At 66.8% G+C, this 57,671-nt stretch carries 43 protein-coding genes and 1 tRNA gene (1 of these 44 running past the window's edge); 14 read left to right on the plus strand and 30 right to left on the minus strand.

The window, feature by feature from the left end:
- Positions 1-21: 21 nt before the first annotated feature.
- Positions 22-1,011, minus strand: coding sequence for a hypothetical protein (locus tag VGK20_10540; protein HEY2774470.1), 990 nt, complete (start codon positions 1,009-1,011; stop codon positions 22-24).
- Positions 1,012-1,287: 276 nt separating this feature from the next.
- On the opposite strand from VGK20_10540, the gene VGK20_10545 reads away from it, so the two are divergent.
- Genes VGK20_10545 through VGK20_10560 form a run of 4 tightly spaced genes read left to right on the plus strand, consistent with a single transcriptional unit; the run spans position 1,288 to position 5,476 of the window.
- Complete coding sequence (locus VGK20_10545) at positions 1,288-2,475, plus strand: acyl-CoA dehydrogenase family protein (GenBank protein HEY2774471.1); 1,188 nt, start codon at positions 1,288-1,290, stop codon at positions 2,473-2,475.
- Between the two features lie 51 nt (positions 2,476-2,526).
- Complete coding sequence (locus VGK20_10550) at positions 2,527-3,597, plus strand: acyl-CoA dehydrogenase family protein (protein ID HEY2774472.1); 1,071 nt, start codon at positions 2,527-2,529, stop codon at positions 3,595-3,597.
- 52 nt (positions 3,598-3,649) lie between these two features.
- Positions 3,650-4,591 (plus strand): sigma-70 family RNA polymerase sigma factor, encoded by a 942-nt coding sequence (locus tag VGK20_10555; GenBank protein ID HEY2774473.1) that lies wholly within the window; start codon positions 3,650-3,652, stop codon positions 4,589-4,591.
- Positions 4,592-4,621: 30 nt separating this feature from the next.
- Positions 4,622-5,476: a sterol desaturase family protein gene (locus VGK20_10560; GenBank protein HEY2774474.1), complete on the plus strand. Its 855-nt coding sequence runs from the start codon at positions 4,622-4,624 to the stop codon at positions 5,474-5,476.
- Here the strand turns inward: VGK20_10560 and VGK20_10565 are convergent.
- Both VGK20_10565 and VGK20_10570 read right to left on the minus strand, forming a co-directional pair.
- Positions 5,436-6,443: an adenylate/guanylate cyclase domain-containing protein gene (locus tag VGK20_10565; GenBank protein ID HEY2774475.1), complete on the minus strand. Its 1,008-nt coding sequence runs from the start codon at positions 6,441-6,443 to the stop codon at positions 5,436-5,438. The two genes, VGK20_10560 and VGK20_10565, sit on opposite strands and share 41 nt — an antisense overlap.
- Positions 6,444-6,451: 8 nt before the next feature.
- Positions 6,452-7,684, minus strand: a complete 1,233-nt coding sequence (locus VGK20_10570) for an acyl-CoA dehydrogenase family protein (protein HEY2774476.1) — start codon at positions 7,682-7,684, stop codon at positions 6,452-6,454.
- Between the two features lie 244 nt (positions 7,685-7,928).
- Between VGK20_10570 and VGK20_10575 the strand changes: the two genes are divergently transcribed.
- The 4 genes from VGK20_10575 (at position 7,929) to VGK20_10590 (ending at position 10,524) form a co-directional block, all read left to right on the plus strand.
- Positions 7,929-8,390 carry an SAM-dependent methyltransferase gene (locus VGK20_10575; GenBank protein HEY2774477.1) on the plus strand — a complete coding sequence of 154 codons (462 nt, stop codon included), beginning with the start codon at positions 7,929-7,931 and terminating at the stop codon, positions 8,388-8,390.
- A gap of 124 nt (positions 8,391-8,514) precedes the next feature.
- The gene (locus VGK20_10580) at positions 8,515-8,979 is read left to right on the plus strand and encodes a protein tyrosine phosphatase family protein (protein HEY2774478.1); all 465 of its coding nucleotides are present in this window, start codon (positions 8,515-8,517) and stop codon (positions 8,977-8,979) included.
- On the plus strand, positions 8,976-9,752 hold the full coding sequence (locus VGK20_10585) for an EcsC family protein (GenBank protein ID HEY2774479.1): 777 nt from the start codon (positions 8,976-8,978) through the stop codon (positions 9,750-9,752). Before VGK20_10580 ends, VGK20_10585 begins: the two co-directional genes overlap by 4 nt.
- A 184-nt stretch (positions 9,753-9,936) precedes the next feature.
- Positions 9,937-10,524, plus strand: a complete 588-nt coding sequence (locus tag VGK20_10590) for a Uma2 family endonuclease (GenBank protein HEY2774480.1) — start codon at positions 9,937-9,939, stop codon at positions 10,522-10,524.
- 29 nt (positions 10,525-10,553) lie between these two features.
- Here VGK20_10590 and VGK20_10595 read toward each other — a convergent pair whose 3' ends face one another.
- The 5 genes from VGK20_10595 to VGK20_10615 all read right to left on the minus strand — a co-directional run bounded on the left by VGK20_10595 (position 10,554) and on the right by VGK20_10615 (position 15,260).
- Positions 10,554-11,339, minus strand: coding sequence for an enoyl-CoA hydratase-related protein (locus VGK20_10595; GenBank protein ID HEY2774481.1), 786 nt, complete (start codon positions 11,337-11,339; stop codon positions 10,554-10,556).
- 115 nt (positions 11,340-11,454) lie between these two features.
- Positions 11,455-12,222, minus strand: a complete 768-nt coding sequence (locus VGK20_10600; protein ID HEY2774482.1) for a prepilin peptidase — start codon at positions 12,220-12,222, stop codon at positions 11,455-11,457.
- 148 nt (positions 12,223-12,370) lie between these two features.
- Positions 12,371-12,898, minus strand: coding sequence for a prepilin-type N-terminal cleavage/methylation domain-containing protein (locus VGK20_10605; protein ID HEY2774483.1), 528 nt, complete (start codon positions 12,896-12,898; stop codon positions 12,371-12,373).
- Entirely contained in the window at positions 12,895-14,049 is a 1,155-nt protein-coding gene (locus VGK20_10610) for a type II secretion system F family protein (protein ID HEY2774484.1), read from the minus strand. The genes VGK20_10605 and VGK20_10610 overlap by 4 nt, the downstream gene beginning before the upstream one ends.
- On the minus strand, positions 14,046-15,260 hold the full coding sequence (locus VGK20_10615) for a GspE/PulE family protein (protein HEY2774485.1): 1,215 nt from the start codon (positions 15,258-15,260) through the stop codon (positions 14,046-14,048). Before VGK20_10615 ends, VGK20_10610 begins: the two co-directional genes overlap by 4 nt.
- 317 nt (positions 15,261-15,577) lie before the next feature.
- Between VGK20_10615 and VGK20_10620 the strand changes: the two genes are divergently transcribed.
- On the plus strand, positions 15,578-17,926 hold the full coding sequence (locus tag VGK20_10620; protein HEY2774486.1) for a PAS domain S-box protein: 2,349 nt from the start codon (positions 15,578-15,580) through the stop codon (positions 17,924-17,926).
- 56 nt (positions 17,927-17,982) lie between these two features.
- Here the strand turns inward: VGK20_10620 and VGK20_10625 are convergent, their stop codons facing one another.
- From VGK20_10625 to VGK20_10650, 6 genes are all read right to left on the minus strand, one after another.
- Positions 17,983-19,806, minus strand: a complete 1,824-nt coding sequence (locus VGK20_10625; GenBank protein ID HEY2774487.1) for a trypsin-like serine protease — start codon at positions 19,804-19,806, stop codon at positions 17,983-17,985.
- Between the two features lie 126 nt (positions 19,807-19,932).
- Positions 19,933-20,955 carry an NADP-dependent oxidoreductase gene (locus VGK20_10630; protein HEY2774488.1) on the minus strand — a complete coding sequence of 341 codons (1,023 nt, stop codon included), beginning with the start codon at positions 20,953-20,955 and terminating at the stop codon, positions 19,933-19,935.
- Positions 20,956-21,075: 120 nt separating this feature from the next.
- Positions 21,076-21,951: a shikimate dehydrogenase gene (gene aroE / locus VGK20_10635; GenBank protein HEY2774489.1), complete on the minus strand. Its 876-nt coding sequence runs from the start codon at positions 21,949-21,951 to the stop codon at positions 21,076-21,078.
- A complete protein-coding gene (ppdK, locus tag VGK20_10640; protein HEY2774490.1) occupies positions 21,948-24,662 on the minus strand; it encodes a pyruvate, phosphate dikinase in 2,715 nt (904 codons plus the stop codon). Before ppdK ends, aroE begins: the two co-directional genes overlap by 4 nt.
- 203 nt (positions 24,663-24,865) lie before the next feature.
- Complete coding sequence (locus VGK20_10645; GenBank protein ID HEY2774491.1) at positions 24,866-26,209, minus strand: glycine--tRNA ligase; 1,344 nt, start codon at positions 26,207-26,209, stop codon at positions 24,866-24,868.
- 195 nt (positions 26,210-26,404) lie between these two features.
- Positions 26,405-26,872 carry a PaaI family thioesterase gene (locus VGK20_10650; protein HEY2774492.1) on the minus strand — a complete coding sequence of 156 codons (468 nt, stop codon included), beginning with the start codon at positions 26,870-26,872 and terminating at the stop codon, positions 26,405-26,407.
- Positions 26,873-26,976: 104 nt separating this feature from the next.
- Between VGK20_10650 and VGK20_10655 the strand changes: the two genes are divergently transcribed.
- Complete coding sequence (locus VGK20_10655) at positions 26,977-27,738, plus strand: SDR family oxidoreductase (GenBank protein HEY2774493.1); 762 nt, start codon at positions 26,977-26,979, stop codon at positions 27,736-27,738.
- Positions 27,739-27,972: 234 nt separating this feature from the next.
- The gene (locus VGK20_10660; GenBank protein HEY2774494.1) at positions 27,973-29,067 is read left to right on the plus strand and encodes an SGNH/GDSL hydrolase family protein; all 1,095 of its coding nucleotides are present in this window, start codon (positions 27,973-27,975) and stop codon (positions 29,065-29,067) included.
- An 86-nt stretch (positions 29,068-29,153) separates the two neighbouring features.
- Here VGK20_10660 and VGK20_10665 read toward each other — a convergent pair whose 3' ends face one another.
- From VGK20_10665 to VGK20_10685, 5 genes are all read right to left on the minus strand, one after another.
- Positions 29,154-30,239 carry a hypothetical protein gene (locus VGK20_10665; GenBank protein HEY2774495.1) on the minus strand — a complete coding sequence of 362 codons (1,086 nt, stop codon included), beginning with the start codon at positions 30,237-30,239 and terminating at the stop codon, positions 29,154-29,156.
- A 204-nt stretch (positions 30,240-30,443) separates the two neighbouring features.
- Positions 30,444-31,775 carry a hypothetical protein gene (locus tag VGK20_10670; protein HEY2774496.1) on the minus strand — a complete coding sequence of 444 codons (1,332 nt, stop codon included), beginning with the start codon at positions 31,773-31,775 and terminating at the stop codon, positions 30,444-30,446.
- A 359-nt stretch (positions 31,776-32,134) separates the two neighbouring features.
- The gene (locus tag VGK20_10675) at positions 32,135-33,088 is read right to left on the minus strand and encodes an alpha-E domain-containing protein (GenBank protein ID HEY2774497.1); all 954 of its coding nucleotides are present in this window, start codon (positions 33,086-33,088) and stop codon (positions 32,135-32,137) included.
- A 2-nt stretch (positions 33,089-33,090) separates the two neighbouring features.
- A complete protein-coding gene (locus VGK20_10680) occupies positions 33,091-34,482 on the minus strand; it encodes a circularly permuted type 2 ATP-grasp protein (protein HEY2774498.1) in 1,392 nt (463 codons plus the stop codon).
- Positions 34,483-34,802: 320 nt separating this feature from the next.
- Complete coding sequence (locus tag VGK20_10685) at positions 34,803-35,279, minus strand: thioredoxin family protein (GenBank protein ID HEY2774499.1); 477 nt, start codon at positions 35,277-35,279, stop codon at positions 34,803-34,805.
- Positions 35,280-35,402: 123 nt separating this feature from the next.
- Here VGK20_10685 and VGK20_10690 point away from each other — a divergent pair, with 123 nt between their 5' ends.
- Positions 35,403-36,689 (plus strand): S1 RNA-binding domain-containing protein, encoded by a 1,287-nt coding sequence (locus VGK20_10690; GenBank protein ID HEY2774500.1) that lies wholly within the window; start codon positions 35,403-35,405, stop codon positions 36,687-36,689.
- 11 nt (positions 36,690-36,700) lie between these two features.
- Here the strand turns inward: VGK20_10690 and VGK20_10695 are convergent, their stop codons facing one another.
- From VGK20_10695 to VGK20_10720, 6 genes are all read right to left on the minus strand, one after another.
- Positions 36,701-37,429: a metallophosphoesterase family protein gene (locus tag VGK20_10695; GenBank protein ID HEY2774501.1), complete on the minus strand. Its 729-nt coding sequence runs from the start codon at positions 37,427-37,429 to the stop codon at positions 36,701-36,703.
- 167 nt (positions 37,430-37,596) lie between these two features.
- Positions 37,597-39,075 carry a wax ester/triacylglycerol synthase family O-acyltransferase gene (locus VGK20_10700; protein HEY2774502.1) on the minus strand — a complete coding sequence of 493 codons (1,479 nt, stop codon included), beginning with the start codon at positions 39,073-39,075 and terminating at the stop codon, positions 37,597-37,599.
- Between the two features lie 530 nt (positions 39,076-39,605).
- Entirely contained in the window at positions 39,606-41,384 is a 1,779-nt protein-coding gene (locus tag VGK20_10705) for an adenylate/guanylate cyclase domain-containing protein (GenBank protein HEY2774503.1), read from the minus strand.
- Positions 41,381-43,228 carry a signal peptide peptidase SppA gene (gene sppA / locus VGK20_10710; GenBank protein HEY2774504.1) on the minus strand — a complete coding sequence of 616 codons (1,848 nt, stop codon included), beginning with the start codon at positions 43,226-43,228 and terminating at the stop codon, positions 41,381-41,383. The genes VGK20_10705 and sppA overlap by 4 nt, the downstream gene beginning before the upstream one ends.
- 139 nt (positions 43,229-43,367) lie before the next feature.
- Positions 43,368-43,961, minus strand: a complete 594-nt coding sequence (locus tag VGK20_10715) for a helix-turn-helix domain-containing protein (protein ID HEY2774505.1) — start codon at positions 43,959-43,961, stop codon at positions 43,368-43,370.
- A 290-nt stretch (positions 43,962-44,251) separates the two neighbouring features.
- Positions 44,252-46,207: a hypothetical protein gene (locus VGK20_10720; protein ID HEY2774506.1), complete on the minus strand. Its 1,956-nt coding sequence runs from the start codon at positions 46,205-46,207 to the stop codon at positions 44,252-44,254.
- A gap of 130 nt (positions 46,208-46,337) precedes the next feature.
- On the opposite strand from VGK20_10720, the gene radA reads away from it, so the two are divergent.
- Entirely contained in the window at positions 46,338-47,720 is a 1,383-nt protein-coding gene (gene radA / locus VGK20_10725; GenBank protein HEY2774507.1) for a DNA repair protein RadA, read from the plus strand.
- Between the two features lie 1,408 nt (positions 47,721-49,128).
- Complete coding sequence (locus tag VGK20_10730) at positions 49,129-50,823, plus strand: ammonium transporter (GenBank protein ID HEY2774508.1); 1,695 nt, start codon at positions 49,129-49,131, stop codon at positions 50,821-50,823.
- A gap of 191 nt (positions 50,824-51,014) precedes the next feature.
- On the opposite strand, the gene VGK20_10735 is transcribed toward VGK20_10730, so the two are convergent.
- The 5 genes from VGK20_10735 to VGK20_10755 all read right to left on the minus strand — a co-directional run.
- Positions 51,015-52,961 carry a SurA N-terminal domain-containing protein gene (locus VGK20_10735; protein HEY2774509.1) on the minus strand — a complete coding sequence of 649 codons (1,947 nt, stop codon included), beginning with the start codon at positions 52,959-52,961 and terminating at the stop codon, positions 51,015-51,017.
- Positions 52,962-53,041: 80 nt separating this feature from the next.
- Positions 53,042-53,368 carry a thioredoxin gene (gene trxA, locus VGK20_10740; GenBank protein HEY2774510.1) on the minus strand — a complete coding sequence of 109 codons (327 nt, stop codon included), beginning with the start codon at positions 53,366-53,368 and terminating at the stop codon, positions 53,042-53,044.
- Between the two features lie 125 nt (positions 53,369-53,493).
- Positions 53,494-53,580, minus strand: a tRNA-Leu gene (locus VGK20_10745).
- 66 nt (positions 53,581-53,646) lie between these two features.
- On the minus strand, positions 53,647-54,369 hold the full coding sequence (locus tag VGK20_10750; protein ID HEY2774511.1) for a HEAT repeat domain-containing protein: 723 nt from the start codon (positions 54,367-54,369) through the stop codon (positions 53,647-53,649).
- Between the two features lie 196 nt (positions 54,370-54,565).
- Positions 54,566-57,671 carry the 3' portion of an efflux RND transporter permease subunit gene (locus VGK20_10755; protein ID HEY2774512.1) on the minus strand. The gene runs 515 nt beyond the window's last position, so 3,106 of the gene's 3,621 nt are visible here — the last part of the coding sequence; its start codon lies off the right edge, out of view; it ends in the stop codon at positions 54,566-54,568.

The raw sequence follows: 57,671 nt of genomic DNA on the forward strand, positions 1-57,671 counted from the left end.
CCCCACGGCCGGTCGATCGGATCAGTACGCCATGACGACGCTGGTCATCCAGACCGGGTAGACCGAGTCGCCGTGCGGCGACGAGTCGGGGCCGTCGTGGTTCACGTCCTGGAGCGCCTTGTCGAGGAAGAGGACGTTGACGCCGTTGACCAGGTTCCACGCCCCGTAAGTGGCGGGGAGGAACGCCAGCGGAATTCCGAAATTCACACCCAGCGAGGCGTATCCGAACGTCTCGTTGTGATTGAAGGTTTCGTAGTAGTTGTGCATCGACAGGGCCAGCGTGGCCGGAACCGTCACCGTGACCGGGTAGGCGTCGGCGCCCGGAATCGTGAACGCATGGCTCGGTGCCAGCGACAGCATGAACAGGTCGCCCTTGCCGTGGCCGCGGCCGTTGACGCCGAAGAAATCCCCGAATGACGAGCCGTGCGTCTCGAACGCGAACGTCGCCGTGGGATGCAGCGCGAACGCTCCGAGATACGGACTGTCGTCGAAACCGAGGTTCACGTCGGCCTCTTCGGTCGTGGTGAACCCGCTGTTCGGGCTCGTATAGAAGTAGTACGTAAAGCCGGTCGTGATGCCGTAGGCCCACGTTGCCGTCATGCTCGGATAGATGTCGGCTTCGTACCAGGCTCTAGGGCCGCTGCAGGACCTCGTGCCGGTGCCGGAGCCGACGCCGCAGGCCAGCGTGTGCTTGCTATGAACACTGTCCCAGTTGCCGAGCCCGAGGCTCACGGTGCGCAGTGCACCATCGGCCGAGTTGTAGAGCTTCCAGGCGATCCCGAGGGAAGGCTCCCAGATGCCGCCGTCCCGCTCCTGCAGGATTCCGCGGAAGAAGTAGGCGTTGGTAAAGTCGTTCTCGAATGTGAGGGAGATGTTCCCAGTATTGACGGCAGGCGCCGCCGGGGCGGCGGCAGCGGCGTCGTCGGCCAGGACCCTGCTCGACGTAGCAACGACGAGGGTTCCGACCGCGAAAGCGACGGAAAGACGGTTTTTCAGATGGCGATTCAGCATGGCTACTCCCTTGTGGTCGGTGGATTGGTCCCGGGCCCTCCGCCCAGGAGGTTCGCCGCCTAGCGGCCTCCCCCGGGGGAGTAGCAATCGTCAGGCCAGCCGGCGGACGGTGGTTTTGCCCGGATTTGCGAAAAAACCCACGCTTCTGGGCACAGGAATGCCCAGGAACGAGGCACGTTCGTGCCCGGCCCGAAGGCAGCAGCAGGAGCCGCGCCCCTGCGTGCCGGGCCGGCCAGCACCTGTACCTGCGCGGATTTTCCCGCTACGAGGTCGCCCATGGACCTGAGCTACGGCCCCGAATACGAAGAGTTCCGTCGCGAGGTACGCGCCTTTCTGGACGCGCACAAAAGCGTCGCGCCTCCCGCCGCGATCGGCCTCGAAGGATCGCCGCAGGTGCGCGACTGGCAGAAGAGGCTCGTCGACGGCGGCTACGCCAGCCGCACCGTTCCGCGCCAGTACGGTGGCTTCGGTGCCAAGCCGGACCTGCTGCAGAACATCATCATCGACGAGGAGTTCCGCCGTGCGGGCGTCTCGCGCGGGATGGCCAACCAGGGCATCAGCATGTTCGTGCCGACGCTGCTGCAGTACGGCAACGAAGACCAGAAACTGCGCTACATCGGCCCGACGATCCGCGGCGAGATGATCTGGTGCCAGGGTTACAGCGAGCCCGGATCCGGCTCCGATCTTGCCAGCCTCAAGACGTCGGCCGTCCTCGACGGCGACGAGTTCGTGATCAACGGACAGAAGATCTGGACGAGCACGGCGCGCGAAGCGCAGATGATGTTCGCGCTCGTCCGCACCGAACCGGACGCTCCCAAGCACGAGGGAATCAGCTACCTGCTCGTCGACATGAAGGCGCCGGGCCTCACGATCCGTCCTCTCGTCATGATGACGGGCCACGCCGGCTTCAACGAAGTCTTCTTCGACAACGTCCGCGTGCCCCGCGAGAACCTCATCGGGCGGCGAGGCCAGGGCTGGGAAGTCGGCAAAGCGACGCTGATCCACGAGCGCAACATGCTCGGGGCCGCCGACCAGACCGAGAACTCCTACATTCGCTGCGTCGACGTGCTGCGCGACTTCGGCGTTCTCGACAACGCGGTGTACCGCGACCGCCTGATGAAGATCGCGGCGCGCACCTATGCGATGAAGTTCCACTCGATGCGCATGCTGACCGACCGCCTGAAGAAGAGGCCGCCGGATGCGGCCGCGCTGATCATGAAGCTCAACGGCTGCCAGCTGAACCACGACATCGCCAAGCTCGCGATCGACGCGATGGCCGAGACCGGGACGCTCAAGCGCGGTTCCCGCCACGTGCGCGCCGACGGAGCCTGGCAGAACGAATACATGTTCCAGCTCGGGCTGATCATCGGCGGCGGCACCGCACAGATCCAGAAGAACATCATCAGCGAAATCGGGCTCGGCATGCCGCGCGAGCCGAAAGCGGCGCGCGGGGCGTCCCGGTAAAGCGCCGACGCGGCTTTTTCAGCCGGATCATCAAACAGGATCACCAGGAAAATGGATTTCGGGCTTTCGGACGACCAGACGTTGTTCCAGTCATCGCTGCGCGGCTTTCTCGGCGAGAAAGTGCCGACCGGGCGCGTGCGCACGATCATGGAGAGCGCCAGCGGGCACGATGCCTCGCTCGTGCAGCAGCTCGGCGAGCAGGGTGTGACCGGCATCCTCGTTCCCGCCGAGTACGGCGGCACCGGGCTCAGCCTGCTCGATGCGGCCGTGGCTGCCGAGGAGCTGGGGCGAGCGGCGGTGCCGTACTCGTTTCATGCTGCGGCGGTGCTGGCGCCGCTGCTGCTGGCCGCATCGTCGAATGAGGCGCGCAAATCGGAATGGCTGCCGCGTATCGCCGAGGGGCGCGCGACGCTAGGCGCAATCGTCGCGGGACCGGAAGTCCGCGACGGGCGTCTTTCCGGCAGCGCATCGTTCGTACCGGATGCCGCGGTCGCGTCGGCCTTCGTCGTGCGGTGCGGGAGCGGGCCGTCGGCGCAGTTCCACGTCGTGCCGCGCACGGCTTCGGGCCTGCGCGTGGAGGCTCTTTCGACGATCGACGACACGCGCCGCGTCGGTGAAGTGTTTTTCGACGGCGTCGCCGTCGATGCCGGTACGAATCTCGAGATTGCGGATGCTTCGGCCGGCTTCGAGCGGGCGCTGGACGCCGCCAGGATCGTGCTGGCCGCCGATTCCCTCGGCGCCGCCGAGCGGTCTCTCGACGAAGCGGTCAAGTACGCACTGACGCGGGAGCAGTTCGGGCGCGTCATCGGTTCGTTCCAGGCGGTCAAGCACATGTGCGCCGAGGTTTTCGCCGAGATCGAGCCGCTGCGGTCGTTGTTGTGGTACGCGGCGTTCGCCTGGGACGAAAGGCGCGACGATGCGCCGATGATGGCCGCTTTGCTCAAGTCGCACGCCTGCGAAGCCGCGACCGAAGCGACGACGACCTGCGTACAGGTCTACGGTGGCATGGGTTTCACGTACGAGTGCGACATGCAGCTGTGGTTCAAGCGCGCCGGCTACAACCGCCAGATGCTCGGCTCGCCCGCCGCCCTGCGAGAGCTGGCCGCCGCAAGAATGTCCTGACCCAGGCTTTTCCCTGTAACGTTTCGGCCCGCCGGCGCGTTATAGTCGCGCAATGAGCGGTCTGCCCGCCATCGAGAAAGCCTTTCGTGCGAGCGAGCGGCGCCTGTGGGGCTTGTGCTACCGGATGACCGGCGTCGCTGCCGACGCCGACGAAATCGTCCAGGAATCCTTCGCAAAAGCGCTCGAATCGACCGCCGTGCTCGCCAGTGCCGACCTCGAGCGTTGGCTCGTGCGCGTCGTCACCAACCTCAGCATCGACTGCCTGCGCAAGCGGCGTCGTCGCAGGTACAGCGGCCCGTGGCTGCCCTCGCCACACGAAGACGGCCTGCCCGCCGATGCGACCGATCCCCGCGACGGCGCCGAGCGCCGCTACGAGAGAGCCGAACAGGTTTCGTACGCTTTCCTCGTCGCACTCGAGGCGCTGACGCCGCGTTCCCGCGCCGTGCTGCTGCTGACCGACGTCCTCGACTGTCCGGCAGCCGAAGTCGCGAGCATTCTCGGCATCCGCGAGGGCAACGTGCGCGTGCTCCATCACCGCGCACGCCGCGCGCTCGAAGCCGCCGGCGCGAGCGCCAGCGTTTCGCCGGACGTGCTGGCAAGGCAGCGCGGAGCGCTCGAACGGCTCGTGCTCTGCATGATGCAGCAGGACGGCGTCGGCATGGAGAAGCTGCTGGCAGACAGTGTCCGCTCGATCACCGACGGTGGTGGAGTCTACACGGCGCTGCGGGAGCCCCTGGCCGGCAAGCCCGCGGTGATCCGATTCCACCTCGAAGTTGCGCGGCGGCGCGCGCCGATCTCGACGAGCGAAATTCGTGTCGTCAACGGCGCCGCTGCCCTCGTCGTCGTGACGCGGCCGCTGCGCAGCCGGATGTCGCCACGCCTCGTGCTGCGCTGCGAGGTCGACGCCGACGGCCGCATCCGCGAATTGCACACGATCCTGGCGCCGCGAAAGCTCACCGCGGTGCGTTTCGGCGAGCCGCCTCGCGCCGTGTAACGAACGCGACCCGTCGCGCGTTGTCGCGGCATGAACCAAGCGGATTTCCTGCGCGGAGTCGGCCTCATCGCAGTCGTCATGGCGGTATCGGCCCTTCTGGAGCTGGTCGCGCCGATGGCCGTCGCACGGGGGCTGCCGCCGTCGAGAAAAAGCGCGAATCTCGCGCTGGGCACGGTGACGATTCTCCTGAATGCTGCCCTGACTGCCGGCGCAGGCTGGCTGGCAGGGAGATTCCCCGGCAATTCACCGGCACTCATGACGAGGCTGGCGCTGCCGTTGCAGCTCATGGCCGGCATCGTCGTCCTCGATTTCTTCTTCGGCTACTTCGCCCACCGCGCGATGCACGCGTCGGCGCTGCTGTGGAGGTTTCACCGCGTGCATCACGCCGATCCCCACGTCGACGTGACGACGACGTACCGCACGCATCCGGTCGAAACCCTGTGGCGCTTCGCGTGGATGATGCTGCCGGCGTGGGTACTGGGTGTCCCCGGATCGGCGCTGGTCGTCTACCGGCTCCTGTCCGCAGTCAACGGGATCTTCGAGCACGCGAACATTCGCATCGCCCCCGCGGCCGACAGCGCGCTGTCGCTCCTTTGGGTGACGCCGAACATGCACAAGATCCACCATTCGCGGCAGCCTCGCGAAACCGACACCAACTACGGCAATCTGTTCGCGGTCCACGACCGGATGCTGGGCACGTTCACGCCGACGGCGCGCGCTTTCGATGTTCGCTACGGGCTCGAGGGCAGCAACTCCGGCGGCCAGGCAAGCCTGCTCGGGCTCCTCGTGTTGCCGTGGCGGCAGCGCGCCGGCCAATGGACAGCCGCCGCCGTGGCGACTTCGCTCAGCGCCCCGCCGGATGGGGCTCGTCGACGCGAGGCCTGAGCACCCACGGCTGCGTGCGCCCGATGCCTTTCAACTTGACGTGGTGGATCTCGACGAGCGCGAACAGGCCGTCGTTTGCCAGGCGCTGCGCGAGGTTTTCGGAGACGATCACCGTGCCCGGTCTTGCAACCGCTGCCAGACGGTTGGCCAGGTTGACGGTGGGACCATAGAGGTCGCCTTCCCAGGCGAGCATCGGCCCCATCGCGAGCCCTACGCGAACCTCGGTCAGAATCGGGTCCGCCTTGCACGCGGCGGCCAGCGCCAGCGCGGTCTCGGCAGCCGCAGTCGCATTGGGGTTGCTGAACATGACCTCGTCTCCGAGAGTCTTGACGACGCGGCCTCCGCGCGCGGGGATCTCCTCGTAGGCGATCTTCTCGAAATGGTCGACGAGCTCGATCAGCTCCGTTTCCGTGAGCTGCTGGCTGGTCGCGGTGAAGTCGACGAGATCGGCAAATCCGACGGTGCCCGCCTCTTCGTCACCGTTGTGCACGAGCGCGTTCGCGACGACCTGTGAGATGGCCGCGAGCACGTGACGGCGCCAGATGTATCCGAGGAAAGACTCGTGCGTGCGCACCAGAGATTCGGCGAGCTCGGCGACACGATCGGCTGCGGCTGCATTTGTCAGCTCCTGCGACCGCGCCGCGCTTTCGATCTCCGCGGCGATCGCTCGCACGTGCATGTGCGCGACGCGCGAAAGGGCCTGCCCGGTGGTGCGCGCCATCTGCAGCAGGAGCTCGCGGCCGGGCTCCTCACTGTCGAGCAGCGAGGACGCGAACGCGAGTGCGTCGGCGTCCCTGGTGGTGAACACCGTTTCGCCGGAGGAAACCGGCGCGAATCCCATGGCCTGCCACAGGCGAAGCCCTTCGCGGGCGCCGGCCAGAGCCTGCACCTCGGATCCGCGAAGCTCGGGCTTGCCGAGAAGCGCCGCGCTCGCCGCGCTCCAGATGTCGTTCGCGCGGGTTCCCATGGCGGGCGCTATCCGGCGAGCAGGCTGCGCGCGATCTGGGAGATCTGGATCTCGTCGGTGCCTGCGTAGATCTGCAGCACCTTGGCATCGCGGCAGAGCTGCTCGACGCGGTACTCGGCCATGTAGCCGTTGCCGCCGTGAAGCTGGACCGATTCGAGGCAGACCTCCATGGCTGCCTGCGCGGAGTACAGTTTCATCGCCGACGCCTCGGCCAGAGTCGGCCGCACCCCGGCAGCCGCCAGCTCCACCTGCCGGAACACGAGGTTCTGGATGTTCATGCGAGCGACTTCCATTTTTGCGAGCTTGAGCTGGATCAGCTGGAACTCGCCGATCGGTCGGCCGAATGCGACACGGGTCTTCGCATACGCCGTGCAGATGCGCAGGCATTCCTCGACGATTCCGAGCGCCATCGCCGCCACTCCGGTCCTTTCGGTCGAGAACGTGTCCTTGGCGCCCGAGCGCGTCGCGAGCTTCTCGGATTCTCCGAGAAGGTACTCCTTGCCGACCCGCACGTCCGAGAGAAACAGATCGCCGGTCGGCGACGAATGCATGCCCATCTTGCGCACGGGCCTGGACTGCTCGAGGCCAGGCATCCCGCGTTCGAGAACGAACGTCAGCACCTTGCGTTCGGCGGGCGGGTTTTCTTCGTCGAGACGGCAGATGAAGACGATGGTGTCGGCGTAAGGGCCGTTGGTGATGAACGTCTTGCTGCCGTTGAGCACGTAGCCGTCGCCGTCGCGCCTGGCGGTCGATTTCATGCCGCCGAACGCGTCGGAGCCGGAGCCGGGCTCCGTGATGGCCCACGACCCGATCTTGTCGAACGTCAGGAGGTCGAGGGCCCAGCGCTCCTTCTGCGCGATCGTTCCCTTCGAAAGGATCGCGGCAGACGTCAGTCCGACGCTGACTCCCATTGCAGTGACCATTCCGGGGCAATAGCGGCAAAGCTCGATGGTTGGAATGAGCTGCATTGCCAGGCGGTCGCCGGCCTCGGGACCGCGTTCGATCTTGCGCTCCGGCAGCGTGTCTGCACTGCCCGTCGCGCCACGCTCGCGCTCGATCTGGTTGTGGAACCGCTCGCGCGCCGCTTCGTCGATGCCGAACGCCTTGAACATGCGGCGAAGCACGTCGTACGGCGGCGTATTGCCGTGCTCGAATTCTTCGATATGCGGCACGATCTCGGCTTCGATGAAGCGCCGCACCGCGCTGCGCATCATCTCGTGTTGCTCGTTCCATTCGATCAAGAGGATTCTCCGTTGCGGAATCGGGGACGAGGGCGGGTTTTCGTCGGCCGGGGGCGAAGACTACACGGCCGGCGCGCGCAGGCGAAGCGCGGCAACGGGATCGTTTGCCGGCGATAGCTCCGGGCGGTTTTTCCGGGCCGGCCGATCGCCGCGGTGGCTGGCAGTTTTCGTCCGGTCTTGCGGGAAAGCGCCGCCGAGGTTAGGGACGGTCACCGGGCCGCCGCCCGCACAAAGGAGAAGGACGATGAAAATCGAGATCGAGCCCGTGGGCTTCGTGCGCGGGGGCCGCGGCGAAGCGGTCGACGACGACTGGGGAAAAGAAGAGGCCCGCATCGAGCTCGACTCCGCGCGCTTCGGCGCGGATTCCCTGGCCGGGCTCGGCGATTTTTCGCACCTCCTCGTCATTTACCATTTCCACCGCGCCGATCCGTCGAAGATCGAAACCGCGGCGAGGCATCCGCGCGGAAACACCGCGTGGCCGAAAGTCGGGATCTTCGCGCAGCGAGGCAAGAACCGTCCGAACCGGATCGGTGTCTCGACGTGCGAGATCGCCGGCGTGGAAGGAACGACCGTGCGCGTGCGCGGACTCGACGCCATCGACGGCACTCCGGTGCTCGACATCAAGCCGTTCTTCCGCAGCTTCGAGCCGCGAACCGGCGTGCGCGAGCCCGCGTGGGTCGCGGAGATCATGTCCGAGTACTGGTGAGCATGGGGACAGGCACCAGGCGCCGGGGCGTTGCCTGGGGACAGGCACCAGGCGCCGGAGTGACGCTGCGTTTCGAATCGACGTGCCTGTGCCTGGTGCCTGTCCCCATTTACGGAGCCACAACATGCCAATCGACACCATCAAGAATTTCCTGCCGATCGACGAGCGCCTCGGCACGGCCGGCCAGCCGACCGAGGACGAATTGCGAGAGGTCGCCGCAGCCGGCTACACGGCGGTGATCAATCTCGGTCTTCTCGATCCGCGCTACTGCCTTGCCGACGAAGCGGGTCTCGTGCGCTCGCTCGGCCTCGGCTACTGCCACATTCCCGTGCAGTTCGATGCACCGACGACGGAGGATTTCCGCCGTTTCGTCGCCGCGATGGACGAGCTCGGCGACGGGCGCGTGCTCGTGCACTGCGCCGCCAACTATCGCGTCAGCAGCTTCGTCGCGCTGTACGGCGAGATGAAGCTCGGCTGGGACCGCGGCCGCGCCGATGCGCATGCGCGCACGCTGTGGCCGCTCAATGACGTGTGGGCCCAGTTCCTCGACCGCTGTCGCCGCGAAGTGGTGGAGGCAAAATCATCGTGAAGCTCGCGGACGCCGACGAACAGGACCTGCGATACGCGAAAGATCTGCTCGAGCACCCGAGCCTGGCAGCACGCATCGCCAATTCGCTCGGCAAGCCGATCGAGCAGGGCATCTCGATGTTGCCGACCGGCGCCGGCGAGCTGATCGCGACGGCGACGCGCAAGTCGCTCGACACCGCTCTCTCTTTCGCGCTGGCGTCGATGGACGAGCGACGTCGCGACTCGGTGGACTGGAGCCACAAGCTCGCGGTGGCGATGACCGGCGCGGCCGGCGGCATGTTCGGCCTGGCCGCCCTCGCGGTCGAGCTTCCGCTTTCGACGACGATCATGCTGCGCTCGATCGCCGACGTCGCGCGCAGTGAAGGCGAGCAGATCAAGTCGGCCGAATCCAAGCTCGCATGCATCGAGGTGTTCGCGCTCGGCGGTTACCTGCCGAGCGACGACGCTGCCGAATCGGCGTACTTCGCGGTGCGCCTGGCGCTTGCGAAGACGCTGGCGGATGCGGCCGAACACCTTGCGGGACGCGGTGTCACCGGATCCGGCGTGCCGGCGGTCGTGCGGTTCGTATCCCAGGTCGCGACCCGCTTCGGCGTGCCGGTTTCCGAGAAGCTCGTGGCGCAGAGCCTGCCGGTGGTCGGAGCGGCCGGCGGCGCGGTTCTGAACACCCTGTTCATCGACCACTTCCAGGACATGGCGCGCGGCCACTTCATCGTGCGCCGCCTCGAGCGCTCGTACGGGCGCGAGACGGTGCGCGTCGCGTATTTGCGATCGTAGAGACGGTTCGTGCAGCGGTTTGCAGGCGCCGAGCAGGGAGGAACTCGAGTCGGTAAATTTCATCATTCGGGAGCCCCGCTGGGCGCCTTCTACACTTCATTCCATTCGCGTCGTAGCCCCCGCCGCACGGATCCCGCTACTTTGCCTGGGCAATGGCCAGGACTATTCTGGGAGCAGGATGGCGATGCAGACAGCATTCCGTTCGGAAGAGCGTTACTCGATGTCGGCGTTCGTCCACTGGTTGCGCGCCCGACCACCCGGCGACATCCACCGCTACGAGCTCCTCGCCGGCCACATCGTCATGACGCCGCCGGCCAGCGGCTTGCACGGCGCAATCGAGGCGCAGCTCGGTGCGGCTCTGTTCAACCACGTGGAGGCGCATCGTCTCGGCCGCATCTTCAGCTCGAGCACGGGGTACGAGCTTCCGAGCGGTGACATCGTGGAGCCCGACCTTTCGTTTGTTTGCAGCGCGAAGCTCGCAGCGGGACCGCCTCTGGCAGCCGGAAAGTTCGCCCGGTTCGTTCCGGACCTCGTCGTCGAGATCCTCTCGCCGACGACGGCAAGGCGCGACAGGACCGAAAAGCAGCGGATCTACGAGAAAAACGGCGTTGCCGAATACTGGATCGTCTCTCCGGGCTCACGCAGCGTCAGCATGAGTCATCTCGTGGATGGCGCCTTTACGAAGCCGGTGCACCTCGTGAGTGAGGAAATCGTATCACGCGCCGTGCCCGGGCTTCGCTTGCCGGTCTCGAAGGTTTTCGCCGGACTCTGAGTGCGTGCGCCGCCCCGGCGCTGCGCGCCTCAACGTCCCTTCCAGTTCGGCTTGCGCTTCTGCGCAAACGCCTTCGGCCCTTCGACGAAATCCTCCGAGCGAAACAGCTTGTCGACTGCCGGATATTTCCTGTGCGCCGCCTCTTCGAGCGGATGCCCCAAACTCTCGAGCGCCACTTCCTTGGTCGTACGCACCGACAGCGGCGCGCATGCGGCAATTTCGCCGGCCCACGCCAGGGCGCGCTCCATCAGCGCGGCCGGGTCGGTGATTTCCTGCGCGATGCCGAGGCGGTAAGCCTCGCTGGCGTCGACGTGCCGTCCCGTCAGCATCATTCCCATCGCGTTTTTCAGCCCGATCTGGCGCGGCAGCCGGTGCATCCCGCCCGCCAGCGCCGCCAGCCCGACCCGCGGCTCGGGCAGTCCGAACTTCGCGTTCGACGACGCGACGATGATGTCGCACGCGAGCGCGATCTCGAATCCTCCGCCGAGCGCGACTCCGTTGACCGCCGCGATCACCGGCTTGAACAGGTCGAAACGGTTGGTCAGCCCTCCGAATCCGCGCGGCGGGATCTCGAGCTTCCCTTGGTTCTCGGCGGTCCACTTGAGGTCGTTGCCCGCCGAAAACGCTTTTTCGCCGGCTCCGGTGACGATCGCGACCCAGAGGTCCTCGTTCACGGCAAAGTCGTCGAACGCATCGCCCATCTCGCGATTGGCCGCCGGGTGCAGCGAGTTGAACGACTCGGGCCGGTTGATCGTGACGACGAGGATCCTGTCCTTCGCTTCGGTCTTGATGAACTCGTATTTCTTGTCGGACACGAAATCCTCCTCCCGCTTTCTCGAATGCAATTGTCGAATGCGGGCCGCTTGCGAGCCGCGATGGAGGGCTCCTAGCGTCCGACGGACTCGGGGGCAAACACCGCCCGGCAGGTTGCTAAAACAGCGGAGGTCGCTCGAGCCACAGCGCGATCAGGCGCGGCCCGTCGAACATGTAGATGACGGCTCCGAGCGCGAGAAAAGGCCCGAACGGAATTTCCAGGTCGAGGCGCCGGCTGCGCAGCACCATCACGACGAGCCCCCAGGCCGATCCCACCAGGGACGCCGCAAACAGGCTGAACAGCGTCGCCTGCCACCCGAGGAGCCCGCCGATCATCGCGAGCAGCTTGACGTCGCCGAACCCCATTCCCTCGCGGTGCCTCAGCTTCTCGTAGGTCCACGCGAATGCCCACAGGCCTCCGCCGCCGACGACGATGCCGAGCAGACAGTCGCGAATCGTGATGTGGCCGACAACGAGCGCAAGCACCGGCGACAGCGCGATCGACGGATAGGTAACCACGTCGAGAATCAGGAAGTGATCGATGTCGATGAACGTCACGACGATCAGGACGGAGACGATCGCCATCTGCACAAGCGTGACCGCCGGCGGCAGGCCGCGCATCGCGACCATTCCGAAGAAAATTCCGGCGAGGACTTCGACCAGCGGGTAGCGGATCGAAAACGGCGCACCGCAGCTTCGGCAGCGGCCGCCGAGCAGGAGAAAGCTCGCGACCGGAATGTTGTCATTCCACGCCACCGGTGCATCGCAGCTGCGGCAGTGGGACCGGGGTGCCACGATCGACTCCTCCTCGGGCAGCCGCACGATGCAGACGTTGAGGAAGCTGCCGACGATGAGGCCGAACAGCACGGCAAGAAGAAGCGTCATCGCAGCACCGGGGGTGTCCCGGCGCAGCCGCAATGCCGCGCCGGGACGCCCATTCTAATCCGCAACGGCTGCCAACTCCCAGCCCGGCCGCGTGCGCCCATGCAATGTCTGTGTGCGACCACCCCGCGCCGCGCCGGCAGTCGCGCGTCTACCGCAGCGTCGACGAAAGCGGCGGATCCGAGCTGGTGTCCCAGCGGTAGCTTCGCGAGCCGGCCGGATGCGTCGCGGTGGCGACGAACCCTGTCTCGTTGGCCGACTCCAGCGCGACCTCGACGCCTTCGGACGGCGCGAAGCCCTTGAGCGCGGTCGTATCGGTCGCGTAGGTGGGCGACGTTGCCCGGTACAGCTCTTCGGCGGCCGCCAGGTTCCTCAGGTCCTGCTGGGAACGGGAGTCGTAGGCCGCCGCACGGAACTCTGCGAACTTGGGCAGCGCGGCGGCGATCAGGATCCCGAGGATCGCGACGACGACGAGAAGCTCGAGCAGGCTGAAGCCTCGCTCACGATCTGCCGGTGGCTGCAGGCGCGCAGCGAGGCGCAGCCGCGGCCGCGAGCGCGGCAGCCACGTGCGTTTCCCTGGCGCGCGTTGCGGTGGGGTCACCGTGCCGGCCGAGGCAGCAGGCGAAAGCAGCCGGCGACGTGCGTCGAAGAGCCTGGCAATGCGGTCTTTTTCGTTCATGACGAACCTCCGAGCAGAAGCGATGCCGATCCCAGCATCGGTTGGTAAAGAGCCAGCACTCCGCCGCCGACGGCGACGGCCATTGCGATCACGGCGGTCGGCTCGGCGAGGCGGCACACGAGGGCCAGGGCCCGCTCGGCCGCGGCCTCTTCGAGTGCAGCCATGCGCGCGAAAGCCTGCGCATATCCGCCGGTCGCTTCGGCGATTTCGAGCAGGGAAGCCGCATCTCCGCTTCGATCCATCGATGCGGCCGGCCACGCACGACTGAGCGGGACACCGTGTCGGAGCGCGCGAAGAGCGCTCGAAATCCGCGCCGCGACGACACGATTGGACGCCGCACGAACGGCCAGCCCGAGCGCCTCGTCGGCTTCGCATCCTGCATCCAGCAGCAGCGCGATGAGCGCGCAGGCTTCACCGGCTGCCCGCGGCGCCACGAGCGCACCGACGAGCGGCGCAGCGAGCGCGAAGCGATCGCAGAGCACGGCGACGCGACGACTTCTGCTGCGAGCTGCAGCAAACATTGCGACCGCCGCGGCCAGCGCGGGAACCCCCCACGGTCCGACGCTGCGAACATCATCGCCGAATGCGAGCAGCGCACGCGTGGCCAGCGGAAGCTCGACGCCGCGTCCCTGGTACAGCGACGTGAACGACGGCAGCACCTCGATCGAAAGAAAGCACAGCGCCGCGAACGCCCCGCACGCAAGAATGCACGGATACGCCAGCGCCGATGCGATGCGACGCCTGCCGCCCGCGTCGCGCTCCAGGCGTGCGGCCAGCAGAGTGAGGGCGCGAGACACCGAGCCGCCTCGCTCGCCAGCGCGAACGACGGCGATTTCCGCGTCGAGAAACGGCATGCCGGTCGCCGCCATTGCCGACGAAAGAGCGCTGCCTCGGCGCACCGCCTCGTCGAGCCGGACAACGAGGGCATTCCCGCTGGCCGCCGACGACGACAACGCGTCTCCGGTGGCCACTCCGGCAGTCGTCAGCGCGGCGAGCCGGGAGATCGCCGCGGCAGCTTCGCGGCGCGAATGCGTGCGACGGGCAAGCGGGCCCGTGATGCGCAAGGCAGCGCCGCGTGCAGTCGCAGCGCGTCGCGCGCTCGGCGTGACGACGCGAAGGGTAGGGACCTCGCGGTTGCCCGGCGCGTTCATCGCCTATCCCCTGTGCCGGGCTCCGCCCGTCCCGCTGCACCGGGGTGAGGACAGTGAGCGAGCACTTCTTCGAGCGTCGTGTCGCCGAGCGCGACGCGCGCGAGACCGCAGGCGCCGAGACTGCCCGCGGCAAACGGCAGAGGTGCGTCGTCGAAGCCCGCGGCGGTTTCGAAAAGCGCCATGCGGCCGCGGTATCCGCGTCCGTCGCAGGCATCGCAGCCGCAGGCTCGCGGCAGCGACGAGGGGACGGACAGTCCGGCGGCCGCAAAAAAGCCCGCGGCGCTCGCATGCGCCGCGACACTGCCACGACAACTCGCGCACAGGCGCCGCACGAGCCGTTGCGAGACGACGAGCGCGACGGTGGCGCGCACGAGATAGTCGGGCACGCCGATCTCGGGCAGGCGCACCAATGCTTCGCGCGCGTGCGATGCATGGAGACTCGACAATACGAGATGTCCGGTCAGAGCCGCACGGCACGCGATCCGCGCACTCTCGTCGTCGCGAATCTCGCCGATCATCAGCACGTCGGGGTCCTGGCGAAGCAGCGCTCGAAGTGCGACGCCAAAGCTGCGGCCGACATCTTCGTCGACCGCCACCTGCGAGACGCCTGCGATGTCGAACTCCACCGGATCCTCGACGGTCGCCAGCGATTTCGTGCTGCTGCGAATCTCGGCGAGCGCAGCCAGGAGTGTCGTCGACTTGCCGCTGCCGGTGGGACCGACGACGAGAACGAGACCGTTGGGACGCGCGATTGCCGAGGCAAGTCGTCGCCTGGCCTCCTCGTCCATGCCGAGCGCGTGCAGGCTGCGCGTGGCACCGTGGTGTCTCAGCAACCGGAGCGCGATTTTCTCTCCGCGCGAAACCGGCAGGAACGCGGCGCGCACGTCGATGGTCTCGTTGTCATCGAGCGCCCAGCTGAAGCGGCCGTCCTGCGGAAGGCGGCGCTCGGCCAGGTCGACGCGAGCCAGAAGACGAATGCGAGTCAGGAGCGCAGGGACGAGAGTCGCAGGTGGGGGGTCGAAATCGCGAAGCTGTCCGTCAATGCGGACGCGGACTCGAAGACCCGCGCGGTCCGGTTCCAGATGGACGTCCGAGGCGCCCGCGGCGACTGCCGCGAAGATCAGGGAGCTGACGGCGCGAGCAGCGGGAGAGCCGCTTTCTTCGGCTTGGGAGCGGGTCGCGAGTTGCTGGTTCCAGGTAGTCGCAGTCACGCCGCAACGCTACGAAATTGGCGCGGGCGCTCTCAACGACGCGGATGTGATGTTGTGTGTCGAAGCGTGAATCTGCGAGCCGGGCGCCGAGAAGGGGTCAGCTGCAAGGCGGCGACGCGTGAGTGAGCGTAGGCGCTCGCCGCTCGACGTCTCGCGGCTCGCTCCTGTACGCCGGAGCGAACGAAGCGGAGCCAACGCAGCAGATGGCCCCTTATCGGCGTCCGGCCCCGCTCTCAGGCACGTCTCGGGAGCCGGACCGGCCTCCGGCGAATGTGCTGGCGTCGGCTGGTGCTGGCGAGCACACTCGGCAACGGCCTATGGGGGTTCAGCGGACATCCACGTCCGGAGGCGCTCGTGCCGGCAGGGCCGGCGGCGGGCCGCGAGGCCGTGGCGACGAATCGGAACGCGTCGAGGAAGCGCTCCGCCACTCGCAGCAGCAGTTCGAGCACATCGTCTCTTCGATCGACGGGATCGTCTGGGAAGCGGACGCCGCGACATTCGCCTTCACTTACGTCAGCGCGCAGGCCGAACGGCTGCTCGGTTACCCGCGCTCGCACTGGCTCGACGAGCCCGACTTCTGGACGGCGCACATTCATCCCGACGATCGCGAATGGGCCGTCGGCTACCGCATGAAGGCGACCCGCGATCGCCAGAACCACGACTTCGAATACCGGATGATCTCCAGCGACGGGCGCATCGTGTGGCTGCGCGACATCGTCAGCGTTGCCGTCGACGACGGGCGCACGGTGCTTCGCGGCATCATGATCGACATCACCGATCGCCGCGAAAAAGAAGACGAGCTCAAGAAAGCCGAAGAGCGCTACCGCAACCTCGTCGAGAACGTCAACGACATCGTCTTCTCGACCGACCTTTCGGGAATCCTGACGTTCATCAGTCCCCAGGTTTCGCGGGTTTCGTCGTACACGGTCGAAGAGCTTACCGGCAAGCCGTTCGCCAACTTCATTCATCCCGACGATCTTCCGCAGGTCGTGCAGAGCCTGGACGGGGTGATGCAGGGTCACGTCGACAAGCGCGAGTTCCGCTGCGTCGACAAGTCGGGCTCGGTCGTCTGGATGAGCGCATCGAGCCGGCCGTCCTACGAGAACGGCGAGCTCAAGGGACTGACGGGAATCCTCACCGACGTCACCGGGCGCCGTCACGCCGAAGAGGCGCTCGGCAAGTCGGAGGAGCGCTTCCGTCATTTCATCGAGAACCTGAGCGACGTCGTCTATGCGCTCGACCGCGAGGGACGCTTCATCTACTGCAGCCCCGCCATCGAGCAGATTTCCGCGTATACGCCCGAGGAGATTCTCGGCCGTTCCTTTGTGGAATTCCTGCATCCGGAGGACCTGCCGAAAGTGGCCGAGCTCTTCGCCCAGACCCTCGAGGGCGCGCCGACCAAGTTCGAATACCGTGTTTTCGACAAGACCGGCGAGGTGCACTGGGTGCAGGCCTCCGTTCGCGCGACGATCGAGAACGGCGAAGTGCTGGGCGTCACGGGCGTCTTCAGCGAGATCACTGCGCGCAAGCGCACACTGGAGGCGCTCTACGAGAGCGAGGCGCGCTACCGCGTGCTGGTCGAAATGTCGCCCGACTCCATCGTCGTGCACCGCGACGGCAAGATCGTATTCGCCAACAGTGCCGCGCGCAGGCTGGTCGGATCGAAGGACGTATCCGATCTGCTCGGAAAGCCGGTCTTCGAGCTCGTGCATCCGTCGAGCCGGCGTATTGCGGCCGAGCGCATCCGCGAGATGTCGAACGAAGGCCGGCAGGCCGGCCGCGTCGAGGAAAAGTTCCTGCACCTGGACGGCAGCACGATCGACGTCGAGGTGCTGGCCGGACCGATCGTCTTCCACGGGCAGCCTTCGATCCAGGTGATCGTGCACGACATCACCGAGCGAAAGCGCGCCCAGGAAGAAATCAAGAAGCTCAACGAGGCGCTCGAGCAGCGGGTGCGCGACCGTACGGCCGAGCTGGTGGCGGCCAATCGCGAGCTGGAATCGTTCAGCTACTCGGTTTCCCACGATCTTCGCGCGCCGCTGCGCGTGATCGAAGGCTTCGCGAGGATGTTCCTCGAGGAATTTGCAGCGACGCTCGACGACCAGGGACGCGCCTACCTCGAGAAGATCCACTCGACCAGCTCGCGCATGGACCGGCTGATCCACGACCTGCTGGCGTTTTCGCGGATGGCCCGGACATCGATGACGATCGTGGTCGTCGATCTTTCCGAGCTCGCGCGCGGAGCGGCGGCCGAGCTTGCGCAGCAGGAGCCGGAGCGCAACGTGGAATTCGCGATCGCCGAAGGTCTCGTCGTCGAGGGGGACGCCGCGCTCCTCGGCGTCGTCGTCGAAAACCTGATCGGCAACGCGTGGAAATACACGCAGCGTCGCGACGTCGCCCGAATCGAATTTCGCGCGGACCTGGTCGAGGGCGAGAAAGTCTATTCGGTGCGCGACGACGGTGTCGGGTTCGACATGCGTTTCGTCGGCAAGCTGTTCCGGCCTTTCCAGCGCCTGCACGGAATCGACGACTTCGAAGGCACGGGAATCGGCCTTGCCACCGTGCAGCGCATCGTCGAGCGCCACGGCGGACGCGTCTGGGCCGAAAGCGAGGTCGACTGCGGCGCGACGTTCCGCTTCACGCTGCCGCCGATGCACTGGCGCTGAAGCACATCGCGCCTGGCTTCCGCACGTTTACCAAATGACGCGCCGGCCCCCGCGCCTCACCACGTGTCGAGGTTGCACGTCCCGTCGAAATCCAGCGTGAAGTGCAGGGTCTGGTTCACGTCCAGGCTGCCGCCGCCCGGCACGTTGCGACCCTTCATGCCGAGCAGCCAGTACGGCGTCGTCGCGGAGCTGCGATACACCAGCTTGATCCGCACCAGGCCGCCGAGAGAGCCGTCTCCCTTCCACAGGTACCTGCGGCGCACCGGGTCGGCGCGTATCCATCCGGCGTCGCCGGAAGGCACGTCGAAACTCAACGTGCTGGTCCCGTCGTTCACCGACAGCGAGAAGTCCGCATTTCGGGGATCGAGCGCCGAATAGGATGCAGCGGCGTCGTTCAGGTCGGCCTTGTACGTGAACCGCACGGCGTCCGAGCCGATGAGGATGCTGTACAGGTCGCCGCTGTTGCACGTGTCAGGGCAGGTGCAGTCGCCGGCGCACTGGCCCGGACACGCAGTGGCGTCGCTGCCGTCGCACTGCTCGCCGCTTTCCTTGACACCGTTGCCGCAAACGGGAGCGGGGCAGGCGCAGCCGACGCTGCACATGCCGGGGCAGGCGACCGCGTCGCTGCCGTCGCACTGCTCGCCGCTTTCTTTTACGTTGTTGCCGCAGACGGGCGCCGATGTTCCGAAGGCCGTCGTCGTCACCTGGTAGTCGCCGGCGCCGGCCGCGCGCTGGACGAAGACCGACCACGCGCCGGGCGCGGGATTGGGGATTACGCACGCGCCGAAGACGCTGGTGCCGTCTTCCTTGCAATCGTAGCTCGCCGGGCTCGCGCCGGGCCCCTGCTTGACGAAGAAGTTCGGGTTGAATGAGCGGTTGTCCGTGCCGTTCAGCGTGAAGCGCACGACCGACGGCGTGCCAGCCAGCGTCACGGTGAAGCTGTCGCCCGGATGCGCGGAGCTCAGCGAGCCGTGGTTCTGGAAGACGCTGACGGTGGCATCGCCGACCGCTCCGATGCTGCCGCACGTGGATGTGGAGTCGGTGCCGAGCTCGCCGCCGATCCACGTGCGATTGAAATACACGCCCGAATCCCAGCTGTGGTCGGTCGGAAGGCAACTGTCGGACGTGCCCGAAACCGTATTGGCGACGACTTCGGTCGTGCCGCCGAAGTTCATGAACAGCGGTCCGCCCGAATCTCCGTTGCACGTGTCCGAGTTGCTGCCGGCCGGTCCTTCCGGGCTCGTGAAATCCCAGCAGACGAGCTTGTCGTCGCCTTCGCCGCCGGTGTCGGCGGTGTTGCAGTGCGCGGTGACGATGTCGCCGTAGCGCTTGATGCCGTAGTCGCTCGTACCTGCTCCGCTGCCGCCGGTGCGGCCGAAACCGGCGATGACTCCGTCCACGGCCACGCCGATCGCTGCAAGGTCATGCGTCGAGTTGAACGTCGTCGGATCGATCCCGGTGACGGGAGTCGAGAGCTTGAGGATCGCGACGTCGTGGCCCGAAAGACTCGGGTTGTACGACGGGTTGTAGGTAACGGAAGCGACTTGCGAGATGCCGCCGTTCTGGAGGTAGACCCAGTAGTGCGACGCGACCGGATCGTCGAACACGCAGTGCGCCGCGGTCATGAACGTCTGGCAGCCGATCAGCGTGCCGGTGCACTGGGTGCCGGCGTTCGATCCGTTGATCGATGCGGACTGGTTGAAGCTGTAGAGGAGCGCGCCGGTAGTCGGAAAATCCTGGGTGTCCAGGCCGTTGACGATGCTCGGGCCGGGGCCGCCGTAGCTTGCCTGCTCGGCGCCCGCGCGCGCGGCTGCGGCAAGCGTCGTCGCGAGCGCGACTGCGAGCGCGGCGCAAAGACGCAATGTTCGCGATCGATTCAAGGCGTGAGTCCCCCGTGACATACGGCTGCCCGCCGCGACATGCCTCCGAAGAGCGGCGGCGACCGGACCGAGGCTAACTCGGGCCCGGTCGCCCCAGCAAGGGCCTTTTGCCGTGCCGCCGCCGGGTCAGGCGCGATCCGGTCCCAGCCGGACGAGCATCTTGCCGCTGTTGTCGCCGCTGAACAGGCCGAGGAAAGCCTTCGGCGCGCTGGCGATTCCGTCGAGCACGGTCTCCTGCCACTTGATCTTTCCGGCGCCGATCCACGCACCCATGTCCGCGTAGAACTGCGGCACCATGTCGATGTAGTCGGAGACGATGAAGCCCTGCATCTTCAGGCTGCGGCCGATCACGTTGATCAGGTTGCGCGGTCCCGGCGGCGTTTCCAGCGCATTGTACATGCTGATCATGCCGCACATCACGAGGCGGCCGCGGCTGTTCATCAGCTCGAGCGCCGTTTCCAGGTGCTCGCCGCCGACGTTCTCGTAGTAAATGTCGATGCCTTTCGGACACGCCTTGGAGACGGCCTCCAGCAGGCTCGGCGCCTTGCGGTAGTTGACGACGGCATCGACGCCGGCAACGTCGGTCAGCCATCTGCACTTGTCGTCCGAGCCCGCCGAGCCGACGACGTGGCAGCCCTTGATCTTCGAGATCTGCGCAACGACGGAGCCGACTGCGCCCGCGGCGGCCGACACGAACACCGTTTCGCCTTCCTTCGGCTCTCCGATGCGCAGCAGGCTGCTGTACGCGGTCAGGCCCGGCATGCCGAGCACGCCGAGGAAAGCCTGCAGCGGCGCGAGCTTCGGGTCCACCTTCTGGAACATTGCACCGTCGGTACGGTTGTATTCGCGCCAGCCGCCGGCGGCGAAACCGCACACGTACTCGCCTTCGGAGAATCCCTTGTTGCGGCTCTTAACGACCTGCCCGACCGATCCGCCGTCGAGAACCTGCCCGACCTGGAACGGCGGCACGTAGCTCTTGCGATCCATCATGCGGCCGCGCATGTACGGATCGACCGTCATCCAGACGTTGCGGACGACGAACTGTCCGTCGCCGGGTTCCGGCATCTCGGTCTCGACGAGCTCGAAATCCTCTGCGACGGGCATGCCGACAGGGCGGCGCTTGAGGTGGATCTCTCGGTTCTTGGCCATGGTTCTCCTCCGTTCGTAAGTGGGTCGTGGCGGGTTCAGGCATGAACCGCGGGCGGCGCGGTAAATCGATTTGCCATGGTGCTGCAGCGAGCGACTGGCGCCCGGCCCCACGTATCCGCTTCAGCGACTCGTCGCCAGTCCGACGGCCGCCAGCATCACGTCGACCGGCGCTTTTTTGCCTGTGAAAAGGCGAAACGCCGCGGCACCCTGGAACACGAGCATCAGCCGGCCGTCGATCGTCGGCCTGCCGGCGCGTCGCGCCAGCTCGAGGAAAGGGGTGGGTCCGTGCCCGTACGCAAGGTCGAAGTGCGCGCAGCGAGGCGACGTCGCATCGGCGTCGTAGCGCAGGAACGCGCCGCCGCCGAGGCCCACCGGCGTGCAGTTGACGACGAGCGTGCAGCTGCGCAGAAGCTCTGCGTTGGTGAGCGCATCGAGTCCGGTCGCTTCGGCGCCGAACTCGCGCGCGAGCTTCGTCGCCTTTGCCCGCGTGCGATTGGCCAGCACGACGCGCGAGGCGCCGCCTTCGCGCAGCGCGTGCAGCACTGCGCGGGCGCTGCCGCCGGCGCCGATGACCAGCGCTCGCGCTCCACGCACGCGAACACTGCCGTGCTTGAGTGCCGCGGCAAATCCTTCCCCGTCGGTGTTGTCACCGACCATCTCGTCGCCGTCGCGAAAGATCGTGTTGACTGCGCCGATGGCCCGGGCCGCCGGCGTCAGGCGATCGACCAGGCGCGATACGTCCTGCTTGTAGGGAACGGTGACGTTGCAGCCGACGATCCCGAGCGTGCTGATCGCGCGCACGGCGCCGCGAATCTGCGAAGGCTCGCAGCGCAGCGGCACGTACACGTAGTCGAGGCCGAGCGCCGCGTACGCGGCATTGTGCATGCGCGGCGACAGCGAATGCTCGACGGGATGGCCGAGGATGGCGATGACCCGCGTCGTGCCTTCGACGCGGGCCGCAGCGGGCGCGATCGCTTTCTTCGAGCGGCGACTCACGCCTTCGACAACGCGGCGTGGGCCGCGGCAAGCCTGGCCACCGGCACGCGGTACGGCGAGCACGACACGTAATCGAGGCCGATGCGGTCGCAGAAGATCACCGAGCGGGGGTCGCCACCGTGCTCGCCACAGATGCCGCACTTGAGCCCGCTCTTGACGCTGCGACCTTTCTCGACGGCGATCTTCATCAGCATGCCGATGCCGCCCTGGTCGATCGTCACGAAAGGATCGTCGTCGAGCACTCCGCTGTCGACGTATGCCGGCAGGAAGCGTCCCGAGTCGTCGCGCGAAAGACCGAAGCCCATCTGCGTCAGATCGTTGGTACCGAACGAGAAGAAGTCGGCGTCGGCCGCAATCTCGTCTGCGGTCAATGCCGCGCGCGGCACCTCGATCATCGTTCCCACCGTGTAGGCGAGCTTCTTTTTCTTCTTCGCGAGCACGTCCTCGGCAGTGTCGACGACGAGCTTGCGAAGCTTCTTCAGCTCCGAACGCGTCGCGACCAGCGGGATCATGATCTCGGGCAGCACCTTGATGCCTTTGCCCGCGACCTCGACCGCAGCCTCGATGATCGCGCGCGTCTGCATCGCGTAGATCTCCGGGTACGTGATCGCAAGGCGGCAGCCGCGATGCCCGAGCATCGGGTTGAACTCGTGCAGCGCCTCGCCGGTCTGCTCGAGCGCGGCCTTCTTGAGGCCGGTCTTCTTTGCGAGATCGGCATATTCGGCATCGCTGTGCGGCAGGAACTCGTGCAGCGGCGGGTCGAGCAGGCGCACCGTCACCGGCAGCCCGTTCATGGCCTTGAAGATCCCGGCGAAGTCCTTGCGCTGGTACGGCAGCAGCTTCGCCAGCGCCTTCTCGCGGGCTTCGAGCGTCGTCGCGAGGATCATCTCGCGAACGGCATCGATGCGGTTGCCCTCGAAGAACATGTGCTCGGTGCGGCAAAGGCCGATGCCCTCGGCGCCGAATCCGCGCGCGACCTCGGCGTCGTGCGGCGTGTCGGCGTTGCTGCGCACGCGAAGGCGACGCGCCTTGTCGGCCCAGCCCATCAACTTGCCGAAATCTCCCGACACCTTGGCCTGCGTCGTCGGCACCTGGCCCGCATAAATGGCACCGGTCGCGCCGTCCAGCGTGATCCAGTCGCCTTCCTTCAGCGTCTTGTCGCCGGCTTTCATCGAGCCGGCCTTGTAGTCGATGCGCAGCTCTTCGCAGCCGACGACGCAGCACTTGCCCATGCCGCGGGCGACGACGGCCGCGTGGGAGGTGCGACCGCCCTTGGCGGTGAGGATTCCTTCGGCGGCGTTCATGCCGGCGATGTCCTCGGGCGAAGTCTCGTTGCGCACGAGGATCGTCTTCTTGCCGTCGGCCTTGGCGGAAACCGCCTCTTCCGCCGAGAACACCACCTGGCCGGAAGCGGCGCCGGGCGAGGCGCCGAGGCCCTTGGCGAGCAGCGTCTTGGGCGCCTTCGGATCGATGTTCGGATGCAGGAGCTGGTCGATCTGTTCGGGCGCGACGCGAAGCACCGCCGTGTTCCTGTCGATCAGCCCTTCTTTTTCCATTTCGACCGCGATGCGCACTGCGGCGTTGGCCGTGCGCTTTCCGTTGCGAGTCTGCAGCATCCACAGGCGCCCGTCCTCGATCGTGAACTCGAGGTCCTGCATGTCGCGGTAGTGCTTCTCCAGCCGCGCCGCCACCTCGAGAAGCTGGCGGTTGCAGCCCGGCATCACTTCCTCGAGCGACGGAAAGCGCGACGCGCGGTCTTTCTCGGACTTGCCGTTCTGCTTTGCCCATTCGCGCGAGGCGATCTTCGTGATCTGCTGCGGCGTGCGGATGCCGGCCACGACGTCTTCGCCCTGGGCGTTGACGAGGAATTCGCCGAAAAAACGGCGCTCGCCGGTGCCGGGATCGCGCGTGAACGCGACGCCGGTGGCGCTGCTGTCGCCCATGTTGCCGAACACCATCGACTGCACGTTGACGGCGGTACCCCACGACTCGGGAATGTTGTTGAGCTTGCGGTAGACCGTAGCGCGCTCGTTCGTCCACGAGCGGAACACCGCGCCGATGGCGCCCCACAGCTGCTCCTTCGGATCGGTCGGAAACGCGCGGCCGGCCTTCTTCTTGACGGCGGCCTTGAACTCGGCGACCAGCTCCTTCAGGTGCTGCGTTTTAAGGTCGGTGTCGAGGTGCACGCCGAGCTTCTTCTTCTTGGCTTCGATGATGGCCTCGAACGGATCGGCCTCCTTGGAAGATTCGGGCTTGAGCCCCATCACGACGTCGCCGTACATCTGCACGAAGCGGCGGTAACTGTCCCATGCGAAGCGCTCGTTGCCGGACCTCTTCGCGAGGCCCTCCACCGTCGCGTCGGTGAGGCCGAGATTCAGCACCGTGTCCATCATGCCCGGCATGGATGCGCGCGCGCCGGAGCGCACCGAGACGAGCAGGGGATTGGCCGCGTCGCCGAACTTCCTGGCCATCGCTTTCTCGAGGCGCGCGAGCGCGGCGTCGACCTGGGCCGAAAGGGGCTTCGGGTAGCTGCCTGTCTTCGCGTCGTAGGCCGCGCACACTTCGGTCGTGATCGTGAAGCCCGGAGGAACCGGAAGGCCGATGCCGGCCATCTCGGCGAGGTTCGCACCCTTGCCGCCGAGCAGGTTCTTCATCGTCGCGTCGCCTTCGGATCCCTTGTCGCCGAAGAAGTAGACGAGCCTGCCGGGGATGGTCCTGTCTGCAGGCTTCTTCTGCTGGACGGCGGGGGCGGCTTTTGCCGACACCGCTTTGGCAGTGGTGGCGCCGCGCATCAGCTTCTTCGTCGTGTTGGACGCAGTCTTCTTCGTGTTCGTGGTGGCCATGACGGGATGCTTCCTTGCTTGGTGAGCGCTCGAAAATCTCGTGAAGGCGGCCAGTGGGCCGCCGGGGAACTTCAGGCCGCGGGCGCGAGGGGGCCGCGGTATACCGGCGGAGCTACTCGTTTTCGTACGATGTCGAACAGGTCGTCGATGCGCACGCGCTCCTGCTCCATCGTGTCGCGGTCGCGCAGCGTGACGGTCTGGTCCTTCATCGTGTCGTAGTCGACGGTGACGCCGAGCGGAGTGCCCGCTTCGTCCTGGCGGCGGTAGCGCCGTCCGATCGACCCGGCCTGGTCGTAGGAGACTGCAAAGTACGGGCGCAGCATCTCGACGATTTCCATCGCCTTGGCGTCCATGCCGTCGCGTTTCATCAGCGGCAGCACGGCGACCTTGACCGGCGCCAGCGCCGGATGCAGGCGCAGCACCGTGCGGCGGTCGTTCTCGGGGCCGTCCTCGTCGTACGAGTCGACGAGGAACGCGAGCGTTCCGCGGTCGGCGCCCGCCGACGGCTCGATCACGAAGGGAACGAACCGCTCCTTGGTCTGGTCGTCGAAGAACGACAGGTCCTTGCCCGAGTACTCGATGTGCTGCTTGAGGTCGTAATCGGTGCGGTTGGCGATGCCCTCGAGCTCCTGCCAGCCGATCGGGAACTCGTATTCGACGTCGGAGCACCCCTTGGCGTAGTGCGCGAGCTCGTCGGAGGCATGGTCGCGAAGGCGAAGGCGCCCGGGACGAATGCCGTAATCCATGTACCATTGCAGGCGCCGCTGGCGCCAGTATGCGAACCAGCCGTCGTCGCTGCCGGGCGGCACGAAGAACTCGAGCTCCATCTGCTCGAACTCGCGAGTGCGGAACAGGAAGTTGGCCGGCGTGATCTCGTTGCGGAAGCTCTTGCCCATCTGCCCGATGCCGAACGGCGGGCGCAGTCGCGACGAGTTCACGACGTTGATGAAGTTGACGAAGATTCCCTGGGCCGTCTCCGGTCGCAGGTAGACGACGGCGGCCGAGTCCTCCATCGGTCCCATGTGCGTCTTGAACATCAGGTTGAAGCTGCGCGGCTCGGTCAGCTCACCTTCGCATTCCCCGGGCTTCAGGCTCGGCTTCTTCGGGCAGCGCGCGTGCTCGAGGTGGTCGGCGCGAAAGCGCGCCTTGCAGAGCTTGCAGTCGACCATCGGGTCCGAGAAGTTCGCGATGTGGCCCGATGCTTCCCAGGTACGCGGATGCATCAGGATCGAGCAGTCGAGGCCGACGACGTCGGGCCGGGAGCTGATGGTATCGCGCCACCAGGCTTCCTTGACGTTGCGCTTGAGCTCGATGCCGAGGGGGCCGTAGTCGTAGCAGCTCGAAAGTCCTCCGTAGATCTCGGAAGACTGGAACACGAAGCCCCTGCGCTTGCAGAGGTTGACGACTTTTTCCATCGTCACGACCGACGCGGCGGCGGGGGACTGGCTCTGGGCGGATTCGGCCACGGGCTCTCCTGCTTTCCCGCTGCCGGAATGCAGGGGAATCGCCGTGTATAGCGCGGCTGGGGCCAAGACCAAAACGCGCATCCCGGCTGCCGTCCGGCGCAGCGGCAACCCACCGTTCACGGCGCCATCGCCTTTTGTCCCGCGTCAGGCTTTCGACACCTTGTAAACGAGCGTTCCCGTCGCGACGACGCCCGCTTTTGCCGTCCGCACTTCCGCGCGACAGAACACCGTCGATCTTCCGCGCTTGGTGATCCATCCTTCGGCCACGGCGTCCTCGCCGACGATCGCACCGAGGTACTGCACCTGCATGTCGATCGTGAGGAATCGGTGCGGCTCTTCGTAGGCGCTGGCGATGGCGGGCACGACGACGGTGTCGATCAGCGTTGCCGTCGCGCCGCCGTGCACGACGCCGGCCGGCTGGTTGAGCTGGCTGCGAAACGGCAGGCGCATGCGCGCGTAATCGGTGCGCACTTCCTCGAGCACGATTCCGACCATGCCGGGAAAGTATTCGGGGCGGCCCGGCGCGAAGCCGGCGAAACGCTCGGCGCGTTCGGCGCTGAGCGGTGCAAAGCGTTCGGCGCGCGGGGCAAGGCTCGTAGTGTCGTCACTCATGGCGCGCGACCATAGCGACGGGACGGGAAAACACGAGCGCTGCGGCGGAGGCCGGGCCCTGGCGGACGGTCGACTCCGCCCGCGGCTCCTGCTCAAAGCGCGGCATGGGCAAGTCTCTGGACGGCAAGGTAGCCCTCGTGACCGGCGGGTCGCGCGGGATCGGCAAGGGCATCGCGGCGGCGCTGGCGGGAGCCGGCGCGAAAGTCATGATCACGTCGCGCAACGCCGAGAGTTGCGAGAAGACGGCGGCCGAGATCGGCCACGCAGTCCAGTTCGAAGCCGGCCACGTCGGCAGGCCCGAGGATGCGGAGCGCGTCATCCAGGCCACGCTTTCGCGCCTCGGCGGCCTCGACATCCTCGTCAACAACGCGGCGACCAACCCGTATGCAGGCCCGACGATCGACGTCGACATTCCGCGCTGGAACAAGACGCTCGACACCAACCTCACTGCTCCGCTGGTTTGGATCCAGCTTGCGTGGCGCGCGCGCATGAAGGAGCGCGGTGGCTCGATCATCAACATCTCGAGCGTCGGCGGGCTTGCGACCAATCCGATTCTCGGCGTCTATGACGTCACCAAGGCGGCACTGATCCACCTGACCAAGCAGCTCGCCGCCGAGCTCGGCCCGAAGACGCGCGTCAACGCGATCGCACCGGGACTGATCAAGACCGATTTCGCGCACGCGCTGTGGGCCGAAGGCCGCGGGGAGCAGGTGGCAAAGGCCTATCCGCTGCGTCGCCTCGGCGAGCCGGAAGACATCGCGGAGGCGGCACTTTTCCTCGCGGACGACGTTCGAAGCGGCTGGATGACCGGCAATACGATGGTCATCGACGGCGGCGGCCTCGTCGGGTTCCAGAAGGTCGGATGAACCGGCAACGGCCTCGCGCACGAGATGCGCGCGGCCGGCGCCTTCGGAGGCGTGCAGCGATCGCGCTGCCGCGCACGCCTCGACCGGGAACCAGTGTGAACCCGCACACGGGTCGCCCGTCTCGGGCGCAGGCCACTTGCGCGCCCCGAACGGGAAATTCTTCACGCGAAGGCCATTGAGTCCTCGCCGCAATCGCCCGATAGTCGGAGCCGATCCGATGCCGGAGGTATGCCGATGACCCTGAAGTTTCGCCGTGTTGCCGAATCCGCCCTCGTCGCGGTCGCCTTTTCGGCGGCGGTGCCCGCCGCGGCCAGCACGATCGCGCAGAACGTCTCGTGGACGATCGACCGGCCCGATTCGACGGCGAAATTCCGCGTCGTCGCTTATGGCGACTCGATCTTCGCGGGCTATCACGGCTCGATCTCGTCGGTCGCGATCTGGTCGGCGCCGAACGTCGACAGCGAATACGCGTCGTCGAAATGGACGAGCGACATCGAGGTGATCCGTCGCTGCAAGTCGGGGGCCAAGGCGAAGGATATCTACAACAGCAAGATCGTCGACGATGCGTCGTACATGGAAGACGCCAGCACGCGCATCGTCGAGTTCGAGATGTGCGGCAACGACGGGCTGCAGGCGCGCAGCAGTTTCCGCAGCCAGAGCGGTACCTGCGACTACACCCCGCTGCAGACCGCGCTGTCTCACTGCACGACGTACCAGTCCCAGGCGATGACGTTCATCAACGCGCATGCCGCAGCGGGCGTGGAAAAGAAGATCATCTCGAACCTGTACTATCCCGGCTACGACCAAGACAACCAGAACGCCGACTGCATCGATTCGACGACCGGCACGCATCCGAATCTCCAGGACGTGTTCCTGCCGATCCTGCTCAGGATGAACTGGAGAGCCTGCCACACGGCCGAGACGAACGGTTTTGCGTGCGCCGATACCTTCGCGCAGTTCATGGGCTCGGACTACGATTCCAACGGGGACGGCAAGATCGACTCGCGGGCGCTGCGCTACAAGTCGGGAGAATCGGAGGATGCCTACGTCACGCGTCTCGGCACGACGCTGAGGCCGACGATCCGCGATGCGAACATGCACTTCGTCAGCGCGACGCGAAGCTTCGACTACATCCAGTCGGACGACGTGCACCCGACGTTCGAGGACGGCACGATCGACCTGGGCCCCCTCGGAGGCTCGGCCACCGGTTCGGGTCCGCCGCGCTTCAGCGACACGCGGCTCGCCCACGGGCACAACAACATTTACCGCAAGTTCGGCCACGAGCGCATGGGCTGGGCGATCTCGAAGTTCAATCCGCCCGCGCCGTAGCAGGTCGGGGGCAGGACCAGCGCGCATCATCCCGACGCTGGCGCATGAGAGATGCGCGCTGGTGCCTGTCCCCACTCTGTCCCCAGTCAGCGCCCGCCGGAGCCCAGCCCGAGCTCGGCGCGAAGCCGCGCGTCGCGGCTGAGCTTCCACATCTTGCCGTCGAAGTAGTAGTGCATGTAGCTGTAGCTCGTGACCAGGCCGAACAGCGCGCCGGTCACCGGCGACTGCGGCAGCAGCGAGCCGGCAAGCTGGAAATCGTTGCGCAGGAACGCCTGCAGCAACGCTCCGACGACGATCGCCGCGGTGAAGATCGCGAGGGACCCGAAGATCCGCTTTACCGCCGGTCGCACTGGCTCCGACGCTGAAGTGGAGCGCTTGCGACCCACGTGCCAGACTACCGCATGGTACTGGAGATCGTGGTAGCTCGTGATGAACAGCACGGCCAGGATGATGTTCTCGCGCCCGGCCCACAGCAGCCCGATCCAGAAATTGCTGACGACGAGCAGCACGTGCACCAGGCGGATCGTGACGGCCGGCTTCCCTGCGATTGCACGCCGCAGCGCATCGACGAGGACGTAGCCGAACGACAGGGCGAATATCGCGAGCACCACCCACGGCGACCACTTCGGAACCGGCACGGCGTATAGCAGCTTTCCGATTCCTTCGGCCGCGGCCCACCCGTGCGACAGGTTCATGAAGTACGGGAACGATGCGCCGCTGTAGAGCGCGTAGACCTCGGCGCGCGCCAGGTTCGCGTCCGACGGCTTGTCGCGCGCCTGGTACAGACGCAGGAAGCCGTAGTGCTGGCGGATGATGTGCCAGGCGCCCCAGTAGATCACGAGGCTGGCCCAGAGCTGCGCGGCGAACGTGCCGGGGAACATTGCGATCGCGATCGCCGTTGCACCGATCGCGGCGGCGCCGCCGAGATAGACGGGCGCCGATGTTTTCATCGTTGAAGGATCGAAGATCGTCAGCGGCAGCGTCGCCACCTGGTGGGAGTTGTCGAGCAGCACGAAGACGACGAGCGCGACCAGCAGGCCGTAGGGAATCGACACGGCGACGGCCCATAGCGCTAGGGGAACGCACCAGGCCGCCCACAGGAAGAGCTGGTCGTAGCGTCGTCCGACGATCCACGGACCGGAAGGGGCGCTTACTGCCGCCGCGCGTGCCATTGGCGGGAAATAGGCGTGCGGCAAGGCTGCGTCAACGACGCGCGCACACGGCGCGGCCAGTTCGAGGTCGCGACGCATGCATGCAACCGCGTACACCGTCGCAAGCGGATCGCGGACGGATCGCAAACAGACTGCAGACGCTCCGCCGTCCCGCCGTCCCGCGAGGGCGCGTGCGTCGCGTCTCGCGAGCGCGCGTGTGTCCAGTCACGCGAGGGCGCGTGCGTCCCGTAAATCGGCCGTCTCCATCCCTTCGCTGAACCATTCGAGCACGCTGCGAAGACCGGGGTCGTCTCGGCCGCGGCGCCGCAGCACGACGGCGAGGCTCGTCGCCGCCCGCAGCTCCCACGACCTGGCTTCCTGCGCACGTGCAATCTCGATCGCACGGCGGAAGCAGTCTTCGGCTTGCTGCATCGCGGCCGCTCCGCGCAGAGACGACGCGTCGCTCAGCACACAGGCGCCCCTCAGTCGCCACAGCTCGGCGTCCCAGAAGTGCTGCCCGGTCTGCTCGGCCAGATCGAGCGCGAGCTCGATTTTTTCGAGGGCCTGGCGCCGGCGCCGCAGCGAAAGCTGCACGTCGGCAACCAGGGCAATCATCTGCGGCGCGCTTCCGAGAGTGCGCGTTTCCATCGCCCGCGACAGGCTTTCGTACATGCGACGCGGCGCCCCGGCGTCGCGATCGGCGGCGGCGACGAACGTTTCGCCGATGCTACGGAACAGCGTGTTTCCGTGCGGTTCGGCAGCTTCGATGAGCTGGCGGGCCGATTCGCGCTGGGAAGCGTTGTCGCGTCGCAGCGAGTGCACGACAGTTTCGCAGAAAAGCGCGAAGGCCAGGCTGAACGGATGACCGAGCGTGCGTGCGAGCGCGACGGCGTCGCGGGCGACCTGGATCGCACGGTCGGGATAGCCGAGCATCCACAGGCTGCACGCCATGAGGCAGCTGGCGACCTCGATGTCGACGCGGCCGGTTTCGACGCGGCCGTGGGGCACCGCGCCTCGCCGCGCCGGATCGAGCGACGCACGATACATCGACATCGCTTTCTGGCGATGCTCGAGCGAGCGGCGGAAATTCCCGCGGTAGTACTCGGCCATTCCGATCAGAAGCTCGCCGTTGATCAGCAGGATGTCGGAGCCGATGACGCGACCGATCTCGAGCGACTGCACGGCCAGTCCGGTTCCCTGCTCGAGCTCGGCGCGGTTGATGCACCCGTTGGCCATGCAGCCGAGCACCTGGCCAAGCTGCCGCGAATCGCCGACGCGATCGCAAAGCTCCCTGGCGCGGGTCATCACTTCGTGGATTTCGGGATGGCCGAAGCCGCCGACCTCGACGAGCGAGGACCCCATTCCGAGCCGCAGCGCGATTTCGCGGCGGTCGCGTTCGCGGCTGTCGGGAAGCTGCACGACGAGGGCCAGCGCCCGCCGGAAAAAACCGAGCGCGATTTCGTGGCCGGAATTGCTCGCGGCCTCCATCGCCGCGCGCTCCCAGCCGGCGACCGAAGTCTCGACGTCAGGCGTGGCGCTCGCCCGTTGTCCGATCATGCGATCATCCCCTCGGCAATTTGCGCATCCGCGCAGCTGCACACTCGGTAACGGCCCGCTCGCGGGGCCGAAGCACCGGCGGCCGCGGGGCAGCGCCTCCCCGGCGCGACCTGCGGCACAAGTCGCCTTTTAACGAGTCGGCGCCGTTGATGCGACGCCGGAGTTTTTCGACGGATCCGTTCGCCCCCGATCAGTTCCGCGTCCACTGCGGGTTCGGAATGCTGCAGAAGGATTCGCGAAGGGCCGCCGACCAGCGCTCCTGGATCATGCGGAAATACTCGTCGTCCTCGCAGATTCGCCGCCTTGCGGCGACGCGAAACTCGTCGCGGCCGAACTTGCGGCAATCGGCGGCGCCGCCATCACGAGACGAGGTAAAACTCCGCGATGTTTTGGCCGAGCACCGCGGTGTCGTCGATGATCTCGGTCAGGAACTCGTGCAGGCCGCATTGGAAGACATCCTCGATGCGCCCGACCCGCAGCCTGGCGTCGATCTCGCCGGCCAGGCGGTGGCATTCGCCGCGGCGGTTGTCGTACGTTTCGGCGACCAGGCCGAGATAGCGCGTGATTTGCGCGTAGCAGGAGCGAAGCGAGCGCGGCATCTCGGGCCTGAGGATCAACATCTCGGCCAGGTGCCACGGCTTGAGTGTTTCGCGATAGATCCAGTGGTAGCTGCGCAGCGCCGAGACCGACCTCAGGATCGACTGCCACTGGTAATAGTCGAGGGCGCCTCCGACGGGATCGGCCGCGGGAAGCAGCACGTGGTACTTGACGTCGAGGATGCGCGCGGTGTTGTCGGCACGCTCGATGAAGGTGCCGAGCTGCGTGAAATAGTACGCGTCGTTGCGCAGCATCGTGTTCGCGTAGGCGCCGTGGAACAGCAGGGAGCGGTGCTTGACCCAGTCCAGGAAGACGGCGACGCGGTCGGGCTCGAAATCGCGCTCGCCGAAGGAGCGGGCGCCGATCCAGGTTTCGTTGAGCGCCTCCCACATGTCGACCGTGAGCGCGGTGCGCACGGCGCGGGCGTTGCGTCGCGCGGTCTCGAAGCACGAGCAGATGCTCGACGGGTTGGAAGGATCGCGCGCAAGATAGTGCAACGCGGCGCGTGCCGATGGCTCGGCGTCTCCGTGAACCGCGGCGAAATCGTCCTCGCAACCGGCAGCAACCAGGGTCGAGAGCCACTCGTTGCTGCCGTTGCCGATCGAGCGTGACATGCTCGCCATGCGGCAGGCGACCTGCAGGATGCGTGCGACGTTCTCGGCCCTCTCCATGTAGCGGGCGAGCCAGAACAGGCTGTCGGCGGTGCGTGCGAGCAAGCTCAGGCCTCCAGCACCCAGGTGTCTTTGGTGCCGCCGCCCTGGCTCGAATTGACGACCAGTGAGCCTTCTCGAAGCGCGACGCGCGTGAGGCCTCCGGCGACGATTCGCACGGTGCTGCCGAACAGCACGAACGGCCTCAGGTCCACGTGGCGCGGGGCGATGCCGCTTTCGACGAACGTCGGACACGTCGAGAGCGCGAGCGTCGGCTGCGCGATGTAGTCGCACGGCCGCGCGCGCAGCTTCGACGCGAAAAGCGCGCGCTCTTCCTTGGTCGAGCAGGGGCCGACCAGCATGCCGTAGCCGCCCGAGCCGCGCGTCTCCTTGACGACCAGCTCGCCCAGGTGCTCGAGCACGTACGCACGGTCGTCCGCTTCGGCGCAGCGCCACGTGGGGACGTTGCACAGGATCGGTTCCTCTCCGAGATAGAAGCGGATCATCTCGGGAACGAACGGATAGATACCCTTGTCGTCCGCGATTCCGGTTCCCACGGCGTTGGCGAGCGTGATCGAGCCGGCGCGGTATGCTCGAAACAGGCCCGGCACCCCGAGCATGGAGTCGGAGCGGAACGCCAGCGGATCGAGAAATTCGTCGTCGAGGCGGCGGTAGAGCACGTCGACGCGGCGCGGGCCCTGCGTCGTGCGCATGAAGACGACATCGCCGTCGACCAGGAGGTCGGCGCCTTCGACCAGCTCGATGCCCATCTCGTCGGCGAGAAACGAGTGCTCGTAATAGGCGCTGTTGTACTGGCCGGGAGTCAGCAGCGCGATCACCGGATTGCCCTGACAGGCCGGCGGCGCGGCGTCCCTCAGCGTCTCGAGCAGCTCTTCGGGGTAGCGCGAGATGGGCGCGATCCGGTGCGCGGCGATGAGGTCGGGGAAAAGCCGCAGCATCGCCTCGCGGTTCTCGAGCATGTAGGAGACGCCCGACGGCGTGCGGCAATTGTCCTCGAGCACGTAGAACCGGTCCGGCGCGGTGCGCACGATGTCGATGCCGGACACGTGCGTGTAGGCGCCGGCTGGAGGGCGGAACCCCTGCATTTCCGGCCGGAAGCCCGGGTTGCCGACGATGAGGCTCGTCGGGATGCGGCCGGCGCGCGTGATCTCGCCGCCGTTGTAGGCGTCGAGCAGGAACGCGTTGAGGGCCGTGACCCTTTGCGCCAGCCCGCGCTCGAGCAGTGCCCAGGCTGCGGCGTCGAGGATGCGCGGAATGATGTCGAACGGGATCAGCCGCTCCGGGTCGCCGCCTTCGTTGTAGACGGCGAAGGTGATGCCGATGCGGCGAAACAGCACTTCGGCCTCGCGGGCCTTCAGGCGCCGGTCCTCGGGAGTGGTCTGGCCGAGCCACGCGGAAATGCCGTCGTAGGCGGCGCGCACCGAGCTGCCGTCGTACATCTCGTCGTAAGCTGCCGGGCGACTCGGGTCGCCGGACTGTGGCAGCGCCGCGGCGGGCGCGTCGTCGTACATGGTCCTCACCCCGCTGAGCACGTGGCGTGCCAGCGTCGCGTGCGCGCTACCGCACCGGAAAATCAGCTGTCCGTGGATCCGGCAGCGAGCCGGCTGCCCACCGGGCAGGCAGTGCCGCATTGCTGTGCGCCGAAAATGCGGCGCACAAATTCGGGGCGAAAATCCGGGACTGGAACGGATTCCACCTCCGTGCTCCGGCGGCGAAGCGCCTTTCGCGGAAATCCGTACCCCGTCCCGGGTGTTCCGCGTCAGAACGTCAGCGCGAGCACCGTTTTCATCGAGCGCATCACCGAGGCCGGGTCGGTCTCGCTGTAGAAGTAGCGGTACTGGTCGCGCTGCTCGGTGACGTCCTTCAGCAGCGTGCCGTCGGGCTTGAGGAAGAACGTGCGCGGGATGTATTCGCCGTCCGGCGCGAATTTCGCGCTGTTGGCGGCGTCCTGGTCCTTGTTGATGCGGATCATCACGAACTTCTTCGAAAGATCGACCACTGCCGGGTCATGGAAGACCTTGCTGTAATTCGCGCAGTGGGGACACCAGTCGGTGTAGAAGATCAGGCAGACCGGCTTGTTCGAGCTCTTCGCCTCGGCCAGCCCTTCGTCGTACTTCTTCCAGCTCACTGCGGAGTCGTTCCAGTCGCCCCCGGCGAGTGACAAGGCAGGGATCGCAAGCAGCGCGGCGGCGCCGAGCGCCAGGGCGAGCGTTCGAATACGGAAGCGCGAGAGCATCGGATGTTTTCTCCCTTGCGGGGCAGGCGCCTGTGGCGGCCGCGCCGGTGGGCGACTGTGGCCGAGGCGGGCGATTGAGTAAACACGGCGTCCTCTGGAAACTGCGCCTCTGGAGTCGTGCCGATGAGTGATCGTTCCGTCCCGTCCAGGCCTTCGAGAAGACCGCTGCCGTCCGCGCCCGGCGAGGGTGACGGTGAAAGCTTCGCGGCGCTGTTCGAAGCGAGCCAGGACAGGAAGTCGCAGGCGCAGCCGGCGGCTCGCATCAAGGCCGGCGACCTCATCTCGTGCCGCGTGCTCGCCATCGGCCAATCGAGTGTCTTCGTCTCCGCAGGAGACAAGGCCGAGGGCGCGATCGATCTGGCCGAATTTCGCGATCCCGCGAGCGGTGAGCTTCGCGTCGCCGTGGGCGACGTCATCCAGGCGACGGTGATCGACGACGGCGGCCGCTCCGGAAGCGCGGTGCTGACGCGGATGCTCGGCCGCACCGGCCACGCGGCGGCCGAGCTCGAGCAGGCCCTCGAGCTCGCCGTACCGGTCGAAGGGCTGGTCACCGCGGAAACCAAGGGCGGCTTCGAGGTGCTGTTCGGCAGCGTGCGCGCGTTCTGCCCCGGCTCCCAGATCGACCTGCGCCGCACGGCCGAGCGCGCCGCGGCCTCCGACTACGTTGGCAAGCGTTTCGCGTTTCGCGTGCTCAAGGTCGAGAACGACGGTCGCAACGTCGTCGTCTCGCGCCGCGACCTGCTCGAAGAGCAGGCCGCCGAGGAGGCAGCAAAGACGTGGCAGCAGATCCACGTCGGCGCCGTGCTCGAAGGCACGGTGCGCTCCTTGCGCGACTTCGGTGCCTTCGTCGATCTCGGCGGCGTCGACGGGATGATCCACGTGAGCGAGATGGCGTGGTCACGCGTCAAGGATCCTTCCGAGCTGCTCGAGCTCGGACAGCGCGTGCGCGTGCAGGTGATCAAGGTCGGCGAGACCGACGCGAAGGGACGAGCGACGATCGGACTTTCGCTGCGCGCGCTGGCCGAAGACCCGTGGAGCACGCTCGCGTCGCGATTTCCCGCCGGCACGACGATCCGGGGCAGCGTCACGAGGCTCGAGTCGTTCGGTGCTTTCGTGCAGGTGGAGCCCGGCGTCGAGGGCCTCGTGCACATCTCGAAAATCGCGCTCGAACGGCGCCTCAACCACGCGCGCCAGGCGCTGTCGGTCGGACAGGACGTCGAGGTGACGGTGCTCGCGGTAGACGTCGAGGCGCGGCGCCTCGGTCTTTCGATGGTCGAGGAAGCCGGCAAGGCACGCTCGGCCGAGCTCGAGGCCGAAAAGCGCGAGCAGCAGCAGGTGATGCAGGCCCACCGCGGCTCGGGATCCCTCGGAACGTTCGCCGATCTATTGGAGAAAGCGCGCGGCAAGTAGCGCGCGCGGTTTCAGGAGTACTGCAGCTCGAGCGAACGGCAGATCGGGTTCGGACAGCCCGCCGCCTGCTTGTAGAGCAGGTGCTTGTCGACGCCGACGCGGCGAAGGTGCACCTCGACGGCGTCGCCGTTCGCTTCGATGACCGCGTATTCGGCGAACGGAAGGATCTTCGGCGTGCAGCCGTTGGGGAACTCGCGAAACGGCATGCCGACGCTTCCGGGATTGACGAGCAGGTTGCCGCGGTGCTGGCGCAGCAACTGGAGGTGCGTGTGCCCGCCGGCCATCACGGTGGCGGATGCGTCTCCAAGCGCTTCGTCGAGGTCACTGGCGTCGGTGGTCGCGAGCAGGTCTTCCATGTGGGAGCGCGGCGAGCCGTGGAACAGCAGGGCGCTCGTGTTGGGCCCGAGGTCGATGCGAAGGCTCGCCTGGAATTTGGCGAGGTAGGAAACCTCGTCCTGGGAAAGCTGGTCACGGCACCAGTCGACGGCTTCGACGACGATCGGCACCTCGGTGTAGGTGCGGATCAGCTCCTCGTCGATCATGAACGCATCGTGGTTGCCGAGGATGCAGCGGATGCCACGTGCGGCCAGCGTCTCGAGGACGTCGTTCGGACGCGCGCCGAGCGTCGCCACGTCGCCGAGGCAGACGACCTCGTCGACCCCACGCCGGTCGATATCTTCGAGAACGGCGGAAAGGGAAACCTGGTTTCCGTGGAGGTCCGAGATCAGCGCGACACGCATGGACGGCCGCGTCCCCAGCAGCCGGCTGGCACTATACCGGCCCTGTGGGCCGAATGTCGACCTGAATGAAGGGGCCCGGCCCGGCGGGCGGGGAGCGCCCGGTGGGTCCAGCCCGAGGGGCGGGAACCTGAACGTGCGGGTGCCGCCCGAAGGCGGCACCCGCACGTTCATCCTGCGCTGGCGAGTACTTCGCGCTCGAGCGTGGCCACCCGCAGCATGGCCGGGGCTTTTTCCTGGCCGGCCGACGTGACGGCGGCATCCGACAGGCGTGCAAGCTTGAGGACCGCGGCAGCCAGGGCCGTGCGGAGCTGGCGGGCGGCATCCATGCGGCTCGCGTCGACGTGGAATCCCCACGTCAGCGTGCGGGCGTAGCTGAAGATCGCGATGCCGAGCCCCTGGCCGCGGAACAGCGGAACCAGCGGGCACACCGCCGTCATGCGATGCTCGAACAGGTACAGCGGCATCGACGGTCCCGGTACGTTGGTCAGGATCAGGTTGAACACTTGCGTTCCGCCGGTCATCGCTTCGATGCGCGAGAGCAGCGACGGCGAGAGGCTGTTGGCGACGCTCGCCAGCAGGAACGCTCCCTGCACCGAGCCCGACGCCTTGCCTTCGCGCGACGCGGCGATCACCCGCTCCCAGCGCGTCTGCAGGTCGAGCTGCTCGAGCGGAAGATCCACCATCATGCCCGAGACGCGGTTGCCGAGCGTCAGCGTCGAGACGCACGCCGTCGAGCCGACGGGGCAGTAGACGCGAAGCGTGCGTCCCGCGGCGGGACCCGCGGAAGTCTGCGCGAACGCTTCGCTGACCAGCGTCAGCGCGACGTCGTTGACGGTTCCTCCGAGGCGGCGTCCGATGCGCTTGACGTCATCAAGCGAGATCGACCACCACAGGAAGCGGCGGTTGGTGCCGGTCGGGTGGTCGAACGGCGTTGCTGCCGGCGGGTTCCACGCCGCCTCGGCCACCGAGCGCACGGCCGATGCCACGCCGCCCGCGCCGTCGATCATGCTGCGAGGGTTGGAGAGCATGCTCGTCGCGCTGGTCGCCGCCAGTGTCGCGGCGTCCTGCGCGCGCGTGCGCAGCGCGGACGCGAGCAACTCCATGCGCGACGGGGCCGGCCTCGGGCGCCACGCGCGCGGGGTCTCGGGAATCGAGAACGGCTGGTTGCCGAGGATCGCGCAAAGCAGGGCGGCGCCGCCGAGGCCGTCGGCGAGGCAGTGGTGAGTCTTGCAGGCGAGAGCGAAGCCGCCGCCGGGCAGGCCTTCGATGAGCCAGATTTCCCACAGCGGCCGCGTGCGGCAAAGAGGCTGGGAGAGGATCCACGACACGGTCTCCTCGAGGTGGCCGGGCGAAGCGGGCGAAGGCAGCGCGACTGCGCGCACGTGATCGGAGATGCGGAAATCGTCGCTGTCCACCCACACGGGGTGACCTTCCAGCGGCACGCGCATCAGGCGCTGGCGGTAGCGAGGAATCAGCGACAGGCGGGCCTCGACGTGTCCACGAAGCCTTCTCAACGTGAGCCGGCGGTCCCCCGGCTGCGGGTCTTCGAAAATGCAGACGGCACCGATGTGCATCGGCGTGTCGTCGTGCTCGGAATCCAGGAAAAAACTGTCCAGAGCGCTGAGCCGCTCGAAATTAGATTCCACCACATCCTCCTGTGAGTGTGTCGACAACAAGCGTCGATCGTTTCTTCGATGAAAACATTCCCGGATCGCACAGTGCGTGCCTTGCGAACCCGGGGGAAACCTTGCGAAGCGCGCCTGGGTCGAGCAGAAACCGTGCCATCGGCCCCGAATGCTCTTGCCGTGTTACCGCATACTTATGATCAAGACAGTCAGTAGCGTTGCGTGCAGCGATGCACGAGCGTGCGAAAGATTGCGATGCTGTCGCATTCGACGCAGCGCGCATCGCATCGTGATGAGCTCGCATCGAATCGATGGAGTACGCTGTTTCGTTACGTTGCGACGAGCACGTCCCGTGCTCGCGAAGCATTTTTCCCTGAACCGGGGGTGCACAAGTCGAGCTCGTCGATCGCAGCGGCACGCGCAGCTTTGTATGCGCAGCGAGCAGCGAATCCGGGCAGTGATCCACCGACCGGTACCAAGCTGCGGAGCATTTCGTTCGCGCGTGATCGCGCATTCCCGCCACAGGCTGTGGCGTCCAGGGATTTTCGAACCTACGGTTTCCAGCCGGCTTTTCTCCATCCGTCGAGACAAAGCTCGACGAGGACGGGAGAGTTGTTGCGGCGAAAGATCTCGAGCGAGAAGCCGGGAGCGATGCGCTTCATCGTCGTGAGCGCTTCGAGTGCCTCGGCGCTGCGTCCGAGGTGCCCGAGCGCCGCGGCCAGGAGCCGATACCCGTGAGGCTGGTCACCCCTCAGGCGCAGGCTCTCCCTCTCCCGGGTGATTGCCTCCTCGAAGCGTCCGGCCATCAGGTGAGCCACCGCGAGCTGGTGCAGGAAGAAGTGCATCTGCACGTCCCTGGGCGACAGCCGGATGGCCTTTTCCATGACGCGGATGGCTTCGTCGGGAAGGTCGGCAGTGAGCGCAATCGCGAGCCCCTGGTATGCCATCGTCAGGCTCGGATTGAGGTCGATTGCCCTTTCGAATGACGCGATTGCGCCTTCGTCATCGCCGGCGAACGAGCAGGCATACCCCATTGCGGCGTGCGCCCACGGATCGTCGTCGCCGAGGGCCAGGGCCGTCGTGGCCGCCTCCATCGCCTCCATCGCCGAACGATCGGCGTCGTCCGACCAGTGGTACGTGAGGAACGCGACGTGGCACACCGTTTCGAGCGCTGCCGCAGTCGAGAAGTTGCGGTCGAGCTCGCGGGCGCGGCGAAACAGTCTCAGCGCTTCCTCGAGCTCGCTGCGGCTGCGCACGGCGAACAGCAGGGAAGCTCCGCGCTGGAAGCTCTCCCATGCGTCGAGCTGGGGCTCGGACTTGGCGCGAATGCGGCTGCGCTCGGCGCGTCCGAGCGCCGGCTCGACCGAGCTGATGATCGCGAGCACGATCTCGTCCTGCAGCGCGAACACGTCGCCGATCTCGCGGTCGTGGCGCTCCGAATGGATCTGCACTCCTCCGAGCCCGTCGACCAGCCCGACCGTGACGCGGATGCGGCCGGCGGCGCTCTGGACGCTGCCGACGACGACGTAACGGGCACGCAGGTCGCGCGCGATCTCGCGCAGGTCGCTGCGGCGCTCGCGGTAGGCGAGCGTCGAGCTGTGGGAGATCACCGGGAACATCCGGAACGCGGCCAGCCGGGACGCGATCTCTTCGGCGATCGCCTCGGCGAGATAACTGCACGACGGATCGCCGCCGCGGTCGTCGAACGGAAGCACCGCGATGACGGGTCTTCCGCTGAACCCCGGCACGGTGGTCGCCTCGCTCGCTGCCTGGCCTCCACTCGGAGGATGGACGCGATAGGTGCGCACAGGCAGCGGAATGTTCTTCAGCTCGCGGTCGCCGATGTCCTCGAAGCCGGCCTCGATGCGCCCGCGCACGTGATCGACGACGGCGGAGGACGCGCAGATGCCGCCTGCCGCTGCGATGCCCTCGAGGCGGGCGGCGATGTTGATGCCGTCGCCGAAAATCTCCGCATCGAGCACCAGCACTTCGCCGATGTGGATTCCGATGCGGAACGGAAGCCGCTCCTGCGGCGCGAGCTCGGCCTCGGTGCGCGCGAGCTCTTCCTGGACCGCAAGGGCGCACGCAACGGCATCGATCGTGCTCGCGAACTCCGCGAGCACGTTGTCGCCGGCGGTCCCGACGATGCGGCCGCGATATTCGCGCACGTAGCCGCGGAACGTCTCGCGCCGCGAGCGCAACGCAGTCACGGTGGCCGCGTCGTCCTCGGCCATGCGCCGGCTGTATCCGACCGCATCCGCGCTCAGGATCGTGGCCAGGCGGCGGGAAAGCTGCCCGGGATCCGCGGAGCCCACAGGAGTACCCGTCACCTCAACGCGGCATCGAAGGGGAGCCGCGCGTAGACGCCGCGCGGATCGTTGAACTGCGACAGCGCGGCAATGCCGTCGATCGCCGTGCGCACGAAGGAGCCGATGACGCCGGCGTCGGCCTTGTCCTTCTGCTTTTTCGTCAGGGCCTCCGTGAGCGAATCGATCAGCCCCTTGCGTTCCGGATATTCGACGACCGTGAACTCGTCACCGACGCTGGCCTTCTGTGCCGCGAACCTGACCGCGGCGTCGAGGCCGCCGATTTCGTCGACGAGGCCGATGCGCGTGGCCTCGGTTCCCGACCACACGCGTCCTTGTGCGATCTCGCCGACGTCGTGCACGTCGAGGTGACGCGACTCGGCGACCTTGCCGAGGAACTGGTCGTAGATCCAGTCGACGCTCTTTTGCAGCACCGCCAGTTCTTCGGGAGTCTTCGGCCGCGTCACCGTGGCCGCGTCGGCGAAGCGTCCCGTCTTGACGGTTTCGAACGTCAGCCCGAGCTTGTCGGTCGCGAGGCCCTGCACGTTGAACAGCAGGCCGAAGACGCCGATCGATCCGGTGATCGTCGTCGGCTCGGCAAAAATGCGGTCCGAGTACGTCGAGATCCAGTAGCCGCCGGACGCGGCGACGGCTCCCATCGAGACGACGACGGGCTTGGACTTCTGGATCAGCCGTACCTCGCGCTGGATCGTCTCCGACGCCGAGACGCTGCCGCCCGGGCTGTTGACGCGAAGAACGAGAGCCTTGACCGTTTCGTCGCGGCGAAGGTCGCGAAGCTGGCGCGCGACCTTGTCGCCCCAGACCATGCCCTGCTGCGATCCGCTGCCATCGACGATGGGCCCTTCGGTGTAGACGATCGCGATCTTCTCGTGGGCGGTCGAGGCGGGCTGCGGATCGCCCGGCAGGCGACGACGCGCAACGAGGTTGGTTGCCGGGATCAGGCGCGCGTACTGGCCGATCGGAACCTGGTGGAAAGGATCGCTATTGCCTTTGACGCCCGTGGCCAGGCGTAGCTCGTCGTAGATTTCGTCCACGTAGGCGGTACGGTCCACGAGGTGGCTCGTAACCGCCTGCTCGGCGCGCACCAGTCCCTGGCTGTCGGCCGTCTGCTGGATCGATCCGGAAGCAAGCTTGCGCGAGTCCTCGATCGAGTGCACGAGGTCCGACCAGATGTCGTCGAGCAGCTTCTGGGTCTGCGCGCGGCTCTCGGGGCTCATGTCCTTGCGCGTGTACGGCTCTACCGCGCTCTTGTATTTGCCTACCCTCGTCACCTGCACGCCGATGCCGAGCTTGTCGAACGCCCCCGCGTAGAACATCGGCTGGGTTGCCAGGCCCGGTACCAGCAGCGCACCGAAAGGATCGAGCGCGATGTCGTCGGCTGCCGATGCGAGGTAGTACTCGCGAGTGCCCGCGTAAGTGAGCCACGCCTTGACCGGCTTTCCGGCGGCGCGAAACGCGATCAGTGCGTCGCGGATCTCCTTGAGCGACGCGAACCCGTTCGTCGTCTGCACCGACGGCTCCTGCCCCGAAATGTAGACGCCGGCGATGTCCGGATCGTGCGCGGCGGCCTCGAGCGCGCGCGTCACCTGGCGCGCCTGCAGGACGTGGTTGTTGTCGTTGTTGCCGAACAGGTCGGCGATGTCCTCGATGCCCTCGTTCTGCAGCGGCGTGTCCTGGATTTCGTCGGACAGGTCGAGCACGAGATAACTGTCGTGGGGGACATCCGGAACGGATTCGGTCTTGAGCGAGGCGCCGCTCAGAAGCACGGCGACGATGATCGTCGCAGCCGCCGCGAGCACGGCCAGCGCGGCCAGGGTACCGAAGAAAGCGGCGAAAAAGCTCCTCATCGTCCAGTTGCGGCCGTCCGCTCCCGGGTCCTGCCGGCGCTGTCGCCGGCAACCTCGGACCCGATGCAGGGGACAGGGCGCAGCGCAGACGGTGACTGCCGCGTCGAGGAATGTAAACCGGCGCTCGAGCCGGCCCCCGTCACGGCTTCGTCGGAGTCTGGGTGAGGAAGCGCCGCACCAGCCGGATCACCTCCGGACCGGCCATGTCCTTTTCCTCTTCGCTGAAGCCGCCCGCCGCGAGCAACCACGGCTCGAAGACGAGCCAGCCGAAAGCGACTGCCGCGAGCAGGGCGGCAATCGCGCGAGGATCGGCGTCGGCCGGTCCCTTGCCGCGCTGCTGCATCTCGCGAATCAGGTCGACCGCGCGACCCATCGTGGGGAACGTGCCCTGCAGGTGATCGATCGGCTGGCCGTCGAGCATCGTGCGCGCAAGGAGCTTCCAGTACGTCTCGCGCTCGCGGACGGCCTGGAAGAAGCGCACGAGCATCGCCGTTTCCTCACCTTCCATATCGGGTGAGACTTCGGCGCTCAGGCTCTCGAGCACCTCGCGAAGCAGCGCTTCCTTGGTACGGAAGTGGCGGTGGATCAGCCCGTTGTTGACGTGGGCCTTCGATGCGATCTCGCGCGTGGAAACCGCTTCGGCCCCGCGTTCGGCGAACAGTTCCGCGGCCGCGCGCAGAAGTGCGTCGCGAGTCCCTACGCGCTCGCTCGTGTCCTGGTCCAAGACACTCATCGGAATCCTCCCTCTCGGCGGCTGCGGCCCGCACCGCAGACCGGACACCGCTCCAGAAGAACACTTCGGCAGGACGGTCGTTGCCTGCCGGCCGCGCGGGCCTCGTGTAACAAAGCCTGCCCGGCGGTTCCTGACACTGTCGTAATGAACCTTTGGCAGGGCTTCGGCAATCGCCGCGCAGCAGTTTCTTGGTGCTGCAATGCGGTCTTGCGGCGGCGGCGACCCGAACGTCAGTCGGCGCGAGCGGTTGGCCGCCGCAAGTGATCGACTCCAAAAATGCGCGTGGACTGCTAACGCGGGAGTTGGGCAAGCGCCTGGCGGGCGGCCGCGTAATCCGGACGGATTGCCAGCGCGGCCTGGTACTCGCGTCGTGCCTCGGCGCTGCGCTCGGGATGGAAGCGCTGCAGCATCTGGCCCATGCGATAGTGCTTCTGCGCCGGGTTCGTTTCGGCGTCGACCGCTGCGGTGAATTCGGCTTCCGCCTCGGCCGCCTGTCCCATGCGTGCATAGACGCGCCCGCGGTTGGCGTGCCCCACCGCGACCAGCCCGAGATCGATCGCACGGGTGTACGCCTTGATCGCGAACTCATTGCGCCCGAGCTTGTCGTAAACGACACCGCAGTTGTTGAAGAGCTGGGCGCTCGTCGACGGCCGGTCGATCAGGCGGTCGCACGCGGCGGCTGCGTCGGCTTCGCGGCCTGCCGCGGTGAGCGCCGAGACGTCGAGACGCCAGCCGTCGCCGTTGCCGGGAGCTGCCTCCACTTCGGCACCGTAAAGCCCGGTGGCACTGTGCCACTGCTGATTGCGGTGGAGTGTCACCGAAGCCCCGGCCAGCAGCGGCACCGCCGCGATCGCGCACGCGACGGCGAGCCCGCCGCGGCCGGCGGCCATCGAAAGCAGGACCGCGATTCCGATCGCGAGCGACACCGACGGCAGGTACGCGACTCTTTCGCCGAGGAGCAGCGAATTCTGCATCTGCAGCAGCGCCTGGTCGCCGACGCTGATCGTCGAGCCGATCGACGTCAGCAGGCGCGTCGACGGCAGCAGCGCGATGTAAAAGAACGCCACGGCCAGCGTCGCCAGCGGGCGGCGACGATATTGGGTGACTGCGATCGCCACCAGGATCGCGTGCACGGCGAGAGTGGCTGCCAGCGATCCGCCGGCGAAATCCTCGTACGACACGCGAAGCGGCCACGGCCAGACGAGCATGCGCGCGTATTCGCGAAGCGTCGCCAGGCTGTAGAGCAGTCGCGACAGAAAGTCCTGGCCCGCGGCAACGCCGAGCGCCGGAGCCGTGGACTGCACCGCACCGGCCAGGGCGAAATGGCGCAGCATCACGTATTCGGCCAGCGGGATGGCCAGCACCGCGGCGACGACGATGCGGCGCGCACGAGTGGCGACATTTTCGCCGGGATGCGCGAGCCAGATCAGCACGGCGGCCAGGGCCGGAAGCGTTGCCGCGCTTTCGCGGCACAGCAGCGCTGCGAAATACAGCAGCGCCGCGCTCGTCCATGCCAGTGCGGGGCGGCGCTCGTGCCAGCGCTGCAACACGACCAGCGCCGCGACGACGCCGATCGTCGCGAGCACTTCGGAGCGGTTGAACACCGAGTCGACCGCTTCGGTATGGATGGGGTGGACGGCGAAGATCGCAGCGGCGAGTGCCGCAATCCACACCTGGCCGGATCCGAGCAGCGAGACGAGCAGCGCGAAGACGAGCACGCTCGCCAGCGTATGCAGCGCAACGGTGGTCCTGTGGTAACCGGCGAGGTCGTTACCGTAGACGGCGCCGTCGGCCGCGATGCTGAGCAGCGCGAGCGGCCTGTAGGTTCCTACCGGCGATCCGGTCGAGCCCCAGGTGTCCTCGGTGAACATCTGCTGGATCGACGGCCACGCCAGCGTGTGGCGCGACGGCAAGAAGAACGCATCGTCGTGAATGGCCACGGGAGGCGCGGCATTCGAGAACGCAAGGACGGCGCAGGCGGCGACGGCCAGCGCGGCAGCGGCAATCGTGGCGCGGGAGCCTGCCCTGGAGCGGGTCCGGTGGGCAGTCGCACCCGTCGCCGCCGGCTGTGCGTGTGCAAACGCAGCGCCACGCGCATCGGCGGTCGCCGCGCCCCGCACGCAGCCGGTGGAGTCGGGTGGAACGTCGGCCGCGCGCGCGTCCGCCGCGACAGCATCGGCGGCAGTGGCAGTCGGTGCGGGTCCGGCGCTGCGACGCGGCGGAGCTTTCTTCCTTCTCGGGCTCATCGAGACGCGACGCCGCGGGCGGCGAGACGGCTCGTATTCCCTTGCGGCAGCGGATGCCAATTGTGCCCGTGGCAACGTTATGACAGCCGCGGCCTCGCGTCTTTTCCGCCACGATGGTTAACAGGCGGCGATGGGCGCTCCGCCGAGACATTCCGAATTCGCTTGCCAGCAGTGCGGCCACCGCCAGGCCAAGTGGGACGGAAAGTGTCCCGCCTGCGGCACGTGGAACTCCCTGCACGAGGAGGCGCGCGTGGCACCGGTCGCTGCCAAAGGCCGCCAGGCGGCGGTCGTCGTCGGTGCGCTGGCGAGCGCGAAGCTCGGTCCGCTGGCCGAGGTCGAGGGCGACGAAGGCGGTGAGCGTTTCGCGACGGGCATCGGAGAGCTCGACCGAGTGCTTGGTGGCGGGCTGGTCAGCGGCTCAGCCGTGCTCGTCGGCGGCGAGCCCGGAGTTGGAAAATCCACGCTCGCCATCCAGTTCGCCGCCGGACTTGCGGCCTCAGGACGCCCGGTTCTCTACATCAGCGGCGAGGAAGCACCGCTTCAGGTCCGGCGCCGCGCCGAGAGGCTCGGTCTTCCTCTTGGCGGCATCCTCGTTCTTGCCGACATCGACGTCGACGCGGTGCTGCGCGCAATGAAGCAGGCCAGGCCTGCTGCCGTCATCGTCGATTCGGTGCAGACGATTCGCACGTCACGCGTAGAGTCGGCGCCGGGATCGGGGTCCCAGCTTCGCGAGGCGACGGCCGAGCTGATCACCGGGGCCAGGGCTCTCGGCAGCGCGCTGTGGCTGATCGGACACGTCACCAAGGAAGGCGCCGTCGCAGGCCCGCGCATTCTCGAGCACATGGTCGATGCGGTGCTGTATTTCGAAGGAGACCAGCACGGCGCGTTTCGCATCCTGAGAGCGGTCAAGAACCGCTTCGGTCCGACCGGCGAGCTCGGCGTCTTCGAGATGCACGGCAGCGGGCTCGTCGAAGTCGCCAATCCGTCGCAGCTCCTGGCGGGAAACTCGCTGCGGGACGTGCCGGGATCGGTGATCTCCGCGTGCATCGAAGGCAGCCGCCCGCTTCTCGTCGAGATCCAGGCCCTCGTTTCGCCGAGCCATCCGGGATCGGCGAGAAGGACGACCGTGGGCGTGGATCACTCGCGCGTAGCGATGCTCGCGGCCGTTCTCGAAAAGCACCTCGGCCTGTCGATGGCGAGCCAGGACGTCTTCGTCAACACGGCCGGCGGAGTGCGCATCGACGACCCGGGCGTCGACCTTGCCGTCATCGCGGCGCTCGCTTCGAGCTATCTCGACAAGGCGGTGCCGCGGCGAACCCTCGTGCTCGGCGAGGTCGGCCTGACCGGGGAAGTGCGCGCCGTGCCGCAGCTTCGCGCCCGCCTTCGCGAGGCGGCGCGGCTCGGATTCGAAAGGGCGGTGGTCGGCTCCGAATCTGCCGACAAGCTCGGCGGCCTCGAGATCGGCGTCGAGGTTGTCGCTACCGTCGGCGAGGCGTGGGAAGCGCTTCGCTGAAGAAGTCCTCACTGCCGCGCGCATGCCACGTCGGAACGATGCGTCGTGACGCGATCGGCTCCGGCAAGGATTCGCTCAAGTCTTGGGCACCGCTGCCCGCGGTGCGGGCAACGCCGCAGGATGCGACGGTGGCGGAGGCCATTGCGGCCGCAGCGGAACTGTCGGAATCCGCATCGTTGCAGCGCATTTTTCGATGCGTGCACGTGGCATCGTTCCTGCTACGTCGTGGCTACAGTCGCCGTAGCGTTTCCAGACGTGCGTGCGGCTTTCAGCCAGGGCTCCTCACCCGGAGCCGAAGCTGACGGACCCGCACGGACGGGGGAAGACTCCCGCCGGAGACGGTGATGGGTTGCGGTAGCGTGACAGCTAGGAAGGCAGCGGTTGCGTTCGCGTCAGTCTCCATCGTTTGAGGCCGTTCACCGGCGGAAGGCGGCGCGTTGACGGAATGGTCCCCCGTCAGCGCGCCGTCGCCTTTTCCGATCAGCAACAACCTACGCTGTCCCGACCGGGACATGCGCAAGAAACGATACGTTCGGTTTTTCGGTCGCGACCTCTTCAGGATGAACGACAAAAACGGGCAGGCAGTGCCGTACACTGCCTGCCCGCTTTGCGGCAGCAGGTGGAGCTCCGTTCGCCCGCACCGGCACCGCACGTTTGACCGGCATCGTCTTTGACGTTGCCTCGAGCACCGCCGTGAGCGCCGTGGGGCGTGGCCGCCGAATGCAGCAGGTACGCCGGGTGAGCCGGGATGCCGTGCTCGAACAGGTCGAGACCGCGCAGCTCTCCTTCTTCCTCGGCCCGCAGCACGCCAGGGCGTCGACCGCGTTCAATCTCCTTCGCCTTCGCGGGTTTCACCGTAGCGAGAGACAGGCAGATCGCGTCTCTGCGATATCCGCCGCTTGGACACGGGAGTCCGGTCCGTCGTTCTTCGAGCGCGCGGCACCGAGCAACGCACGTGCCAAAGGAGGATGAGATTCGGCCGTTCATCAATAATCTCATCGTTGCGCGGTCCGCCCAGAGACGGGAATGCACGCCGACGCGGCAGATCGCAGCGATCGTGCCCATCCAACGAGCACGAAACGTCGGAGCTGCTGGAAGGATGGAGGGGGCTGCCTGGCGGGCAGCCTCGTCCGAGTCCAAACATTTCCGAGGCAGAAGCTCGATCTAGGGTCGATGCGGGCTCCCTTCATGGGGCGGTGAGGACCATGGCAGCATCCTTGCATAGGCATCGCTCGCCGGGACCACCATGGACCTGTCCCGGTCGTGGGACCACCGCCGCCATTGAGACGGCGGCTCCGCTCAAAGTTACGAACAAACTCGCTCGGACACGCGCCGCCTCTCCAGGTGCAAAATCCGCTGCGCACGAGGATCTCGGATGGTCATTGCAGCTCGAAAGAAATGGCTCCCCATGTTCATCGCCGCGGTGGCTCTCGCCTCGGCCTCGGCAGCAAGAGCCGACGATGCGCCGGCGGCGGCGGCGCCGGCGGCGGCGGCGGCGGCGCCCGAGTCCCAGCTTCCGGCCTACTTCTCCGCGACAAACGGCGACAAACCGTCATGGCCGGATCCGACCGGGGGCGCGTCAGGCGTCTGGGCGGCACCGGCCGGTGACGCCAAGGGAGATATCCCGTCCAAGCTCGGGATCACCGACGTCTACGACCGCGTCGCGCACAACCTCTACGCGATCAACTACGTCTGGGCACTGGTGACGGGATTCCTCGTCATGTTCATGCAGGCGGGGTTCATGCTGGTCGAGACGGGGTTGTGCCGCGCGAAGAACACCTCGCACACGTCGGCGATGAACTTCATGATCTATCCTCTCGGCTGCTTCGCGTTCTGGGCTTACGGCTTCGCGATCGGCTGGGGCAACTGGTGGAACGGTCCGGTTCCGCCAGGATGGTATGCGTCACTCGGTCCCGGCCTGTCGGTGCTGAACAGCGGAGTCGGCATCGGCGCGGCAGTCGACGCTGCGGGACAGGCCACGGGCGCGTTCACCTACGGGCTGCTCGGAACGAAGGGCTTTTTCCTCACCAACAGCGTCGGCGACGCCGGCGTCATGGTGCTGTTCTTCTTCATGATGGTGTTCATGGACACCACGGCGACGATCCCCACCGGCGCGATGGCCGAGCGCTGGTCGTGGAAGAACTTCTGTCTCTACGGCGTCTGGGTCGCGCTGCCGTACTGCATTTATGCGAACTGGGTCTGGGGCGGCGGATGGCTCGCGCAGGGCGGGCTCAACTGGAGCCTCGGGCACGGAGCGGTGGATTTTGCCGGCTCCGGCGTCGTGCATGCGATGGGAGGCGTCATCGGGCTGGCCGGCTGCATCGCCATCGGTCCGCGCATCGGCAAGTTCGACGCCCAGGGCAAGCCTCGTGCGATGCCCGGCCACAACGTCAACATCGTGGTGCTCGGTACCTTCATCCTGGCGTTCGGCTGGTTCGGCTTCAATCCGGGATCGACGCTGGCGGGAACCGACCTGAGAATCGGGTACGTCGTCGTCAACACGATGCTTGCGAGCGTCGCCTCGTCAATCGCCGCGATGCTCACGCTGTGGGGAATGGGCCTGAAGCCGGACACGACGATGCTCTGCAACGGCATGCTCGCCGGCCTCGTCGCGATCACCGCTCCGTGCGCGTTCGTCAATCCCATCGGCGCATTCACGATCGGCGCGATTGCCGGCTGGCTGGTGATCGTGTCGGTGTTCTTCTTCGAGAAGCGCGGCGTCGACGATCCCTGCGGCGCGATCTCCGTGCACGGCGTCAACGGGCTGTGGGGAGTGATCTCGGTGGGCATCTTCGCGACCGGCGAATACGGCGCCGGCTGGAACGGTGTCGTGCGCGATTCGATGGTTGCCGCCTACGGCGCCGATGGCGTGCGCGGCATCCTCTACGGCGATGCCTCGCAGCTGGTGATGCAGCTGATCGACGCCGTGGTGCTGGCGGCGTTCGGCTACGCGATGGCGTGGGTCTGGTTCAAGGTGAGCGACGCCATTACGCCGCTGCGCGTGACGCGCGAGGTCGAAGTCGAAGGCCTCGACGGGCCGGAGATGGGCTGCCTGGCTTACCCGGACTTCCAGCTTCACCCGGAGAGCCACAACTTCCGGTAAACCCGGAACGACCTTTCGGGCGCCTGTCCTCCTCGCGTGCGCCCGAACGACAGAGGCCCGCCGGTCACCCGGCGGGCCTCTTGTCGTTGAGGTGTTGGGGTCAGGAGCCCGCGTTGGGGTCAGGCACCAGCCCTTGGCCGGGCTGCCGACGTCCGGATGCAGGGCTGGTGCCTGACCCCAGGCTTCAGGCTTTACTCGGTCAGCGTCGAGGACTTGTCGCCGAGCAGCGGGCGAAGCTGGGCAACGTCGTAGGAGATCTTCTCCTTCTCCTTCAGGGAGCGGATGAACTCCTGCAGCGCGTCCTGCTGGCGCGCCTTTTCGAGGGATTCGACCTGCTGCTTCTTGCCCGCGTCGAAGTCCTCGCGCTTGGCCTCGATGACGCTGTCGCGGACGAAGACGTACGCCTTGCTTCCGCTGACGAAGGAGCGTGACAGCGGCTCGCCGTCCCTGGTGGCTGCGAACGCGACTTCCGACAGGCCGGGAACCGCGCCGATGTCCTGGACAAAGTTCGCGCTGCCGTCGACGTCGGCCGCGCTTTTCAGCTCCAGGGCGTTCTGCTGCGCGAGCTGCACCAGCGCCGTGCCCGCCTTGGCTTTCTGCAGGATGTCGTCGGCTTTCTCGCGCGCGAGATCGAGGGCTTTTTGCGACTTGAACTCCGACTCGACCTGGTCGCGGATGTCGGCCAGCGCCGGCACGTAGCTCTCTTTCCTCTCGACGAGCGACAGCAGGTAGTAGTCCTGCCCGACCTTGACCGGATCGGAGATGTCGCCGGGATTGAGCAGCGAGAACGCAGCTTCGACGAACGCGGGCGCGGGTCCGATCCCTGCGACCACGTCGCCCTGCGTGAACGGCGGCGTTTCCTCGATCTTCGCACCACGCGTGCCCGCGATGTCGTCGAACTTGGCGCCGCCGGAGATCTTGGCCGCATCTTCGGCCGAATCGTCGAAAGCGCGGTCGAGCGCTTTCTGCGTGGCCAGGCTCTTGCGGATCTTGTCCTTGACCTGGTCGAACGGCTGCACGCCGGCCGGCTGCTTCGCGTAGACCTGGATGATGTGGAAGCCGAAATCGGTCTCGACGACGCCGCTGGTCTGACCCGGCTCGAGCGCGAATGCGGCGTCCTCGAACGCCGGGACCATGTGGCCGCGTCCGAACGTGCCGAGGTCGCCGCCCTTGGCTGCGCTGCCCGGATCGTCCGACTCCGTCTTGGCGATCTCTTCGAAGTTGCCGCCGTCGGCGAGCTTCTTGGCGATCGCGTCGATCGCTTCGCGCGCGGCCTTCTTCTGGTCGTCGCTCGCGTCCTTGTCGACTTTCTTCAGGATGTGGCGCGCGCTGACCTGCTCTTCCTGCTGGAACTCGCTGTTCTTGTTGAGATCGTAGTACTCGTTCATGTCGACGTCGGAGACGTCGATCTTGTCGGCGATGTCGGCGACCTTGTAGGCAACGTAGCGCACCTTGACGGTAGGCGGCCGGCGGTACGACTCCTGCCTGGAATCGTAGAACTTGGTCAATGCCTCTTCGTCGATCTTGACGTCCTTCTCGAAAGGCTCCGAGTCGATCGTGACGTACGACAGGTTGATCTTGCGGTTCTGGCGCTGGAACTCCTGCCAGGCGTCCTCTTCGCTGACGTGGGCACCGCGGCGGATGATGTCGGCCATCTGCGTCTCGAGAAGCTCGCGGCGCACCCCGTCTTCGAACGAGCCAGGCGTCATGCCCTGGGAGCGGACCGTCTCGCGGTAAAGGTCGGGCGAAAAGCCGGTGCGGCCCTGGAACGCGGGAACGTGGACGAGCTGGTCGCGGATCGCATCCTCGGTGACTTTCAGCCCGAGCCGGTCGGCCTCGGCGCGCAGCACCGCTCCGTCGACGAGCTGGTCCAGCGTCATCTTCGGGATGTTGAGCGACTTCATCATCGCGTCGCTCACCTGCCCCTTGAACTGCTCGCGGAAGTAATTCTCGTTGCGCCGCTGCGAGATGTCGAAATCGGTGCGCGTGATCTCGATGTCACCGACCTTCACCAGAGGCGTGAGGCCTTTGCCGAGGCGTCCGCCTCCACCCATGAAGAAGATGAACACGAGCGTGATCAGGCCGAGCGCGGCCCGGATGCCCCACGAGCGGGCGTTGCGACGCATGAAATCGAGCATGGCGGATTAAGAACTCCCGGAAGGAAAAATGCGTCGGGCGGTCCGGCATCCCGGACCGCCCGCGTGTATCGGCTGTCGTCTCAGGCCGCCACGTTGTCGAGGGCCTGGGCCAGCTTGCTCTTGGGCACGGCGCCGATGATCTGGTTGGCGACCTTGCCGTCCTTGAAGACGAGCAGGTTCGGGATGCTGCGCACGCCGAACTGGCTCGCATACGTCTGATGGTCGTCGACGTTGATCTTCATGATCTTGACGCGACCCTGGTACTCGCCGGCCAGCTCCTCGAGCAGCGGCGCGATGGCGCGGCACGGGCCGCACCACGGGGCCCAGAAGTCGACGAGCACGGGCACCGACGACTTGAGCACTTCCTGGTCGAACGTCGAATCGGTCAGTTCCTTGATCTTGCCCATGGCTGCCTGTTCTCCTTGTCGTTCCTTTCGACACTAGCGGCGGCACTCTCGGCGGCTCGACCGGCTACGAATGCGGACGGCAACTCGTCGGCCCCCGGCGTCCGGTTTCCGGGCCGGGACGAATCTGGTGCCGGAGGTCGGACTCGAACCGACACGGAGTTGCCTCCACCGGATTTTGAGTCCGGCGCGTCTGCCAATTTCACCACTCCGGCGGCCTGCGCCGGAATACCTAATCACGGGGCTGTGCCGAGTCTATCGGGCAGAGCGGGGCGGGCGCCCTACTCCTGCTGGGCCTTCTTGTCGGCGGCTTCCTGCTGCTTGGCGACGCGCCTTTCGAGCTCGATCAGGGTCGGCTGCTCGATCGGCTTCGAATCTTCCTTCTGGTCGATCTTGAGCAGGGCATCCTCAACCAGGCGGTCCAGTTCCGTGCCCGGACGGGTGCCCGTCAGCGCCGAAATCTTGTCCTTGGTATGCAGGTCGCCGATCTCGCCGAGGGCGTAGACGGCGCGGCAGGCCAGGTCGTTGTCGTTGATCGTGCGTGCGTAGCTTGCCAGCCGGTCGCTCGTCGTGGGATCGCCGATACGGCCGAGAGCCGTGAGCGCCCTCAGCTTTTCCTCCCGGCCGACGTCGGTCAGGAACAGCAGCTGCATCAGCACCTGCGTCGCCTCGGTGGCCTTGAGCGTGCCGAGGTAGTCGATCGCCCGCGTGCGCACGCGGTAGTCGGCGTCGGCGGTCGCATCGATCAGCGGCTTGACCGCGTCGTCACCGCCCTTGGTGCCGAGCGAGTCGACGGCATCCAGGCGCGTCTTTACGTCGGGATCGGTGAGGCGCTTTTTCCAGTCCTCGACGTTCTTGCCCTTGGCGGTCTTGTTGTAGCGCTCGACCGCGGGGTTCGTGCGGATTTCGTCCTGGGCGCGCGCCGGCGCCGGCGCCAGGGTCGCGGCGACCGCGGCGGCCGCCAACAGGCTGCGGAGTGCTGTCGAAAAACGAACGGTCGTCATCTTCGGGTGCTTGCCGGCGGCACTGCCAGGAGCGCAACGGGCGGCAGCAAGGTAGGACTGTCGATCCGGACCGTCAAATCATCGCCGGTGCCCGAAGCGCGATTTCGAGCGAAACCGATTCCCCACCGGTGCGAATCGGCGACCCGTAGGGAGCCGCTGCGCCCGCGCCGACCGCCTGATGGGGTCGAGCGCCGCGTCACGTCTGCCAGCGCCGCCGCCACTGCCAGCTTCGCGCCTGGAAGAACAGGATGGGGTAGACGACCAGCTCCATCGCGAAGCTGACGAGCAGGCCGCCGATCATCGGCGCCGCCAGCCGCCTCATCACGTCGGCGCCCGTGCCGCTGGCCCACAGAAGAGGGACGAGCCCAATGAACGCCGTGCCCACCGTCATCGCCTTGGGCCGGATGCGGCGCACCGCGCCATCGTGGATGGCGCTCCACAGATCCTCTCGTGAGCGCATGCGTCCCTCGGCGACGAAGCGGTCGAAGCTGTTCTCCAGGTACAGCAGCATCACCAGCCCGGTCTCCGCATCGAGCCCGGCCAGCGCGATCATGCCGATGACGACGGCCAGCGACATGTTGTAGCCGAGGGCCCACAGCAGCCAGAAGGCGCCGATCAGGCTGAACGGCACGGCGAGCATCACGATCGCCACTCGCGGCCAGCTCTGCGTGGACATGTACAGCAGAAGCACGATCGCGATCATCGTCAGGATGCCGGCGACGATGAGGCGCGGGATCGTCTTCTCCCAGAATTCGAACTGCCCGGACCACAGCAGCGTGTAGCCCGGCGGAAGAGGCACCTGCTCGGCGACGACGCGGCGTGCGTCGGCGATGTAGCTGCCGAGATCGCGGCCCGCGATGTCGACGTAAACCCACGAAGTCGGCTGCGCGTTTTCCGACTTGATCATCGGCGGGCCCGCGTGGATGTCGAGACGCGCGACCTGGCCGAGCGGGATCTGCGCGCCCGACGGCGTACTGACGAGCACGGCGCGAAGCGACGGCAGGTCGTCGCGAAGCTCGCGGGCGTAGCGCACGTTGAGCGGGTAGCGCTCGAGGCCTTCGACGGTCCACGTGACGTTCATGCCGCCGATCGCAGTCTGCACGATGTCCTGCACGTCGCCGGTCGTCAGGCCGTAGCGTGCCGCCGCGACGCGATCGACGTCGAAGTCGAGGTAGTAACCGCCGAACGTGCGCTCGGGGTACGCACTGATCGTGCCGTCGATGGTGCGCACGGCGTTGGCGACTTTCTCGGCAAGATCCCCGAGCACCTTCAGGTCCGGCCCGAGCACCTTGACGCCGACGGGCGTCTTGATGCCGGTCGCGAGCATGTTCAGGCGGTTTTCGATCGGGAACGGCCACGCGTTGGCGACGCCCGGAAGGCTCACCGCCTGGTTGAGGCCCGGGTGCATCGTGCCGTCGGCGTCCTGCCAGCCGTATTTGAGCTCGTCCGTGCGGATCGGCCTTTCGAGCGGCCAGAAATACGAGAGCGGACTCCGCAGCACATCGGGCCAATCCGAGAAGAAGCGCGCCAGGGTGCGGTGCCTCCACTTGGACGTGTCCGGCTCGAGCTGTACGACCGTCTCGATCATCGAGAGCGGCGCGGGATCGGTGGCGGTTTCGGCGCGGCCGATCTTGCCGTGCACCGACTTCACTTCCGGGAACGTGCGGATCAGCTTGTTCGTCTGCTGCAGCAATTCCTTGCTCTTGGTGATGCTGATGCTCGGGTCGGTGGTCGGCATGTAGAGCAGGTCGCCTTCGTCCAGGGGCGGCATGAACTCGGTGCCGATGTGCGTGGCCGGCACCAGCGTCGAAAGCATCGCCAGCACGGCCAGCGCGAGCACGAGGCGATGGTGGCGCATCGCGCGCCGGAACACCGGATCATAGACGGCCTGCATCACGCGGCTGATCGGGCTGTGCTTCTCGTGGATGATGCGCTGCGGGATCAGCAACATGCCGGCGAGGACGATCCACGCCAGCGCGGTCCAGCCTCGGTACGCAGCCAGCGGCGAACCGACCAGCCCGCAGACCACGTACAGCAGCAGCGCCGGTACCAGCATCGCCGCCGCGGTGATCATCGTGTTTCGGCGCCGTCCCCATTCCGCGGGCAGCACTCGCGCCGTGATCAGGTAGTGCATCAGCACCGGAACGATGGTGACGGCCAGGATCGAGGCGGAGGCCATCGCCAGCGTCTTCGTCATTGCCAGGGGACGGAACAGGCGGCCCGCCTCCCCGCCGAGCACGAACACCGGCAGGAAGCTGACGGTGATGATCGCCAGCGAAAAGAACAGCGTAGGCCCCACTTCCTGCGCCGCCTCGACGATGATTTCGCTGCGCGGCCTCGGCTCGGCAGCCTCGCCGCCCGCTGCGGCCGCATGCAGTCGCTCCTCTTCGCGGTCGAGGTGCTTGTGTGCGTTCTCGACCATGACGATCGATGCATCGACCATCACGCCGATCGCGATCGCGATTCCGCCGAGCGACATGATGTTCGCGTTGATGCCGGCGAGGTCCATCACCATCAGCGCGACGAGCACCCCCGACGGCACGACGAACACCGCGACCAGCTCGCTGCGCGCGTGCAGCAGGAACGCAATGCAGACCAGCCCGACGACGACGATTTCCTCGATCAGCGTGTCGCGAAGCGTGGCGACCGAGCGCTCGATCAGCGAGGAGCGGTCGTAGGTGGGGCGCACGAAGACGCCGGGAGGCAAGCCGCCCTCGAGGTCGAAGAGGCGCGCCTTGGCGTCGCGGATGACTTTGTATGCGTTCTCACCGAAGCGCGCGATGACGACCCCGCCGACGGCCTCGCCGATCCCGTTGTACTCGCCGACGCCGCGGCGCGCCTCGCCGCCGATTTCCAGCGTCGCGACGTCGCCGAGAAGAATCGGCGTTCCTTTCTCGCCGACTCCGACGGGAACTTTCGCGATGTCGTCGAGGCCGTGGAGGTAGCCGCGCGAGCGCACCATGTACTCGTGCTCCGACATCTCGACGACCGAGCCGCCGACGTCGTTGTTCGAGCGCCGCAGTGCCGTCGCGATGTCGCCGACGGCGAGATGGAAAGCCTGCAGTCGAAGCGGATCGAGCACGACCTGGTACTGGCGCACGAAGCCGCCGATGGACGCGACTTCGGAGACGCCTTCGACGGCAGTCAGCGGATAGCGAAGGTACCAGTCCTGGAGGCTTCTCAGTCCCGCCAGGTCGTAGCCGGACGACACCAGCGGGGTGCCGTCCAGAGGACAGGCGCCCGCTTTTTCGAAACCGCGCACGCGCTCGAGACCCTCGCGCCGGTCGGCCGGTGCGTCGCCA

The sequence above is a fragment of the Candidatus Binatia bacterium genome, from assembly GCA_036493895.1.
Classification (GTDB): Bacteria; Desulfobacterota; Binatia; order UBA1149; family CAITLU01; genus DATNBU01.

Bases quoted from the DNA above. Each gene is read 5' to 3' on its own strand.
- VGK20_10540 (HEY2774470.1), bottom strand. From the start codon at position 1,011: ATGCTGAATCGCCATCTGAAAAACCGTCTTTCCGTCGCTTTCGCGGTC.
- VGK20_10545 (HEY2774471.1), top strand. From the start codon at position 1,288: ATGGACCTGAGCTACGGCCCCGAATACGAAGAGTTCCGTCGCGAGGTA.
- VGK20_10550 (HEY2774472.1), top strand. From the start codon at position 2,527: ATGGATTTCGGGCTTTCGGACGACCAGACGTTGTTCCAGTCATCGCTG.
- VGK20_10555 (HEY2774473.1), top strand. From the start codon at position 3,650: ATGAGCGGTCTGCCCGCCATCGAGAAAGCCTTTCGTGCGAGCGAGCGG.
- VGK20_10560 (HEY2774474.1), top strand. From the start codon at position 4,622: ATGAACCAAGCGGATTTCCTGCGCGGAGTCGGCCTCATCGCAGTCGTC.
- VGK20_10565 (HEY2774475.1), bottom strand. From the start codon at position 6,443: ATGGGAACCCGCGCGAACGACATCTGGAGCGCGGCGAGCGCGGCGCTT.
- VGK20_10575 (HEY2774477.1), top strand. From the start codon at position 7,929: ATGAAAATCGAGATCGAGCCCGTGGGCTTCGTGCGCGGGGGCCGCGGC.
- VGK20_10580 (HEY2774478.1), top strand. From the start codon at position 8,515: ATGCCAATCGACACCATCAAGAATTTCCTGCCGATCGACGAGCGCCTC.
- VGK20_10590 (HEY2774480.1), top strand. From the start codon at position 9,937: ATGCAGACAGCATTCCGTTCGGAAGAGCGTTACTCGATGTCGGCGTTC.
- VGK20_10600 (HEY2774482.1), bottom strand. From the start codon at position 12,222: ATGACGCTTCTTCTTGCCGTGCTGTTCGGCCTCATCGTCGGCAGCTTC.
- VGK20_10605 (HEY2774483.1), bottom strand. From the start codon at position 12,898: ATGAACGAAAAAGACCGCATTGCCAGGCTCTTCGACGCACGTCGCCGG.
- VGK20_10610 (HEY2774484.1), bottom strand. From the start codon at position 14,049: ATGAACGCGCCGGGCAACCGCGAGGTCCCTACCCTTCGCGTCGTCACG.
- VGK20_10620 (HEY2774486.1), top strand. From the start codon at position 15,578: ATGGGGGTTCAGCGGACATCCACGTCCGGAGGCGCTCGTGCCGGCAGG.
- VGK20_10630 (HEY2774488.1), bottom strand. From the start codon at position 20,955: ATGGCCAAGAACCGAGAGATCCACCTCAAGCGCCGCCCTGTCGGCATG.
- VGK20_10645 (HEY2774491.1), bottom strand. From the start codon at position 26,209: ATGGAAAAAGTCGTCAACCTCTGCAAGCGCAGGGGCTTCGTGTTCCAG.
- VGK20_10650 (HEY2774492.1), bottom strand. From the start codon at position 26,872: ATGAGTGACGACACTACGAGCCTTGCCCCGCGCGCCGAACGCTTTGCA.
- VGK20_10655 (HEY2774493.1), top strand. From the start codon at position 26,977: ATGGGCAAGTCTCTGGACGGCAAGGTAGCCCTCGTGACCGGCGGGTCG.
- VGK20_10660 (HEY2774494.1), top strand. From the start codon at position 27,973: ATGACCCTGAAGTTTCGCCGTGTTGCCGAATCCGCCCTCGTCGCGGTC.
- VGK20_10665 (HEY2774495.1), bottom strand. From the start codon at position 30,239: ATGGCACGCGCGGCGGCAGTAAGCGCCCCTTCCGGTCCGTGGATCGTC.
- VGK20_10670 (HEY2774496.1), bottom strand. From the start codon at position 31,775: ATGATCGGACAACGGGCGAGCGCCACGCCTGACGTCGAGACTTCGGTC.
- VGK20_10680 (HEY2774498.1), bottom strand. From the start codon at position 34,482: ATGTACGACGGCAGCTCGGTGCGCGCCGCCTACGACGGCATTTCCGCG.
- VGK20_10685 (HEY2774499.1), bottom strand. From the start codon at position 35,279: ATGCTCTCGCGCTTCCGTATTCGAACGCTCGCCCTGGCGCTCGGCGCC.
- VGK20_10690 (HEY2774500.1), top strand. From the start codon at position 35,403: ATGAGTGATCGTTCCGTCCCGTCCAGGCCTTCGAGAAGACCGCTGCCG.
- VGK20_10695 (HEY2774501.1), bottom strand. From the start codon at position 37,429: ATGCGTGTCGCGCTGATCTCGGACCTCCACGGAAACCAGGTTTCCCTT.
- sppA (HEY2774504.1), bottom strand. From the start codon at position 43,228: ATGAGGAGCTTTTTCGCCGCTTTCTTCGGTACCCTGGCCGCGCTGGCC.
- VGK20_10715 (HEY2774505.1), bottom strand. From the start codon at position 43,961: ATGAGTGTCTTGGACCAGGACACGAGCGAGCGCGTAGGGACTCGCGAC.
- VGK20_10720 (HEY2774506.1), bottom strand. From the start codon at position 46,207: ATGAGCCCGAGAAGGAAGAAAGCTCCGCCGCGTCGCAGCGCCGGACCC.
- radA (HEY2774507.1), top strand. From the start codon at position 46,338: ATGGGCGCTCCGCCGAGACATTCCGAATTCGCTTGCCAGCAGTGCGGC.
- VGK20_10730 (HEY2774508.1), top strand. From the start codon at position 49,129: ATGTTCATCGCCGCGGTGGCTCTCGCCTCGGCCTCGGCAGCAAGAGCC.
- VGK20_10735 (HEY2774509.1), bottom strand. From the start codon at position 52,961: ATGCTCGATTTCATGCGTCGCAACGCCCGCTCGTGGGGCATCCGGGCC.
- trxA (HEY2774510.1), bottom strand. From the start codon at position 53,368: ATGGGCAAGATCAAGGAACTGACCGATTCGACGTTCGACCAGGAAGTG.
- VGK20_10750 (HEY2774511.1), bottom strand. From the start codon at position 54,369: ATGACGACCGTTCGTTTTTCGACAGCACTCCGCAGCCTGTTGGCGGCC.